This is a genomic window from Streptomyces sp. NPDC050617, from assembly GCF_040654795.1.
Classification (GTDB): domain Bacteria; phylum Actinomycetota; class Actinomycetes; order Streptomycetales; family Streptomycetaceae; genus Streptomyces.
Genome location: NZ_JBFAIS010000006.1, coordinates 1 through 57671, shown reverse-complemented (window position 1 = coordinate 57671; position 57671 = coordinate 1). Strand labels below are relative to the sequence as shown.

Genomic DNA, 57671 nt, shown 5'->3' with positions numbered 1-57671 from the left:
CGTACGGCAACGGCGTCTCCCTCTTCACCAGGGACGGCGACACCGCCCGCGACTTCAGCCGCCGCGTGGACACCGGCATGATCGGCGTCAACGTGCCCATCCCGGTCCCCGTCGCCTACCACACCTTCGGCGGCTGGAAGCGGTCCGGCTTCGGCGACCTCAACCAGCACGGCCCCGACGCCATCCGCTTCTACACCCGCACCAAGACCGTCACCTCGCGCTGGCCCTCGGGCGCCAAGGAAGGCGCGAGCTTCACCCTCCCCACCATGGGATGAGCGCCATGACCGCGACCCTGCTCACCGAAGACCAACAGGCCCTCGTCGAAGCCACCCTGGACTTCGCCGAAGACCACCTGGCGCCCCGCGCCGTCCAGTGGGACCAGGACAAGCACTTCCCCCTCGACGTGCTGCGCAAGGCGGCCGGACTCGGGCTCGGCGGCGTGTACGTACGCGAGGACGCGGGCGGCAGCGGCCTGACCCGGGCCGACGGCGTCCTCGTCCTCGAAGCCCTCGCCTCCGGCTGCCCGTCCATCGCGGGCTACGTCTCCATCCACAACATGGTCGCCTGGATGATCGACCGCTACGGCGACGCGGAGCAGCGCGCGCGGTGGCTGCCCCGCCTCTGCGCCATGGAGGACCTCGGCAGCTACTGCCTCACCGAACCGGGGGCCGGATCGGACGCCGCGGCCCTGCGCACCCGGGCGGTCCGCGACGGCGACGGCTATGTGCTCGACGGAGTGAAGCAGTTCATCTCCGGTGCGGGCGCCGCCCAGGTCTACATCGTCATGGCCCGCACCGACGGGGACGGTCCCCGCGGCATCTCCGCCTTCGTCGTCGAACGGGACGACCCCGGCCTCTCCTTCGGACCCGATGAGAAGAAGATGGGCTGGAACGCCCAGCCCACCCGCCAAGTCGTCCTGGACGGCGTCCGGATCCCCGCCGACCGGCTGCTGGGCCGCGCGGGCGACGGCTTCCGCATCGCCATGAGCGGCCTCGACGGCGGCCGGCTCGGCATCGCCGCCTGCTCCCTCGGCGGCGCCCGCAGCGCCCTCAACAAGAGCCTCGCCCACCTCGCCGACCGCCAGGCGTTCGGCGCCCGGCTGCTCGACGCGCAGGCCCTCCAGTTCCGCCTCGCCGACATGGCGACCGAACTCACCGCCGCCCGCGCCCTCGTCCACCAGGCGGCCCAGGCCCTGGACCGCGGCGACCCCGCGGCGCCGCAGCTGTGCGCGATGGCCAAGCGCTTCGCCACCGACACCGGCTACTCCGTCGCCGACCGCGCCCTCCAACTCCACGGCGGCTACGGCTATCTGACCGAATACGGCATCGAGAAGATCGTCCGCGATCTCCGCGTCCACCAGATCCTGGAAGGAACCAACGAGATCATGCGCGTCATCGTGGCCCGCGGCCTGACGGAGGCGTTCCGATGACGGACGCTGACGAGCCCGTACTCCTGCGCACCGAGGGCCGCGCCGCCTACCTCACCCTCAACCGGCCCCGCGCCCTCAACGCCCTCACCCACGCCATGGTCCGGCGCGTCGACGAGGCGCTCACCGGCTGGGCGAACGACCCGGCCGTGCAGACCGTGGTCATCACCGGCGCGGGGGAGCGCGGCCTGTGCGCGGGCGGCGACATCCGCTCCATCCACGAGGACGCCCGCACCGGCGGCACGGCCTCCGCCGCCTTCTGGCGGGACGAGTACCGGCTCAACGCCCGCATCGCCCGCTACCCCAAGCCGTACGTCGCCGTGATGGACGGCATCGTCATGGGCGGCGGCGTCGGCGTCTCCGCCCACGGCAGCGTCCGCATCGTCACCGAACGCTCCCGGATCGCCATGCCGGAGACCGGCATCGGCTTCGTCCCCGACGTGGGCGGCACCTACCTGCTCGCCCTCACCGAAGGCGAGCTCGGCACCCACCTGGCGCTCACCGGCGCGCAGGTCGGCGCGGAGGACGCCCTGCTCTGCGGCCTCGCCGACCACTTCGTCCCGCACGACGAGGTGCCCCGGCTGCTCGACGACCTCGCCGCCCGGCCGGTGTGGGACGCCCTCCAGTCGTACGTACGGCAGCCGCCGCCCGGCGAACTGACAGGCCACCGCGCCTGGATCGACGCCTGTTACGCCGCCGGCACCATGGAGGAGATCACCGCCCGGCTGCGCGGCCACGGGGCGCGCGCCGCCGCGGAGGCCGCCGACGCCCTGGCGACCAAGTCGCCCACCGCCCTGAAGGTCACGCTCGCGGCCCTGCGCCGCGCGCCCCGCCTCGGCCCGCTGGAGTGCGTACTGGAGCAGGAGTACCGGATCTCCTGCGCCGCGCTCGCCTCGCACGACCTGCTGGAGGGCATCCGGGCGCAGGTCATCGACAAGGACCGCAGCCCGCGCTGGGCGCCCGCCGCCCTCGCCGACGTCACCGACGCCGACGTGGCCCGCTACTTCGCCCCGCGCGCCGGCGGCGAACTCCACCTGACCGCAACCCCGCAGGAGGTGCCGTGGTGAACGGCAAGCACACGATCGGCTTCATCGGCCTCGGCCACATGGGCGGCCCCATGGCCGCGAACCTCGCCAAGGCCGGCCACCGGGTCCTCGGCTACGACCTGATGCCCGGCCTGCTCACGGCGGCCGCCGGAACCGGCGTGGAGACGGTCGCGTCGGCGGCGGACGCCGCGGCGACCGCGGACGTGGTGATCACCATGCTGCCCGCGGGGCGGCACGTCCTCGGCCTCTACCAGGAGGAGGGCCTGCTGGCCGCCGCCCGGCCGAACACGCTGTTCATCGACTGCTCCACCATCGATGTGGCCGACGCGCGCGCCGCCCACGAGGCCGCGTCCGCCGCCGGGGCGCGCTCCCTGGACGCCCCCGTCTCCGGGGGAGTGGTCGGCGCGGAGGCCGGCACTCTCACCTTCATGGCCGGCGGCGGCGAAGCCGAGTTCGCCGAGGCCGAACCGCTCCTCGCGGTCATGGGGAAGAAGGCGGTGCACTGCGGCGGGCCGGGCGCCGGGCAGGCCGCGAAGATCTGCAACAACATGATCCTCGGCATATCGATGATCGCGGTGAGCGAGGCGTTCGTGCTCGGCGAGAGCCTGGGCCTGTCCCACCAGGCCCTCTACGACGTCGCCTCCACCGCGTCCGGCCAGTGCTGGGCCCTGTCCGTCAACTGCCCGGTCCCGGGGCCCGTACCGGGCAGCCCGGCCGATCACGACTACCGGCCCGGCTTCGCCGCCCCGCTGATGGCCAAGGACCTGGGCCTGGCGGCCAACGCCGTCAGGGCGGGCGGAGTCAATGCCGAACTCGGCCTGCGGGCGGCGGAGTTGTACGCCGCCTACGCCGAGGGGGCCGGAGCGGACCAGGACTTCTCCGGAATCGTCAAGGCCATCAGGGAGGGCGGCGGATCCTGAGACGCGGGCGGCCGTCGGCCCCTCGACGTCTCCACCGGGCAGGGGACGTACGTCCGCCGGCCGGGGTCGACGGCCAGCCGGCCGCCCGCCGGGCGCCGCCCGTACGACCGTGACGCGGTGGCGGTCCGCCAGCCGCCGCCGCAGGACGTCCGCCGCCCGGTGCGCCGGGCCGGGCCCCCACCCCCGCGCCGCGCGCTGATCAGCCGGTGCCGAAGGCGTCGAGAATGCGCTCGGCGGCGAGCGTGGCGGTCAACTCGCCGTCCTGGACCCGCCGTTCGAGACTGGGTGCCAGCGCCCGTACGGCCGGGTCGGAGTGCAGCCGGTTCAACAGCTCGTCGCGGACCATCGTCCACGTCCAGTCCACCTGCTGAGCGCGGCGCTTGGCGGCCAGGCGGCCGGTGGAGTCGAGGAGCTCACGGTGGTGTTCGAGGCGCTCCCATACCGTGTCCAGGCCCGTCGACTCGCGGGCGCTGCAACTGAGCACCGGCGGCGTCCACGCGGCGTCGGCGGAGTGCATCAGCCGCAGCGCGCCCGCCAGCTCCCGCGCCGCGCCCCGCGCATCGCGCTCGTGCGGCCCGTCCGCCTTGTTCACGGCGATGACGTCCGCCAGCTCCAGGACCCCCTTCTTGATGCCCTGCAACTGGTCGCCGGTGCGGGCGAGGGTCAGCAGCAGGAAGGAGTCCACCATGTTCGCGACGGCGGTCTCGGACTGGCCGACGCCGACGGTCTCCACCAGCACCACGTCGTAGCCGGCCGCCTCCATCACCACGATCGACTCGCGGGTCGCCTTGGCGACCCCGCCGAGCGTCCCGGCCGTGGGGGAGGGCCGCACGAACGCCGCCGGGTCCACGGCCAGGCGCTCCATGCGCGTCTTGTCGCCCAGGATCGACCCGCCGGTACGGCTCGACGACGGATCGACGGCGAGCACCGCCACCCGGTGGCCGAGCGCGGTGAGCCGGGTGCCGAACGCGTCGATGAACGTCGATTTGCCCACCCCCGGCACCCCGCTGACACCGATCCGCCGCGCCCGGCCGCTGTGCGGCAGCAGCTCGGTCAGCAGCTCCTGCGCCAGCGCCCGGTGGTCGGCGCGGGTGGACTCGACGAGCGTGATGGCCCGCGCCACCATCGCCCGCTTCCCGTCGAGCACGCCCTTCACATAGGCGTCCAGGTCGATCGCCATCGGATTCAGCGGCCCCGGCCGGTCTCGGCGCCGCCCGCCTCGGCGCCCTCCTGCGCGGCGGCGCCCAGCTCGCCGTGGCCGAGACCGGCGGCGAGCCGCCGCACCAGGTCGTACGCGGCGTCCGGGATGACCGTGCCGGGCGGGAAGACCGCCGCCGCGCCCATCTCCAGGAGCGTGGCCACGTCCTGCGGCGGAATCACCCCGCCGACCACGACCATGATGTCCTCGCGCCCCTCCTCCGCGAGCTGCTCGCGCAGCGCCGGCACGAGCGTGAGATGGCCGGCGGCCAGCGAGGACACCCCGACGATGTGCACGTCCGCCTCGACGGCCTGCCGGGCCACCTCGCCCGGCGTCTGGAACAGCGGGCCGACGTCCACGTCGAAGCCGAGGTCGGCGAAGGCGGTGGCGATCACCTTCTGGCCGCGGTCGTGGCCGTCCTGGCCCATCTTGGCGACCAGCATGCGGGGGCGGCGGCCCTCGGCCTCCTCGAAGGAGGCCACCAGCGCGCGGGTGCGCTCGATGGACGGGGACTCGCCGGCTTCGTTGCGGTACACACCGGAGATCGTACGGATCTGGCTCGCGTGCCGCCCGTACACCTTCTCCAGGGCGTCGGAGATCTCCCCGACGGTCGCCTTCGCGCGGGCCGCGTCGATGGCCAGCTCCAGCAGGTTGCCGGAGCCCTCGGCGGCGCGGGTCAGCGCGTGCAGCGCGTCCTGGCAGGCGCTCTCGTCGCGCTCGGCGCGCAGCCTGCGGAGCTTGTCGATCTGCTGGGCGCGCACGGAGGAGTTGTCGACCTTCAGGACGTCGATCTGCTCGTCCGTCTCGACGCGGTACTTGTTCACGCCGATGACCGGCTGCCGTCCCGAGTCGATGCGGGCCTGGGTGCGCGCCGCGGCCTCCTCCACGCGCAGCTTCGGGATGCCGGCGTCGATGGCCTGCGCCATGCCGCCCGCCGCCTCCACCTCCTGGATGTGCTGCCACGCCCGGCGCGCCAGGTCGTACGTCAGCCGCTCCACGTACGCGCTGCCGCCCCACGGGTCGATCGTCCGCGTCGTGCCCGACTCCTGCTGGATCAGCAGCTGGGTGTTGCGGGCGATGCGCGCCGAGAAGTCGGTGGGCAGGGCCAGCGCCTCGTCGAGGGCGTTGGTGTGCAGGGACTGCGTGTGGCCCTGCGTCGCCGCCATCGCCTCCACGCACGTGCGCGTCACGTTGTTGAACACGTCCTGCGCCGTCAGCGACCAGCCCGAGGTCTGCGAATGGGTGCGCAGCGACAGGGACTTGGCGTTCTTCGGGTCGAACTGCCGCACCAGCTTGGCCCACAGCAGACGCGCGGCGCGCATCTTGGCGATCTCCATGAAGAAGTTCATGCCGATCGCCCAGAAGAAGGACAGCCGGGGCGCGAACGCGTCCACGTCCATCCCCGCGGCCCGCCCGGCCCGGATGTACTCCACCCCGTCGGCCAGCGTGTACGCCAGCTCCAGATCGGCCGTGGCCCCGGCCTCCTGGATGTGGTAGCCGGAGATCGAGATGGAGTTGTAGCGCGGCATCCGCTGCGAGGTGTACGCGAAGATGTCGGAGATGATCCGCATCGACGGCTTGGGCGGATAGATGTACGTGTTGCGGACCATGAACTCCTTGAGGATGTCGTTCTGGATGGTCCCCGCCAGCTTCTCCGGCGGCACGCCCTGCTCCTCCGCCGCCACGACGTAGAGCGCGAGCACGGGCAGCACGGCGCCGTTCATCGTCATCGACACGGTCATCCGGTCGAGCGGGATCCCGTCGAAGAGCTGCCGCATGTCGTAGATCGAGTCGATCGCCACGCCCGCCATGCCGACGTCACCGGTCACCCGCGGGTGGTCGCTGTCGTAGCCCCGGTGGGTGGGCAGGTCGAAGGCGACCGAAAGCCCCTTCTGACCGGCCGCCAGGTTGCGGCGGTAGAAGGCGTTGGACTCCTCGGCCGTGGAGAAGCCCGCGTACTGACGGATCGTCCAGGGCTGGTTGACGTACATCGTCGGGTACGGGCCGCGCAGATACGGCGCGACGCCCGGATAGGTGCCGAGGAAGTCCAGGCCCTCCACGTCCCGCCCGGTGTAGAGCGGTTTGACCGAGATGCCCTCCGGGGTCTCCCAGCGCAGATCGTCCCCGGCGGCGGCCTTCTTGACGGCGTCGCCCCACTCCTCGGCGCCCCCGCCGGGCCCGTCGCCGCCGGGCTCCGGCGTCCCGAGGCCGATCCCGGAGAAGTCCGGGATTCCCATCGTTGCCATCAGGACACTCCCATGCGGTCGAGGGTGGCGGAGAGCACGGCGACGGCGTCGCAGCCGGCGAAGACACAGGCGTCGACACCGGGGTACTGCCCGGACCGGCCCGCGAGGAACACATGCCGGGCGCCCGCCTCCCGGAGCGCCCCGGCGGCCTCGGCGGCCTGCTCCTCGTACAGCGCGTCACTGGAGCACAGGCAGACCTCGGCGGCGCCGCTGTCCTCGAACGACCCCTGGTCCACGGGCTCGATGCCGCCCGCCTGGAACAGGTTGGAGGCGAAGGCGAGACGGGCGGTGTGGGCCGCGGCGGGCCCGAGGGCGGCCAGGAAGATCCGCGGCCGGGCCCCGGTCGCCGCGAGATGCCGGTCGGAGCGGGCGCGCAACGCCTCGAACGCCTCGTCGCGCCGCACGCGCGGCAGCCCGCCGGACGGCGGCGCCGGCGCGGGCTCGCGCTCCACGGGCCGCTCGGCCAGGTTCGGGAACTCGCTGACCCCCGTGATCGGCTCGCGCCGCTTCGCGAGCTTCGCGCTGCGCGCCCGCCAGGTCTCGGCGAGGTCCTGGCCCAGCCGCCCGGAGCGCAGGGCCGCGGCCTGCCCGCCCAGCCCCTCGATACGCTGGAAGAACTCCCAAGCGGCGGCGGCCAGTTCGTCGGTGAGCCGCTCCACGTACCAGGAGCCGCCCGCCGGGTCGATCACCCGCGACAGGTGCGACTCCTCCACCAGGATCGTCGAGGTGTTACGGGCGATACGGCGGGCGAACGCGTCCGGCAGCCCGAGGGCGTGGTCGAAGGGCAGCACGGTGACGGCGTCCGCGCCGCCCACCCCGGCCGCCAGCGTCGCGACCGTCGTACGCAGCATGTTCACCCACGGGTCGCGGCGGGCCATCATGACCGGCGAGGTCACCGCGTGCTGCACCTGCCGGCCCTCGGCCCCGCACACCTCCGCGACCCGCGCCCACAGCCGGCGCGCCGCCCGCAGCTTGGCGATCGTCAGGAACTGGTCGGCGGTGGCCGCGTACCGGAACTCCAGCTGCCCGACGGCCTGTCCGACCGTCAGCCCCGCCGCGGTCAGCTCCCGCAGATAGGCGACGCCGGTCGCCAGCGAACTCCCCAGCTCCTGCGCCGCCGACCCGCCGGCCTCGTGGTACGGCAGCGCGTCCACGGTCACCGCCCGCAGCCCCGGATACTCCGCGGCGCACAGCCGCGCGAGGGAGGCGACGGGCGCGAAGTCGAAGCCTTCCCCCGTACGGGCCTCGAACCCCAGCGGGTCGCCCCCCAGATTGCCGCGCGCCGCGTCCTTGGCGACGCCGCGCTCCCCGTACAGCCGCAGCAGCTCACCGGCGGCGGCCTCGACGCCGTCCCCCGCGTCGAGGGCGACCGGCGCCAGATCCAGATAGACCCCGTCGAGGACCTGGTCGAGCGACGCCACGGGGACCCCGTGCCCGCCCACCACCAGCCACAGCGACGTGACCCCGTTCTCCAGATCCGCCAGCACCGCGCCGCCGTCGGCCGCCGCGTGCCGCTGCCGTACGTCCCAGCCGCCGAGCACATTGCCCTCCGGCCGGCCGCCCCGGACGAAGGGGGCGAAACCGGGGAGCCCGGGGTCGGGCGACGCGTCGTCAGCGGTGTACAGCGGCCAGCTCCGCAGCCCTTCCTCGATCTCCACGGCCAGCGCGTCCTCCGCCGCCGCTCCCGAGAACTCCCGGCCCGACTTGCGCAGAACGCCCTCGACCAGGTGTTGCCACTGCTCATGAGTAGCGTCAGGGAACTCGGAGGCCAGCGAGAGCCCGTCGTCAGGCAGGACAGTCATGCTCGGATGCTAGGCCGCAACCACACCTGAGCTGCAGGGGGCACGGCTGTGACCTTGCCCTCCCTCAGGTTGGCTTGATCTTGACGGCGGAGCGCATTAGGCCGCTCACGGGCCGTCCTGACCGTCTGGCAGCGGATCGCCTGCGGCCTGCCGGCGGAAAGGAAAGCGGACGAGACGGTTCGGACCGCCGGTGGTGCGGTACCCGCAGTCGTAGAGGCAATGCCGGACGGGCGGCGGCGCCGGCCCCAGGAGCAGCCCGGACCCCGGTCATCCATTGCCGTGTGAGGAGCCGGAACCGTGTTCTTCGTCGACACCCTGAAGTTCGAGGGCCTGGGCAACCGCAGCTATCTGGCGGGTGGTGCGCGTCAGGCGGTCGTGGTCGATCCGCCGCGCGACATCGACCAGGTGATCACGGCCGCCGCCCGGCGCGGAGCGCGGATCGCGTACGTGGCCGAGACGCACGTGCACAACGACTACGTCTCCGGCGGCCTGGAACTGGCCCGGATCACCGGGGCGCGCTATCTGGTCCCGGCCGCCGCCGGCGTCGCCTTCACCCGCGTGCCCGTCCACGCCGACGACACCGTCGCCGTGGACGAGGGCCTGGTGCTGCGCGCCGTCGCCACGCCGGGCCACACGCCGCACCACACCTCGTACGTACTGGAGGACGGCGGGCGCGCGGTGGCGGCCTTCACCGGCGGATCGCTGCTCATCGGCACCGTCGGGCGGCCGGACCTGGTGGAGCCGCGGCTGACCGAACGGCTGGCCCGCGAGCAGTACGCCTCCGCCCACCGGCTCGCCGCGGCCCTCGACGACGAGGTGCGGGTGCTGCCCACGCACGGCTTCGGCAGTTTCTGCTCCTCCACGCAGGCCGCGGGCGACGCCACCACCATCGGCAAGGAGCGGCGGACCAACGACGCGCTCACCCTGGACGCCGACACCTTCGTCGCCCGACTGCTGGCGGGACTGGAGGAAATACCCGCCTACTACGCCCACATGGGCCCCGCCAACGCCGCCGGCCCCGCCCCCGTCGACCTCACCCCGCCCGAGCCCGCCGACGCCGCGCGGATCGCCGAGCGGCTGGCGGCGGGGGAGTGGGCGGTGGACCTGCGCAGCCGCGTCGCCTTCGCGGAAGGGCACGTGGCCGGGTCGTTCAACTTCGAGGGCGACGGCAGACTCGCCACGTACCTGGCCTGGCTGATCCCGTGGGGCAAGCCCGTCACGCTGCTCGCCGAGACCCCCGAACAGATCGCCGCCGCCCAGCGCGAACTGGTGCGGGTCGGCATCGACCGCCCCGCCGGCGCCGCCACCGGCGACCCGCACCACTGGATACCGGACGGCGAACGGCTCGCGTCCTTCCCCCGCGCCTCCTTCGCCGACCTGGCCGCCGCCCGCGAACGCGGCGAGCCGGTCGTGGTGCTCGACGTCCGCCGCGACTCCGAGCGCGCGGCCGGATGCGTCGAAGACGCGGTGCACATCCCGATCCACGAACTCCACGACCGCCAGGGCGCGGTCCCGCCCGGCACCGTATGGGTGCACTGCGCCGGCGGGATGCGCGCGGCCATCGGCGCTTCCCTCCTCGACGCCGCGGGACGGCGGGTCGTCGCGGTGGACGACGGCTTCGACGCGGCGGCGGAGGCGGGCCTGGGCGTCGTCGATTCCTGCTGAACCTCGCGGCCCCGGCACCGGTGCGAGGGCGTACGGAGCGTGCGGAGCGCGCGAAGCGTAAGGAGTGTCCGGCTAGACGGACGGGCACTCCGCCGACCGGTCGAGGTTGCGCCAGTCCCTCGGCGTCATGCCGTACGCCTGCTTGAACGCCTTGCTGAAATGCGTGGCGTCCACGAAGCCCCAGCCGCGCGCGATCGCCGCGATCGTCCGGTAACGGGCTCGCGGGTCGGCGAGTTCGCGGCGGCACTCCTCCAGACGGTGCGAGCGGATCCACTCGCCGAGCGTGACGTTCGACTTCGCCAGCACCGTGTACAGGTGGCGGACCGAGATGCCGTGCGCGGCGGCGATCCGCTCGGCGGAGAGGTCGCGGTCGGCGAGGTGCGCCCGGAGGTAGCGCATGATGCGCAGGTTCAGGGTCTCCGCCATGGGGGCGCGGGCGAGGTTCGAGTTGCCCAGTTGGGAGGCGACGACCGCGCGGACCAGCTCGATGCTGGGCTCCGCGATCGCCTCGGCGTTCGGTCCGCGGTGCAGGGCCTCGGTCACGGCGAGTTGTCTGAAGTATCCGGCCGCCAGCTCGGCGACGGGGTTGTCGGGGCCCAGCGTCGTGGCGGTGATCTCGCGCAGCGACCGTTCGGGCAGCGCGAGCGCCGATCGGGGGAAGCGCAGGAAGTGCTGGTCGACGCCCGAGTCGAAGGCGAGCGTGTACGGGACGGCCGTGTCGTAGAGGGCGAAGTCGCCGGGTCGCAGCAGGGCCTCGCGCCCGTTCTGAATCACCATGCTGGAGCCCGACATCTGGAGTCCGAGGAACACGGCCGGCTCGGTGTCCTCCCGTGCCAGCCGCGGCGTCCGGTGAATCGTCAGGCCGGTGGCCTGTGCGGAGCAGATGCCGATGAGCCCGGCGTTGTCCAGCTCCACCTGGGCCGAGAGATCTTTCGGCGGGAGGTGGTGATTGATGTCGATGCGCACGACGGATTGCCACACCGCGTGCCTGAGGAGTTCTTCCCGGTCTCCTGGCGGAATGGCGTTGGTGTCCAGTGTCTCGCTCACCCAGAACGCCCCCTCCCTGAGAGGCTCCGGCGGGCAGTGGGTCTGCGGGGCAGGCGGGTCGCGGCGCGGCACGCACAGGTCGGCGCACAACCGACCAAGTTCCGTGCACGCTCAGCAAAGTCGGTGGGACACGGCCAGCCTAGAGTCGTCATCCGTCGAAGCGAAAGCGCAAGGACGACGAAGCGTCGAAGCACGTCGATGGCCGGCAGGATTCACGCCAATTGCCTCGCACGGGGGGCGAGACAATTGGCGCCTGCCCCCGCCGGGCGCTGCCGCCCCGGCGCCCGCACCCGTCCCGTACGCCTTGACACCGCGCTACGGGCGTCAAGCGCCGGGCGGCGAGTCGGGGGACCGCAGGGGCCGCTTCCAGTGACGCACTGTCCCAGTGCCATGTCCGAATCCCGCCAGTAATCGCGATCGCCGACCCGCACTCTCGAAATGTGACAAGAAATCGAGACGAACCAGACGAACCAGATGAGCGGGGCAAGAGAGAGAAAGCGGCGGCGACGGACATGACCATCTACACAATGATCGACAGCCCGCTGGGCGAGCTGCTCCTGGTCGGTGAGGCATCGGAGACCGCCGAGGGCGGCACGGCGCTCGCGTCCGTATCGACGCGAGGACAGCGGAACGGGGCGGCCGTACACGAAGGTTGGCGCCACGCCCCCGACGCGTTCGCCGCCATCGCCGCGCAATTGCGCTCGTACTTCGACGGCCGCCTGACCGGCTTCGACATCGAATACGCCGCGCACGGCATCGCATTCCAGCAGCGCGTCTGGCAGGCCCTGGACGCCGTCCCGTACGGGACCACGACCACGTACGGCCGCCTCGCCGACCGCATCGGAGCGCCGCGTTCCGCCGTACGGGCCCTCGCCGCCGCGATCGGCGCGAACCCGCTGCTGGTCGTACGCCCCTGCCACCGCGTCATCGGCGCGGACGGCGCCCTGACCGGCTACGCGGGCGGCCTCGACCGCAAGCGGCAACTGCTGCTGCACGAAGGGCGGGGCGAGATCGGCGGGCGGACGCCCGTACCGCGGCCGCGTACCCGGCCTGCACGCCCGACGCGATGACGCGGCGGATTCGTCCACTGCCGCGGGTTCCTAATTTCTGTAACGGGTTCTAGTCTGTGCGCGGTCGGCGCGGAGTCCGCGCGATCCCAGCCTCCAGGAGGGTCCGTGCACCTCGAATACACGCCGGAACAGCAGCGGTTGCGCGCCGAACTGCGTGCGTACTTCGCGGAGCTGGTGCCCGACAACGCCTACGCCCGCTACGCCGACCCCGCCGCGCAGAAGCGCTTCTACCGCGAGACCGTCCGCCGCCTCGGCGCCGACGGGCGGCTCGGCGTCAGCTGGCCCGAGGAGTACGGCGGGCGCGGCATGACGCCCATGGAGCAGTTCATCTTCTTCGACGAGGCCGCCCAGGCGGGCGTGCCGCTGCCGCTCATGGCGCTGAACACCGTAGGCCCGACGATCATGCAGTTCGGCACCGAGGAGCAGAAGCGGTACTTCCTGCCGCGCATCCTCTCCGGCGAGATCGATTTCGCCATCGGCTACAGCGAGCCCGACGCCGGCACCGACCTCGCGGCCCTCAAGACCCGCGCCGTACGGGACGGCGACGACTATGTGGTCAACGGCCAGAAGATCTGGACCACCAACGGCGACACCGCGGACTGGGTCTGGCTCGCCGTCCGTACGGACCCGGAGGCCCCGCCCCACAAGGGCATCACCATGCTCCTCGTCCCGACCGCCGACCCCGGCTACTCCTGCACCCTCATCAACACCCTCGCCTCCCACGACACCACCGCCAGCTATTACGAGAACGTCCGCGTCCCCGTCACCCGCCGCGTCGGCGAGGAGAACAAGGGCTGGCGGCTGATCACCACCCAGCTCAACCACGAGCGCGTCACCCTCGCCGCCCACGGCACCACGGCGATACGGGCCCTCGCCGACGTCCGCCGCTGGGCCGCCGACACCAAGCTCGCCGACGGCCGCCGCGTCCTCGACCTGAACTGGGTACGCGGCCGCCTCGCCCGTACGCACGCCAGGCTCGACGCGATGAAACTGCTCAACTGGCGCATGGTCGACGCCCTCCAACGAGGCACCCTCACCCCCCAGGACGCCTCCGCCGTCAAGGTCTACGGCTCCGAGGCGCGGCGCGACGCCTACGCCTGGCTCATGGAGATCGCGGCAGCCGCCGGGCCGCTCAAGGAGGGCTCGGCCGGCGCGGTGCTCCACGGCGAGCTCGAACGCGGCTACCGCAGCGCCGTCATCTTCACCTTCGGCGGCGGCAACAACGAGATCCAGCGGGAGATCATCTCCTGGATCGGCCTGGGAATGCCGCGGGTCCGGCGCTAGCCGAGCACGGCGTCACCGGCTGTGCGCGAGCGTCACCGCCGCTCCTCCGCGCGGACGCGGGCGAGCTCTTTGAGGGCCATGCGGGCCGCGGGGGTGCCGGCCGGGGTCTGCCAGTAGGGGTGTCCGGCGATGCGGGCGGACAGCTGCTGGAGCCGGTGGCGGTGGGCGGCCGTGGTGGTGGGGGAGGGGACGCCGGCGAGCAGCCAGTACGTGGCGTACCACTCGGTCTGGGTCTCCAGGAGGTCGGCGGGGAAGAGGTAGCTCATAGGGAACGAGTAGATCGTATGTTCGAATTATTGGGCAAAGGTGCAGGCCACCGAGGTGGAGTGGCCGCGCCGACGGTCAGCGGGTTCTGATGAGGCGCACGCCGTACAGGCACAGCGCGGTGAGCAGCGCGGCAGCGGCCAGGCAGATGCCGGTCTCCAGCCACTGGAGGGGCAGCAGCTGGGACGGGCGCAGATAGCGGCTGTACGAGCCCGAGATGTGGTGGGCCTGCTCGCAGCGCAGCTGGGCGGCCCAGCCGCTGGGCGGGCACGGGTCGACGTAGTCGGTGAGGCTGCCGTCGGTGCGGGCGTAGCCCTGACCCAGGTGCCAGCTGTTGACGGGCGAGGCGGGGGAGACGTTGACCGGGCGCCGGGTGACCGTTGCGGTGAGCAGGTGCGGACGCACCTGGTCCAGGGCGTACTGCACGCCGAGGGTCACGGTGGCGGAGACCGCGACGGCGGGCAGCAGGCGGCGCAGCAGCAGGCCGACGGCCGCGCCCGTCACGAGGCCCAGCAGGAGATGGGCGATGCCCGCCGGTCCGGTGTACGGGAGGAAGGACCAGTCGCTCTGCGGGGCATGCGCCCTCCAGGCCGCGCCGAGGGCGCCGCTCCCGTCGCGGCCGTGCCGGATCGTGTACCACCACCAGGTGACGGGGGCGGTGATCAGGAGGGCCGCGACGGCGGTGAGGAGGGCGGCGACGGCGAGTTTGGCGGCGGCCCAGCGCGTACGGCTCGTGGACTGGGTCCAGGCCAGCCGGTGGGTGCCGTTCTCCATGTCCTGCGCGAACAAGGGGGCGCCGATGAGGGCACTGACCGCCACAGGGAGGTAGCGCAGCGCGGTGTGCGCCTCATTCTGGATGATCTGCGCGCTGTCCGCCGGACCGCTGGCCGCGCTCGGCTCGCCGCACGTGGCGTCCGGGCAGCCCGCGGCCCAGTCGTGGACGCCGGTGACGAGCGCGTGGTGCTCCCACAACGCCCACGCCGCGGCGAACGCGGCGAGCGCGAGGAGGACGCAGTACGCCGTGCGGTGCTGTCGCCAGACGGGCCAGATGAGTCCCGTCACCGTCCGCGCCCACGGTGGATGTCGGGGGCGGGGCTCTGCGCCGCCTCGCCGGGGGCGAGCAGCGGCGGGGCGTCGGGGTTGCGCAGATAGGCCAGGAGGATTTCGTCCAGGGAGGGCGAGGCGGCGGTCGCGGCGCCGTCCGCGTGCGTGGGCAGCCGCAGCAGCGCGGTGAGCCGTCGCCCGCTGGTGCGGCTCTCGATCACGGTGCCGCCGCCGCGCGGCGCGCGCGGGACGGCCGCGGGGTCGTCGAGGGTGTGGGTGACCAGGGAGTGCGCGGCCTGCACGAAATCCGTGTCGTCGGCGATCAGGACCCGCCCGCGCGCCATGAGCAGGACGTAGTCGCAGATCAGATGCAGCTCGGCGACGATGTGGGAGGACATGACGATAGTGGTCCCGTGCCGGGCGGCCGAGGCCATCAGCGCGGCCGTCATGGCGTGGCGGCGCAGCGGGTCCAGGTCGGCCATCGGCTCGTCGAGCAGCAGCAGATCGGGGCGCTTGCCCAGGGCGAGCGCCAGGGCCACGCAGGTGCGCCGCCCCGCCGAGAGCTTGCCGACCTTGGCGCGCAGCGGCACGTCCGCGTCCTCGATGACCGAGGCGGCCAGCGCGTCGTCCCAGGAGGGGTTGAGCTGCCGGCCCATCCGCAGCGTCTCGGCCACGGTGAACGTCTTGTGCAGCGGCCTGTCCTGGAGGAGCACGCCGACGCGGGGCAGGACAGCCCGGCTGCCCGCCGGGCAGCCGAGGACCCGCAAGGAGCCCTCGGTCGCCGGGCGCAGTCCGGCGGCTATGGCAAGAAGCGTGCTCTTCCCGTCTCCGTTGGGCCCCACGAGGGCGGCGATCCGGCCGCGAGGGACGCGGAAGGAACTGCCGCGCAGGATCCACTCGCCGTTGTCGCGGATGCCGAGCCCGGCCGCCTCCAGCGCGGGAGCGGCAGCGGCGTCGCCGCCCGAGGGTCCAGCCGCGTCATACGGGGGGCCGGCGTCGCCGTCCGACGGTCGTCCGGCCGCGTCGTGAGGGAGTCCGGCGCCGTCGTGCGGGGGCCGGCGCCGGTGCGGCCCGGTCACCGTTCCCCGATCGCCGTGTCCCGGCGGACCGGGGGATGCAGGGGAAAGAAGGCGTCGAGCTCGGCGGCCTGAAGCGCGGCGACGTCCTCCCGTTCGAGCCCGGCGGCGCGGGCCGAGGCCATCCACACGCGCAGACCGTCCCGAAGCGGTGAGCCGGACGCGGTGCCCGGCTGGGCGAGGGACGCCCGTACGAACGTCCCGCGGCCCTGCTGGGTCTCGACCAGCCCTTCGTGCTCCAGCTCGCGGTACGCCTTCAGGACCGTGTTGGGGTTGATCGCGGTCGCCGCCACCACCTCCGACGCCGACGGCAGTTTGTCGCCCGGCACGAGCTGCCCCAGGCGCAGCGCCTGTTTCACCTGCCGGACGATCTGCTGGTACGGGGCCACTCCGGTGTTCCGCTCAATCCGAAAGTCCACGAGAGCACTATCTCACCACTAGGTGTGTGATGGACCGGAGCCGGCCAGGGCGTCGCGCCTCTCTCCTGCTGGTTTTCCTATCGCCGCAGGTCAAAGCGGTCTGAGTGATGCGTGAAGCTTGCAGAACGACCGTGGTTGACACTTTCACACCCTCACTCTAATACTCACTCCACTAGGTATGCGATGGAGTTAGCGGAGGGGAGTTGAGGAACTCGTGTCACCGATCGCCCCAGCGGACGCGGACCAGCCGGTACGGGCGGGCCCGGCCCCGAGCGGCCCGGACCCCGCCGCGGTTCGCGCCCGTACCGCGATCCGTGAGCGCCCGCCCGGCCTTCTCCGGCGCGGCGGAACCGACTCCGGGCGCGGCGCAACGGACTCGGGGCGCGGCGCAACGGACTCCGGGCCGCCCGGCGGCCGTCGCAGACTGCTCGTACACGGCGCGTGCCTGCTCCTGCTGGCGGCCCTCGTACGCCTGCCCTCCTTCCACCGCCCCTTCTGGAGCGCGGACGAGGGCTACCTCGGCACGGAGGCGGCCATGCTCCGGGCGGGCGGGCGGATGTACGCCGACGTCGTGGACCGCAAGCCGCCCCTCGTGCCCTGGCTGTACGAAGCCTGCTCCGCGCTCGCGGGAACGCACGGGCTGCTCCTGGTGCGCCTCCTGACCATGGCCGCGCTCGCCCTCGCGGCGGTGTACACCGCGCGGCTCGCGGAGCGGTGGCTGGGCCCCTGGGCGGCGCTCCCGGCCGGCGTCCTGACCGTCGCCGCCTCCGCGGCCCTCCCTGCGCCGGACGCGATGGCCGCCACTTTCGAGCTCTTCATGCTGCCCGCGACCGCGGCCGCGCTCTACTACGGCGCGGGCGGCCGATACTTCGCCGCGGGCCTGGCCGTGGCCGTCGCCACCCTCACCAAACAGGTCGGGCTCGCACCCCTGCTTCCCTTGGCCGTATGCGCACTCACAGCGCCTCGGCCCCGCCCCCGACGATGGCGCGACGCGGCAGCGCTCGCGGGCGGCACCCTCATTCCCCTCCTGGGGTGCGCGGCACTGCTCGGCGGACACCGGTTCGTCTTCTGGGTCTTCCTCTCCTCGGGCTCCTACGCGACCTCGCCGCCGGGCGCGGGAGAAGTGCTGCGCCACGCGTGGACCAACCTCGCCTGCCTGCTGACCGCCTTCGCCGCGTGCGCGGCCCTCGTCCCGCTGCTGCCTAGGCGCACCCTCCGCGACCGCAGCGCCGCCGCCCGGGCCCTCGTGCTCTGGCTGCTCGCCTCGGCGGCTGCCGTGTCCGTGGGCTGGCACTACTACGGGCACTACTTCCTCCAGCTCATTCCGCCGATGGCCCTGCTGGCGCTGCGCGCCGTCGGCCTCGCCTGCCGGGCCCCGGCCCCGGCCCCGTCACGGGGCCCGAGCCCGCTACGCCGGTTGGCCACCCGAGCCGGAAGATCCGGGGTCGCCTCCGCCGTCACCCTGTCCGCCCTCGCGGTCGCCGCGGGCTGGACAGTCGTGGCCTTCCACACCGAACCTCCGCGCATGCACAAGCAGCTCGCGGTAGCCCGTACGGTCAGCGAACTCACCTCACCCGAACAGCGCGTCTTCGTGTGGGGGATGCACCCGGAGATCTACTGGCTGGCCGAGCGCCTGCCCGCCAGCCGCTACCTCACCGCCGGGCTGCTCACCAACTTCAGCGGCGGCGGTGGCACCCGCAGCGTCGGCCCCGCCTATGCCGTCCCCGGCGCCTGGCCCGTCTTCCGGAGGGAACTCGCCACCGCACCGCCCTGCGTCTTCGTGGACGACTCCGCCAGCACGCCTTACTCCCTGTCCCGTTACCCGGAGCTGCGCCGCCTGCTCGCGGCGGGATACCGGCCGCTCGCGGACATCGAGGGCGCGCGCGTCTACCAGCGCGAGGGCTGCTGACGGGCCTGACGGACCTGACGGGCTCACGCGGCCACTGGCCGATCCCGGCGGCGGTCCTCGGCCGTTAGGGTCGACACTCCGGCCCCGGAGGTGAGCGCAATGCGGCACGGCCTGACCAGCCAGAACAACCCGAGCAGTCAGAACAACCCGAACGGGCACAACGGCCCGTTCAGTCATAACAGCCCCAACAGCCCCAACAGTCCGATCAGTGGGAACAGCGGGGCCCCAGGGCTCTTCGGCCCCGGATCCGTGACCTGGCAGGTGCACGGCGACCCGATGATGTGGATCGCTGGCGTCCGCGCCCTGTGGCTCCAGGCGCTCCACCCGCGCGCCGTGCGCGGCATCATGCAGAACTCCGACTTCCGCCAGGACCCCTGGCGGCGGCTCCTGCGCACCGCCGGTTTCGTCGCCACCACCACCTACGGCACCGCCGACGCCGCCGAGCGGGCCGGGGCCGCCGTCCGAGCCATCCACCGCAGACTCACCGCCACCGACCCCGGCACCGGCGAGCGCTACCGCATAGACGACCCCGAGCTGCTGCTCTGGGTGCACTGCGCGGAGGTCGCCTCCTACCTCCACGTCGTACGCGCCTCCGGCCTGCCGTTCACCGACACGACCGCCGACGCCTACATAGCCGAACACCGCCGCTCCGCCCGGCTCGTCGGCCTCGACCCCGCCCGCGTACCGGCCGACGCCGGGCAGCTCGCCGCCTACTTCGAGAAGGTCCGCCCGGAACTGGCCGCGACCCCCGAGGCGTTCGAGGTCGACGAGTTCCTGCGCCGCCCGCCCGTGCCCCCGCTGCTCACCCCCGTGCGCCGGGTGATCTGGGGACGGGTGTCCGCACTCGCGTACGCCTCCCTGCCCCCGTACGCCCACGAGCTGTACGGCCGGCCCGCGCCGCCCCCGGACGCCGTAGCCCGCAGGCTGCGCACCGCCGGCCTCGCCCTGCGGCGCGTACCCGCGTCCGTACGCTGGCAACTCCCGCCCAAACACATCCTCACCGCCGCCGCGCGCCTCGGCCCCGGCAGCCGCCCCTCGGCCTACAAGCTGCGCAGCCTGGACGCCATACTGGACGGGCCGGGGAGGGCAGCAGCGCGAAACGACGGGGGCGGCGGCGGAGGATGGCGGACACCAGGCTGATCCAGGGCCGGTACCGGCTGCTCGAACTGATCGGGCGGGGCGGTATGGGCGAGGTGTGGCGGGCGCTCGACGAGTCGCTCGGCCGCCGGGTGGCCGTCAAATGCCTCAACCCCCTGGGGCCGCGGCACGATCAGTCGTTCATGCGGGTGCTGCGCGAACGGTTCCGGCGGGAGGCCCGGGTCGCCGCCGCCCTCCAGCACCGGGGCGTCACCGTCGTCCACGACTTCGGCGAGTCCGACGGCGTCCTCTACCTGGTCATGGAGTTGCTGGAGGGCCGCAACCTCAGCCAGCTCCTGGAGGACAACAAGCACCACCCGCTGCCGGTGCCGGACGTCGTCGACATCGCGGACCAGGTGGCGACGGCCCTCGCCTACACCCACCGGCAGGGCATCGTGCACCGCGACCTGAAGCCCGCCAACATCATGCGGCTGGTCGACGGCAGCGTGAAGATATGCGACTTCGGGATAGCGCGACTCGGCCACGACATCGGGCTCACCAGCCGCCTCACCGGCACCGGCATCGCCATGGGCACTCCGCATTACATGTCGCCCGAGCAGATCGCGGGCGGCCACGTCGACCGGCGCAGCGATCTGTACTCGCTCGGCTGCGTGCTGTACGAAATCGCCACCGGAGCCCCGCCCTTCGACCTCGACGACGCCTGGGGCGTCCTCGTGGGCCACCGCGACACCCCGCCCGAACCGCTCCGCAGCCACCGCCCCGACCTGCCCGAACCCTTCGAGCGGATCGTGCTGGACCTGCTCGCCAAGGACCCCGAGGACCGCCCGCAGGACGCCGCCGACCTCGGGCGCCGGATCGCGGAGACGCACGGTACGGGCCACCGCTGGACCGCGCTCCGGCCGACCGCCGCCCACCGGCCGACCGTCGCCGCGGGCGGGCCCCTGGCAGCTGCCCCGGACCGGCCCGCCGAGACGGTGACCGGCCCCGGACAGAGGCCTCGGCCCGTACCCGAGCCCGTATGGCCGCCGGCGGCGCTGCCCGAGCCGACCCGGCTGCCGGCCTGGGCGAGGGGCATGACCACCGGTTCCAAGGCCACCGCCGGTTCCCTCCCGCCGGCGCCCGCCGACCACACCGCCGCGCTGACCGGCTCCTGGACCCGGCCCGCCGACTCGCGGCGGGCCGAGCCGCCGCTCGCCGGATCGACCCCGTCCGGCGTGGAACCGGAGGTCCTCAAGGAGCTGTCCATGCGGCACGGCGCGGGGCTGAGCCTCGGCCGGCTCGGCCGCTGGGAGGAGGCGGGCAAGGTGCACCGCGCCGTCGCCGCCGAGCGCGAGCATGTCCTGGGCGCGGACCACCCCGACACGCTCGCCAGCCGGTACGAGGTCGCCTACACCCTCAGCCGGCTGGGCCGTCCGGCGGACGCGCTGCGCGAGTACGGGCAGGCCGCGGCCGGCCGGGAACGGGTGCTCGGCGCCGAACACGCCGACACCCTCGCCGCGCGGCAGGAGACCGCGTACGTGCTCGGGCAGCTCGGTCGGCACTTCGAAGCGCATCAGGTCTACGCCGCCGTGCTCGCCGTGCGGCAGCGCACCATGGGGCCCGACCACCCCGACACGCTGCGCTGCCGCCACAACCTCGCCTACAACCTCAGCAGGCTCGGGCGCCTGGACGACTCGTACGAGATGGCGCGGGACGTCGCCGCCGCCCGCGCCCGCGTCCTGGGCCCCGGCCACCCCGACACCCTCGTCACCCGCTACGAGGTCGGGTACGCGCTCGGCCAGCTCGGCCGCTGGTCCGAGGCGCTCGACACGTACCGCGAGGTCGCCGCCGCCCGCGCCCAGGCGCTGGGGCCCGACCACCCGGACACCCTCGCCGCCCGCTACGAGGCGGGCATCTGCCTCGGGCGGCTGGGCCGCAGCGCCGCGGCCCTGGAGCTCTACCGCGACCTCGTCGACGACCGCACGCGCGCGCAGGGCGCGACGGACCCCGAGACGCTCCGGGCCCGGCACGGCCTCGGCGTCAACCTCGGCCGGCTCGGCCGCTGGGAGGAGGCCCTCGCCGAGGCCCGCGACGTGTCCGCGATCCGGGAACGGGTGCTCGGCGCCGATCACACGGACACCCTCGTCAGCCGCCGCGAAGTCGCCGTCGGCCTCGGCTGGCTCGGCCGCTGGACGGACGCCCTGGCCGTATACCGCCAGGTCGCCCAGGCCCGCCAGCGCGTCCTGGGCGCCAACCACCCCGACGCCCTGGCCAGCCGCAACGACGAGGCCCACTGCCTCGAACAACTCGGCCGCTCGACGGAAGCCGTCGAACTGTACCGCCAGGTCGCCGCGCTCAGGCAGCAGCGGGGGACGCTGGGCCGGTAGCCGTCCCGGCCCGGCGGACGCACGCCTGGCGAGCCGCCCGCTTCCGCGCCGCGCGCCCCAGCGCGTGCCGCGCAGCGCGGGTGCGACAAGAGCCGCGCCCCGAAGGGGCGCGGGGAACTGCGCGATCAGCCAGGACGCGCCCGCAGTCGGCGTACTGGGCTTGCGGCGGAGGGCCGGGTCCGCCTTCACGCGTGCGGTGTGGCTGTGGCCCGAAGGGGCGCGGGGAACTGCGCGATCAGCCAGGACGCGCCCGCAACCGGCGCACCCCGCCGACCGCGGAGCGCCTAGTCCGACGACCGCGTCCAGCCCTTCGCCTCCACGCGCGCGGCATCACGCGGTCGCCTCTCGTCGAAAGACGCACCGGCGCCGTCGGTGACGCGCAGCCCCTCGACGTACACCCCGCGCCCCACGTACCGCTGATCGGTGGTGTAGCGCCAGCGCAGCCGTACGGCTCGGTGGCCGCGCCATGCGGCGAGGTCCGCGTGCGCGCGCTGCCATACGCGGCCGTTGTAGCCGGTCGCCGTCGCGTCGGGGTGGTCCGTCGGGCGGCCGTGCGGGGGCCGGGTGGTGAAGGGGGCCGGCTGCCAGGTGGCGCCGTCGTCCGTGGAGACCTCCAGGCGGAGGGCGTCGGAGGGTTCGACGTCCCACCACAGGTCGCAGCTCAGCCGCGCCCGCCGGGAGGCGAGCGGCAGGGCGGGGAGGGCGAGCGTGGCATCGGCGGCGCTCGCCATGCCGGAGAACCAGGCGGTGCGGCCGGCCCTCGGCCGTACCGGCACGGCGCGGGCCAGCGCGTCGCCCGTCGCGACCCGTGGCGCGCTGCCGGAGCGCCACGTGCGGCAGGGGTGGACGGAGTTGGAGAGGAGGACGAGGAACGAGTCGGTGGTGGGGTCCAGGACGACCGACGTGCCGGTGAAGCCCGTGTGGCCCGCCGTGCTGGGCGTGGCCATGGCGCCCATGTACCAGTGCTGGTACAGCTCGAAGCCGAGCCCGTGGTCGTCGCCGGGGAAGGCCGTGTTGAAGTTCGTGAACATCAGCCGCACCGACTCGGGGCGCAGCACGCGGACCCGCCCGTACGCGCCGCCGTTGAGCAGCGTCCGGCACAGGACCGCCAGGTCCCAGGCGCAGGAGAAGACCCCGGCGTGCCCGGCGACCCCGCCGAAGGCGAAGGCGTTCTCGTCGTGCACCTCGCCCCAGACCAGGCCCCGGTCCAGCCGGGCCCACGGCTTGCGCTGGTCCTCGGTCGCGGCGATCCGCGGTTTCCAGCTCGCGGGCGGGTTGTAGCGGGTGGAGGCCATGCCGAGCGGGCCGGTGATGCCCGTCCGTACGAGCTCGTCCAGGGGCCGCCCGCTGATCCGTTCCAGGACGAGCTGGAGGGAGATCAGGTTGAGGTCGGAGTAGAGGTAGGCCGTGCCGGGGGTGTGCCGCGGGGCCTCGTCCCACAGCAGCCGGAGCCGCTGCTCGCGGGTCGGCCGGTCGTAGAAGGGCAGGTCGGGCTGGAAGCCGGAGGTGTGGGTGAGCAGCTGGCGGATGGTGATGGCCTGCTTGCCCGCCGCCGCGAACTCCGGGAGGTAGGAGGCCACCGCGGCCTCCAGCGCCAGTTCGCCGCGCTCGATGTGCTGGACGGCCAGGACCGAGGTGAAGAGCTTGGAGAGGGAGGCGAGGTCGAAGACGGTGTCCATGGTCATGGGGCGCTGCCGGCCGGCGGGGAATTCGACGCCGGTGTCGTTCTTCTCGTCGTAGCGGGCGTAGCGCACCGCCTTGCCGAGGGCCTCCTCCAGCGCGACGGTGCCGCCCCGCCCGGCGAGCAGCACGGCGCCGGGGTAGTACGGGTGCTTGGGGGAGGGGTGGAGATAGGTCTCGGCCTCGGCGGTGACCTGCCCGAGGTGGTGTTCGAGCAGCCCCGCGCGGTGCGCCGAGCCGCGCCGCAGCGTCGTACGGCGGTCGCCACCGCCCTGGCCTGCCTCTCCCGTCCCTTCCATCCCACTCGCCGCGGCGCCCCACGCGGCGCCCGGCGGCGTGGCGATCACCAGCGCCCCGCCGAGCGCGAGCGCCCCGGCCCCGAACCGGCGTCTGCTGATCCCGTCACCCGCACTGCCCTCCACGCGCTCGGCCATCGGCCCTCCCGCAAGTCCTGAAAGTTTCTTTCATGATCGATCCGGTCCCGTGAAGCTTTCAACCGGAGCGGCCGGTCTGTCAACGGCGGCGACGACCGGAAGAATCTGACGCAGCATCAGAAAATCTCTTCCCTCGTACGCCGCGCTGCGGCATCCTGCCCCGCATGGAGACGGAGCTGAGCAAGCGGCTGGGGATCGAACACGCCATCTTCGGCTTCACGCCGTTCCCGGCGGTAGCCGCCGCGATCACCCGAGCGGGAGGGCTCGGCGTCCTCGGCGCGGTGCGCTACGGCGCCGCCGACGACCTCGCGCGCGACCTCGACTGGATGCAGGAGAACACCGACGGCAGACCGTACGGGCTCGACGTCGTCATGCCCGCCAAGAAGGTGGAGGGGGTGACCGAGGCCGAGATCGAGGCGATGATCCCGCCGGCCCACCGCCAGTTCGTCGCCGACACCCTCGCCAAGCACGGCGTGCCGGAACTCGACGAGGGCGAGGCGTCCGGCTGGCGGATCACCGGCTGGATGGAACAGGTCGCCCGCGGCCAGCTCGACGTCGCCTTCGACTACCCCATCGCCCTGCTCGCCAACGCGCTCGGCTCACCGCCCGCCGACGTCGTCGAACGCGCCCACGCCCACGGCATCCTCGTCGCCGCCCTCGCGGGCAGCCCCCGCCACGCGCGCCGTCACCGCGACGCCGGCATCGACATCGTCGTCGCCCAGGGCTACGAAGCCGGCGGCCACACCGGCGAGATCGCCTCCATGGTGCTGACCCCCGAGGTCGTCGAGGCCGTCGACCCGCTCCCCGTACTCGCCGCCGGCGGCATCGGCAGCGGCGAGCAGATCGCCGCCGGACTCGCCCTCGGCGCCCAGGGCGTCTGGCTCGGCTCGCTCTGGCTCACCACCGAGGAAGCCGACCTGCACTCCCGCGCGCTGACCCGCAAGCTCCTCGCGGCGGGCTCCGGCGACACGGTGCGCTCCCGTTCCCTGACCGGGAAACCCGCCCGCCAGCTGCGCACCGAGTGGACCGACGCCTGGGACGGCCCGGAAGGCCCCGGCACCCTGCCCATGCCGCTCCAGGGGCTGCTCGTCGCCGAGGCCGTCTCCCGCATCCAGAAGTACGAAGTGGACGCCCTGCTCGGCACGCCCGTCGGCCAGATCGTCGGCCGGATGAACTCCGAACGCAGCGTCCAGGCCGTCTTCCACGACCTCACCGCGGGCTTCGAGCGCGCCATCGACCGCATCAACCGCATCGCCGGACGCGCCTGAGCGCGGAGAGGAGCGCCTTCCCATGACGCAACCCCCGAACGGCTTCTGGGCACAGGCCGCCGCGGACCCCGGCCGTACGGTCCTCATCGCGCCCGACGGCGAAGAGTGGAGCGCGGGCCGGCTGCACGCCGACTGCAACCGGCTCGTGCACGGGCTGCGCGCGGCCGGACTGGAGCGTGGCGACGCGTTCGCGGCCGTGCTCCCCAACGGCGTGGAATTCTTCACTGCCTATCTCGCCGCCTCCCAGGCCGGGTTCTACCTCGTGCCCGTCAACCACCACCTCGTCGGCCCCGAGATCGCCTGGATCGTCGCGGACTCCGGCGCGAAGGTCCTCATCGCGCACGAGCGGTTCGGCGAGGCGGCGACCGCGGCGGCCGACGAGGCGGGCCTGCCCGCCGCCCGCCGCTACGCCGTCGGCGGTACTCCCGGCGTTCCCGGCATCCCCGGCTTCCGCCCGTACGAGGCCCTCCTGGAGGGGCAACCCGAGACCCCGCCCGAGGACCGCACGCTCGGCTGGGTCATGAATTACACCTCCGGTACCACAGGCCGCCCGCGCGGCATACGCCGTCCGCTGCCCGGCAAACCACCCGAAGAGACGTACCTCGGCGGCTTCCTCGGCATCTTCGGCATCAAGCCCTTCGACGACAACGCGCACCTCGTCTGTTCGCCGCTCTACCACACGGCGGTCCTCCAATTCGCGGGCGCGTCCCTGCACATCGGGCACCGGCTGGTGCTGATGGACAAGTGGACGCCCGAGGGCATGCTGGCGGCCATCGACCGCCACGCGTGCACGCACACACACATGGTGCCGACCCAGTTCCACCGGCTGCTCGCGCTCCCGGAGACCGTACGAAACTCGTACGACGTCTCCTCCATGCGGCACGCCATCCACGGAGCCGCGCCCTGCCCCGACCACGTCAAGCGCGCGATGATCGACTGGTGGGGCATGTGCGTCGAGGAGTACTACGCGGCCAGCGAGGGCGGCGGGGCCTTCGCCACCGCCGAGGACTGGCTGAAGAAGCCCGGCACCGTCGGCAAGCCCTGGCCCATCAGTGAACTCGCCGTCTTCGACGACGACGGCCGCAGGCTGCCCGCGGGCGAACTCGGCACCGTCTACATGAAGATGAGCACCGGCGGCTTCGCCTACCACAAGGACGAGAACAAGACGCGGAAGAACCGGATCGGCGACTTCTTCACCGTCGGCGACCTCGGCTACCTCGACGAGGACGGCTACCTCTACCTCCGCGACCGCAAGATCGACATGATCATCTCCGGCGGCGTCAACATCTACCCCGCCGAGATCGAGTCCGCGCTCCTCGCCCACCCCGCCGTCGCCGACGCCGCGGCCTTCGGCATCCCCCACGACGACTGGGGCGAGCAGGTCAAGGCGGTGGTCGAGCCCGCCGAGGGGCACTCGGCGGGCCCGGAACTGGCCCAGGAGATCCTCGCCCACTGCGAGCGGACGCTCGCCGGCTACAAGCGTCCCAAGACCGTCGACTTCATCGAGGCCATGCCGCGCGACCCCAACGGCAAGCTCTACAAGCGGCGGCTCCGCGACCCGCACTGGGCGGGCCGGGAGCGCGCCGTGTAGTCGCCTCACGGGTGAGCGGTCACCTCAGTGCTCGCTCACCCGCACCACCCGCAGCTCCGGCGACGCGAGGACGTCCTTCGCGCAGAACCGCTCCTTGACCATGCGACCCGCCGAGTACAACTCCGTCTGGTCGCTGTAATGCGGCGAGTTCGGGTTCGAGGACTGCGAATAGGTCAGCAGCGTACGGGCGACCGGGCAGCCGCTGCCGTCGAAGCCGACCGCCTGGATAAAGCTGGAGCCGTGCACGACCTCGCTGTAGCCGCCCTTCGCGGCGTCCCAGCCGGCCTCCGTCTTGTTCCAGACGCCCAGCGACTCCGTGCCGCCCGACACCGGGATGCGCTCGCCGCCCCGCACCACGAACTGGTGCTCGCCCAGTGGCGCGTCGAGCGCGATCCGGGCCGCCCGCAGCTCGCCGACGGCGTCCGCCAGCGAGCGCGCGAACGCAGGGTCGGCCGTGTTCAGAGTGTTCGGGGTACCGACGGGATCGGCGGCGGAGAACGGCACCCGCCATACCTTGTGGTCCGGTCCGGCGTCCGAGAACTTCCGCCAGAAGCGGTCGAAGAGCAGCGCCCCCGCGCTGTCGGTCCGTACCGTACGGTCCCAGCCGGCCAGCACGTCGCAGGCGTCCGAGACGTCCACGCGCCTGCCCTGGCTGTCCACCGCCGTGCCGCCCGGCAGCGCCGCGCACGCCTTCGCCGCGTCGGCCGCGGCCAGATCGGCGGCGGGCACGCGGTTGGCGAACTGCTGCTTCTCAAGATCGGCCACGGTCAGCCGGCCCCGCTCCGCCATGGCGTCCACGTCCTCGATCGCGCCACGGGTACGCATCGACCGCTCGGTGCCGATGTCGCCGAAGACCCGCGGGTAGCCGGTCAGCGGCTGGTCCGCGTTGGCCAGCCAGGCGCTGTCGTTGGAGTTCTCCGCGTACGGCGCGTCCTTGAGCGTGGGCATCGCGGACGGCCCGAAGATCCCGTCCTGCACGGCGTCGGCGTCCCGGCCCAGCCCGCAGGACTCGCGCGAACCGTCCAGCACCGCGAGGCCCGACACCGGATAGATCCGCTTGCCCAGCGCCGTGGAACAGCGCGCGACCAGCTCGTCGGTGACGCGCGGCAGCACCTGCGACTGGGTGTAGAGGCTGTGACCGGCGGAGTCCGCCGCGATCGTGTTGACCCAGGGCAGGCCTTGGACCCGGTTCAGCGCGTCACGGACGCCGTCGACGTCGCGGGCCTTGCTGAGGCTCAGCCCGGCGTCGGTGAACCGCAGGTTGGCGGCGTTGGCGTCGTCGAGCGCGTACGCCGAGCCGCCGCTCCAGGGCAGCTGGATTCCGCCGTAGGACGTGGTGACGGGCCCGTAGCGGGTCCACCACTGGGAGCGGGTGACCTCGGCGGGGCGGCCGTCCGAGCCCCGCGACGCGACCGTGACCGTGCGCTTGGTCATCTTCACGGCCTTGCCGTCCACCAGGTAGGACGTCGGATCGTCCGGTACGAGCCGGAGCTCGCGCAGCGTCAGCGGGACGCCCATGGCGACCGTATGGCTCCACGCGATACGGGAGTTGTGGCCGATGGAGATCGACGTGGCGCCGAGCAGCGAGCCGCCCGCGGCGTCCAGCTCGCCCGGAATGGTGACCTGGGACTGCCAGAAGCGGCGGCCGCCCTTCCAGGGGTAGTGCGGATTGCCGAGCAGCAGGCCGCGCCCGTTCGCGGTGGTCTCCCCGCTGAACGCCACGGCGTTGGAGCCCATGTCCGAACGGCTCTGCGCGAAGAGCCCGCGCGCCGTCTCGACGGGGTCCTTCGTCGGCTTCGGGGGCTTCGCCCCCGGGGCCGGCGGCCGGGCCCCCGTGATGCCGTCCACGGCCGCGCCCTGCCCCGAGAGCAGGGCCAGGGCGTAGCCGCGCCGGGCCACGTCGAGCGTCGTGATGGGCTTGACCCAGGCCGCGCCCCGGCAGGCCGGATCGGTGATCCGGTGCTGTCTCAGCCAGGCGTTGTAGCCGGCCGCGAAGCCGCGCATCAGCTCCTTCGTCTGTCTGCTGGGGCCGGCCGGAGCGGGCTGGGCGAGCAGCTTCTCGACCGTGCCCGCGTCCTTCAGGCCGTGGAAGAAGAGGTCGCTGGTGAGGTTGGTGGAGGCGGAGGACATGGAGCGGTCGGTCGCGGCGTCGGGGCCGAAGTAGCGCGAGCGCTCGCCGCGCCCGGTGACGAACCCGTCGGCCAGCACGCAGACCTGGTCGGCGGCCTGCGCCCAGCCCTCGCCGAAGCCCAGGTTCGGGTAGTCCTCGGCCGTGATGTGCGGAATGCCGTACTCCGTGTAGCGGATGACGGCGGACAGCCCGTCGCCCGAAGCCCGGTGCGTACGGTCCGGCTCGGCCGCCGCCGCCCCCGGCGGCAGCACGGTCGATACGGTCAGCAGCGCGGCGCCCGTGAGCACCAGGGCGCGCAGTCGGTTGCGTAAGGTCAACTCTCCCCCAACAAGGCAATGTGATACGGATGTTGTCGGATCGTGCCAAGCAGGAGGATTGTCTCCGATGGGGAGTGTGTGGCGGGAGGGGGCGGTGCGTCGCCGCCCCGGAGCCCCTCCCGCGCGACCACTTGACCCGGGACCGCGCCGCGCACAAGATCCGACCATGACCGGAGGAGTACGCAGCAGCACGGTGGACGACATCCTGCGGCGCAGCGCCCGGCGGGTGCCCCACCGCACAGCGGTGCGGTACGGCGAACGGGCCTGGACCTACCGGGAACTCGACGACGCGGTGACCGTGGCCGCCTGGACGCTGGCGAACCGCGGCGGACTGGCCGACGGCGCCCGCGTCGTCGCGTACGGGCACAACTCCGATGCCTACCTGATCGCCTTCCTCGCCTGCGCCCGCGCGGGCTACGTCCATGTGCCGGTCAATCACCACCTCACCGGCGAGGAGCTGCGGTACGTCATCGAGCAGTCGGGCAGCTCGCTCGTCCTTGCCGACCCGGCCATCGAACACCGGCTGCCCGCGTCCGTACCGGTCATGGCGCTGCGCGACGCCACCGGCTCGCTGCTGGAGAAGGCTCGGGAGCGGAGCGCGGCCGGCATCGTCTTCGGCGGGGGCGGGGACGGGGACGGCGAGGAAGTGGTCCAGCTCCTCTACACCTCGGGCACCACCGCCGAACCCAAGGGCGCGATGATGTCGCACCGCGCCCTCGTGCACGCCTACGTCAGCGCCATCACCGCCCTGGACCTCAGGGAGAGCGACCGGCCGCTGCACTGCCTGCCGCTCTACCACTCGGCGCAGTTGCACGTCTTCCTGCTGCCCTATCTGGCCGTGGGCGCGGAGAACACCATCATCGACGAGCCCGACCCGTACCGGATCTTCGAACTGGTGGGGGCGGGCCGCGCCGACAGTTTCTTCGCCCCGCCCACGGTCTGGATCGGGCTCGCCGGCCACCCCGAGTTCGTCAACCGCGACCTCAGCGGGCTGCGCAAGGCGTACTACGGCGCCTCGATCATGCCCGTACCGGTCCTGGAACGGCTCCGCACCCGCCTCCCGGACCTGGCCTTCTACAACTGCTTCGGGCAGAGCGAGATCGGCCCCCTCGCCACCGTCCTCGGCCCCGACGAGCACGAGGGCCGGATGGCTTCCTGCGGCCGTCCGGTGCTGTTCGTGGAGGCCCAGGTCGTGGACAAGCGCGGCGTCGAAGTGGACCCCGGCGTCACCGGCGAGATCGTCTACCGCTCGCCGCAGCTGTGCGAGGGGTACTGGAACAAGCCGGAGGAGACCGCCGACGCCTTCCGCGACGGCTGGTTCCACTCCGGCGACCTCGCGGTACGCGACGCCGAGGGCTACCTCACCGTCGTCGACCGCGTGAAGGACGTCATCAACTCCGGCGGCGTCCTCGTCGCCTCCCGCCAGGTCGAGGACGCCCTCTACGAACACCCCGCCGTGGCCGAGGCGGCGGTGATCGGCCTCCCCGACCCGCACTGGATCGAGGCGGTCACCGCCGTCGTCGTCCGGCGCGCAGCCGTCGGCGAACAGGAACTGATCGACCACGTCCGCGAACGTCTCACCCACTTCAAGGCCCCCAAACGCATCCTGTTCGTCCCCGAACTGCCCCGCAACGCCAGCGGAAAGATCCTCAAACGAGAACTGCGCGACCGCTTCGCGCCGGGGCGCTGACACCGGACCGGCACCGGTGCCGCCCCGACGGCCTCCGGCGGGCTCCGGCAGGAAACTGGCCGTGAGCCGTGAGCCGTGAGCCGTGAGCCGTGAGCCGTGAGCCGTGAGCCGTGAGCCGTGAGCGTCCCGGCCAGGCCCGGCTTCCCGCGCCGGGCCGGCGCGACGGCCCGGATGGCCAGGCCCTTACGACGGTCTGGCGTCCACGATGCGTTTGAACTTGCCGACCGAGCGTTCCAGCGTTTCCGGGTCGACGATCTCGACCGCCACCGATACCCCGATGCCGTCCTTGACGCCGGAGGCGATCAGTCCCACCGCGTCCGTGCGCTGCTCGGGCGACGCGCCGGGCCGGGCCTCGGCCCGTACGGTCAGGTGGTCCATGCGGCCCTCGCGGGTCAGCCGGAGCTGGAAGTGCGGGGCGATGCCGGGGGTGCGCAGGACGATCTCCTCCACTTGGGCGGGGAAGAGGTTGACTCCGCGGAGGATGATCATGTCGTCGCTGCGGCCGGTGATCTTCTCCATGCGGCGGAAGGGCGCGGCGGCCGTGCCCGGCAGCAGCCGGGTGAGGTCGCGGGTGCGGTAGCGGATGATGGGCATGGCCTCCTTGGTGAGCGAGGTCAGCACCAGCTCGCCGTGGGAGCCGTCGGGCAGCGTCTCGCCCGTGATGGGGTCGACGACCTCCGGGTAGAAGTGGTCCTCCCACAGGTGCAGTCCGTCCTTGGTGGCCGCGCACTCCTGTGCCACGCCCGGACCGATGATCTCCGAGAGCCCGTAGATGTCGACCGCGTCGATGGCGAACCGCTCCTCGATCTCGCGGCGCATCTCCTCCGTCCACGGCTCGGCCCCGAAGACCCCGACCTTGAGGGAGGTGCCGCGCGGATCGACGCCCTGGCGCTCGAACTCGTCGAGGAGGGTGAGCATGTAGGACGGCGTCACCATGATGATCTCGGGGCGGAAGTCCTGGATGATCCGCACCTGGCGGGCGGTCATGCCGCCGGACGCCGGGATCACCGTGCAGCCGAGCCGCTCGGCGCCGTAGTGCGCGCCGAGGCCGCCGGTGAACAGGCCGTATCCGTACGCCACATGGACCTTGTGGCCCGGCCGGGTTCCGGCGGCGCGCAGCGACCGGGCCACGACCTCGGCCCAGACGTCCAGGTCTCGTGCGGTGTAGCCGACGACGGTGGGGAGGCCCGTCGTGCCGCTGGAGGCATGGATGCGCCGGATGTCGGACTCGGGGACGGCGAACATCCCGAACGGGTAGTTGTCCCGCAGGTCCGCCTTGACGGTGAACGGGAAGCGCGCGATGTCGGTCGGCGTCCGGCAGTCCTCCGGCGTCACCGCCGCCGCGTCGAACGCGCGGCGGTAGAAGTCCACGTTCTCGTACGCGTGGCGCAGCGTCGCGCGCATCCGTCGCAGCTGGAGCGCTTCCAGCTCCTCGCGCGACATCCGTTCCGCGTCGTCGAGGAGGTCCCGCGGACCCGTCATGACATCACCGCCCCAAGGAACCGACCGATCATTCGGTCGCCGTGTCTCCGATCAAATAATCAGGAGCGGAGCCATGCGTCAAGGATGGTCGCCGGGCTGTGGATAACCGGCTCGCGGCCCGGAAGTCCGGCATGCGCGCGGGCCGCACCCGGCAGGCACACCACCTCGACGCCCCGCACGCCCTCGCCCTGGTCCGCGCGCTGCCCTCAGTGTGCGAACGCCGGCCCTCAGCGCCGGGAGCCCTACGGGACGCAGCCGGAACGAGACCGTCCCTCACGTCGCCTCGGCGGCCTTCTCCTTGGCCCAGCGGTAGTCCGCCTTGCCGCTGGGGGAGCGCTGGATATGGTCCGTGAAGACCACGCTGCGCGGGATCTTGTACCCGGCGAGCCGGGTCCGGCAGTGCGCCTGTACGGCCTCCGGGCTCAGCGGCCCGGCCCCCTCGCGCGGCTGCACGACGGCCGCCACCCGGTTGCCCCAGCGCGGGTCCGGCACGCCCGCGACCAGCGCGTCGTACACATCCGGATGGGCCTTCAGGGCCTGCTCGACCTCCTCCGGGTACACCTTCTCACCGCCCGTGTTGATGCACTGCGAGCCGCGCCCGAGCACGGTGACCACGCCGTCCGCGTCGACGGTCGCCATGTCGCCGAGCAGCACCCACCGTTCGCCCCGCGCCTCGAAGAACGTCTCGGCGGTTTTCTTCGGGTCGTTGTAGTAGCCGAGCGGCACATGTCCGCGCTGCGCCAGCCGGCCGGGCTCGCCGGGGGCGACCGGCTCGTGGGTCGCCGGGTCGACCACGGCCGTACGGTCGTTGACGCGCAGCCGGAACCCCCGGTCGGGGCCCGAGTCCTCGGTCGCGGTGCCGTTGAAGCCGGACTCCGAGGAGCCGAAGTTGTTGAGCAGCAGCACGTTCGGCACGAGTTCCTGGAACTGGGCCCGCACGGTCTCCGACAGGATCGCGCCCGAGCTGCTGACGGTGAACAGCGACGAGCAGTCGGTGCCGCGCAGCGGGCCGCCGAGCGCGTCCACCAGGGGGCGCAGCATCGCGTCCCCCACCAGGGAGACGCTGGTGACCTTCTCCTTCTCGACCGTGCGCAGCACTTCGTGCGGTACGTACTTCCGGTGGAGTACCACCTTCTGGCCGAAGTCGAAGGCGATGAAGGCGGTGAGCGTGGAGGTGCCGTGCATCAGCGGCGGGGCGGGGAAGAAGACGAGGCCCTCGCCGCCCGCGGCCACCCGCTCCGCCAACTCCTCAGGGCGCTTGACGGGTTCGCCGGTCGGCGCGCCGCCGCCGAGGCCGGAGAAGAAGAGGTCCTCCTGGCGCCACATGACGCCCTTGGGCATGCCGGTGGTGCCGCCGGTGTAGATGATGATCTGGTCGTCCGCGGACCGCGGTCCGAAGCCGCGCTCGGGCGAGCCGGCGGCCTCGGCCTCGGCGAAGCTCACGGGCGCGATGCGGGGTTCCGGCGCGCCCTCGGGGGCCTCGCCGGCCCGTACGAGGTGGCGCAGCCGCTCCGCGCGCGGGAGCGCCGCCGCGACCCGTCCGGTGAACTCCCCGTCGAAGACGAGCGCCACCAGGTCGGCGTCCCGGTACAGATAGGCCAGCTCTTCCTCCACGTAGCGGTAGTTGACGTTGACCGGGACGGCGCGGATCTTCAGGCAGGCCCAGAGCGTCTGGAGGTACTCGACGCCGTTGTAGAGGTGCAGACCGACGTGTTCGCCGGGCCGTACGCCGCGGTCGGCGAGGTGGTGGGCGAGCCGGTTGGCCGCGGCGTCGAGCTGTGCGTAGGTCAGCCGGCGTTCGGCCCCGGTGCCGGGGTGGTCGGCGAAGACCAGCGCCTCTCGGTCGGGCACGGCGTCGACGATCGATTCGAAGAGGTCGGCAAGGTTGTACTCCACGTGTCCTCCAGATCGGGGCTGGCAGAGCGGGGCCGGCTGGCCGGGCTGACCGGGGCGACCGAGCGGCTTGGCGGTCATTAGAGCGCCAAGCCGTACAGGTGGGAAGGGCGCGCACCGAAGAAAACTGACTGGCTGTCAGATAACTCTTGTACTCGTTCCCCGCCTGCTGCAACCTGTTCTAGGTCTTGAGACGAGAGGACTTGCCATGAGCGGGGAAATGGGCGGGGAAACGGAACACCTCGGCGTGGAACGCGTCGGCGCCACACTGGTACTGACCCTGAACCGGCCGGAGGCGAAGAACGCGCTCTCCCTGCCGATGCTGGTCGGGCTCTACGACGGCTGGCTCGCCGCCGACGCGGACGACGACATCCGCTCGGTCGTGCTGACCGGCGCCGGCGGCGTGTTCTGCGCCGGCATGGACCTCAAGGCGCTGGCCGGGAAGGGCATGGGCGACCAGTACCGGGACCGCCTCAAGGCCGATCCCGATCTGCACTGGAAGGCGATGCTCCGCCACCACCGGCCGCGCAAGCCCGTCATCGCCGCCGTCGAGGGCCACTGCGTCGCGGGCGGCACCGAGATCCTCCAGGGCACGGACATCCGCGTCGCGGGCGAGAGCGCCACCTTCGGCCTCTACGAGGTGCGCCGCGGCCTCTTCCCCATCGGCGGCTCCACGGTCCGCCTCGCCCGCCAGATCCCGCGCACCCACGCCCTGGAGATGCTGCTCACCGGACGCCCGTACCCCGCCGCCGAGGCCGCCCGGATCGGGCTCATCGGCCATGTCGTACCGGACGGCGCCGCGCTCGCCAAGGCACTGGAGATCGCCGAGGCCGTCAACGCCAATGGGCCGCTGGCCGTCGAGGCCGTCAAGGCGTCGGTGTACGACACCGCCGCCATGACGGAGGCCGACGGGCTCGCCCACGAACTGGAGCGCGGCTGGCCGGTATTCGACACCGCCGACGCCAAGGAAGGCGCCCGCGCCTTCGCCGAGAAACGCCCGCCGGTCTTCCGGCGGGCCTGATGTCCGGCCCTCGCCGAGAAGCGGCGCCCGCCCACGACGGCCGCCCGCGCCGCGAAGGCCGCTCGCGCCACGGCAGCCGCCGGAAAGACCCGTACGGCGTAGACGGCCGCGAGTCCGCGTGCCGCCAGCCCGCATACCGCGAGCCCGCCTGCCGCCAGCCCGCCTGCCGCGTGACCGTCGCCGCCCGGGCGCTGCCGCCGGCCGAAACCCTCTCCGCCCCGCGCCGCGGACCCCGCGCGTCCGGCCGCGAAACCGCGTGCCGCGCGAGCGCCGCCCCGCCAGGGAAATGACACAGGCCCTACGCGAAGGAGACCACCGCATGTCACCCGCCCCGGCGCCCGAGGCGCTGAGCGCTCCCCTCACCGTCGAATTCCCCTTCACCCGCTCCCTCGGGCCCGTGCAGAGCGCGTTTCTCACCGGGCTTCGCGAGCGCGTACCGCTCGGGGTCAGGACGGGCGACGGCCGGGTACTCGTGCCGCCCGTCGAGTACGACCCGGCCACCGCCGAAGAGCTGCGCGAACTCGTCGAGGTCGCGCCCACCGGGACCGTCACCACCTGGGCGTGGAACCCGGCGCCCCGCCCCGACCAGCCCCTGCCCACCCCCTTCGCCTGGGTCCTCGTCCGGCTCGACGGCGCCGACACGGCCCTCCTCCACGCGCTCGACGCGCCGGGACCCGAGGCCGTGCGCACCGGGATGCGCGTCCGTATCCGCTGGGCCGCCGAGCGCGCCGGGGCCATCACCGACATCGCGTGCTTCGAGCCGCACGGGGGCGGACCGCACGAGAGCGGGCCCGGCGGCGAAGCACGGCCGCACGACGGGGAGTTCGCCGACCCCGTCACCGGCATCGTGGCCCCCGCCCGCCTCGACTACCGCCACTCGCCCGGCCGCGCCCAGACCCGCTACCTCGCCGCGCTCGCCGAGCACAAGACCGTCGGCGAGCGCTGCCCCTCCTGCCGCAAGGTGTACGTGCCGCCCCGCGGCGCCTGCCCCACCTGCGGCGTCGCCACCGCCGAACAGGTGGAGGTCGGGCCGCGCGGCACCGTCACCACCTACTGCATCGTGAACATCAAGGCGAAGAACCTCGACATCGAAGTCCCCTACGTCTACGCCCACATCGCGCTCGACGGCGCCGACCTCGCACTGCACGCCCGCATCGGCGGCATCCCCTACGACCAGGTCCGCATGGGCCTGCGCGTGGAGCCGGTGTGGACGGACGGCGGGCGCTACCCCGACCACTACCGGCCCACCGGCGAACCGGACGCCGACTACGACGCGTACAAGGAGCTGCTGTGATGCCCGACGCACCGGAAGTGGCCATCGTCGCCTTCGGGCAGAGCGAGCACCGCCGGAACACCGCGGACCTCTCCGAAGTCGAAATGCTGCTCCCCGTCCTCACCCGCACCCTCGGCCAGGTCGGACTCACCGCCGGCGAAACGGACTTCACCTGCTCGGGATCGAGCGACTACCTGGCCGGCCGCGCCTTCTCCTTCACCATGGCACTCGACGGCGTGGGGGCCTGGCCGCCCATCTCCGAGTCCCACGTCGAGATGGACGGCGCCTGGGCGTTGTACGAGGCGTGGGTCAAGCTCCGCACCGGCGAGGCGGAGACCGCGCTCGTCTACGCGTACGGCAAGTCCTCGCCCGGCGAGCTCCGCGACGTCCTCACCCGCCAGCTCGACCCCTACTACCTCGCGCCCCTGTGGCCCGACTCCGTCTCCCTGGCCGCGCTCCAGGCCCAGGCGCTCATCGACGCCGGCGACACCGACGAGAGGGCCCTCGCCGCCATCGCCGCCCGCAGCCGCACCGCCGCCGAGGACAACCCCGACGCCCAGCTGCGCGGCTCGGTCCCGCCCGAACGGCTGCTCGGCGCCGACTACCTCGTACAGCCGCTGCGCGGGCACGACGCGCCGCCCATCGGCGACGGCGCCGCCGCCGTCGTCCTCGCCGCCGGGGACACGGCGCGCCGGCTCTGCCCGCGGCCCGCGTGGATCAAGGGCATCGACCACCGCGTCGAACCGCACTCCCTGGGCGTGCGCGACCTCACCGACTCGCCCTCCACCCGCCTCGCCGCCGAGCGCGCCGGAGCCTTCGACGCCCCCGTCGACACCGCCGAACTGCACGCCCCCTTCACCTCCCAGGAAGTCGTCCTGCGCAAGGCGCTGCGGCTCGCCGACGACGTCGCGGTCAACCCCTCCGGCGGCGCCCTCGCCGCCAACCCGATGATGGCGGCGGGCCTCATCCGCCTCGGCGAGGCCGCGGCCCGCATCCACCGCGGCGCCTCCGACCGGGCGCTCGCCCACGCCACCTCGGGCCCCTGCCTCCAGCAGAACCTGGTCGCCGTACTGGAAGGAGACCCCCGATGAGCAAGGAGCCCGTCGCGGTCGTCGGGATCGGCCAGACCAAACACGTCGCCGCGCGCCACGACGTGTCCATCGCCGGACTCGTCCGGGAAGCGGCGAGCCGGGCGCTCCAGGACGCCGGACTGGGCTGGTCCGACATCGACGCCGTCGTCATCGGCAAGGCCCCCGACTTCTTCGAGGGTGTCATGATGCCGGAGCTCTACCTCGCCGACGCCCTCGGCGCCGTCGGCAAACCCATGCTGCGCGTGCACACCGCGGGCTCCGTCGGCGGCTCCACCGCCCTCGTCGCCGCCAACCTCGTCGTCGCCCGCGTCCACCGCACCGTGCTGACCCTCGCCTTCGAGAAGCAGTCCGAGTCCAACGCCATGTGGGGCCTCTCGCTGCCCGTCCCCTTCCAGCAGCCGCTGCTGGCCGGGGCCGGCGGCTTCTTCGCGCCGCACATCCGCGCGTACATGCGGCGCACCGGAGCCCCCGACACCGTCGGCTCCCTCGTCGCGTACAAGGACCGCCGCAACGCCCTGAAGAACCCCTACGCGCACCTCCACGAGCACGACATCACCCTGGAGAAGGTGCAGTCCTCACCGATGCTGTGGGACCCCGTCCGCTACTCCGAGACCTGTCCGTCCTCCGACGGCGCCTGCGCCATGGTCCTCACCGACCGGGGCGGTGCGGACCGCGCGCCGCACCCGCCCGCCTGGGTGCACGGCGGCGCGATGCGCAGCGAACCCACCCTCTTCGCGGGCAAGGACTTCGTATCGCCGCAGGCCGGCAAGGACTGCGCCGCCGACGTCTACCGGCAGGCGGGCATCGCCGACCCGCGCCGGGAGATCGACGCCGTCGAGATGTACGTGCCGTTCAGCTGGTACGAGCCGATGTGGCTGGAGAACCTCGGCTTCGCCGCCGAGGGCGAGGGCTGGAAACTCACCGAGTCGGGCGTCACGGAACTCGACGGCGACCTGCCCGTCAACCCCTCCGGCGGGGTCCTCTCCACCAACCCCATCGGCGCCTCCGGCATGATCCGCTTCGCGGAGGCCGCCCTCCAGGTGCGCGGCCAGGCGGGGGAGCACCAGGTGGACGGCGCGCGCAAAGCGCTGGGCCACGCCTACGGAGGCGGCGCGCAATTCTTCTCCATGTGGCTCGTCGGCGCCGAGCCGCCGGCTTCCTGAAGGGCCAGCCCCCGTCGACTTCCTGAACGGCGTCCGGGACGGGCGTACGGACCCGGCCCCGCGACCCGTCCGGCGCCCCACCCGCACCGCGCCCGGACGGGGCGCACGGACCTGCCTCCGCGGCCTGTCCGGCGCCCGCCCCGATCGCTAGGGTGGGGCCCGGACGACCGACCGGGAGGAGCACGGACGTGGCGGACAGCACGACTGAGCATCCGGCAGGCAGCACGAAGCCGCAGCTCGACCTGAGCAACGCCCAGTGGCAGTCGAGCAGTCAGGGATCCGGCGATGTGCAGGTCGCCTTCGTGGAGGGGTACATCGCCATGCGCGACGGCCGCAGTCCGGAGGGCCCGTCGCTGATCTTCAACCCCGGTGAGTGGCGCGCGTTCGTACTGGGCGCGCGGGACGGGGAATTCGACCTCACCTGACGCACCCGGCGCGACCGGCCGGGGCGGCTCCGGCCCAGGGCCCTCCCCGGCCGCGCCGGAACCTCCGCGGCCGGTTCCCGCCCCGGCCCGCCGGGCGCGGGACGGGCCGCGACCGCCCCGGGCCCGGAGACGCGAAGGGCCGCCGGGCACGTACGATGTGGGCATGTCGTTCCTCCGCCGCCGCAGCGCCGCCACGCCCACCGGGCCGGACTTCGACGTCCTCGCCATGGACCCGGGGGACTGGCCCGGGGACCTCGGAGCCGGGCTGCTGCCCGCGCCCGACGGCAGCTGCCAGGGCGTCTTCCTGCGCTACGACCTCTTCGGAGGGCGCGGACCCGCGATGATCATCGGCAATCTGCCCGAGGGCTCCCCGGCCCGCGACCTCTCCGACGGGCAGGTGCCGTTCGAGGTGCAGCAGCTGCTCGCCGCGCTCGACAACGACGAGCCGGTGCACGTGGTGGAGACCGAGGACACCCCGGTCATGCACGAGGACAACCTGCTGATCGTGCGGCGTGTCAAGTGCTCCGAGAGCCGCATCTCCTGCGCCCAGTTCGACCGCAGCGACGGCGTGCTCGTCACCATCGCCAGCTGGGACCGGCCGATCACCGACGAGCTGTACCAACTGCTCAAGCCGCTCCCCGCCGAGCTGTTCCAGCAGGGCTGAGCGCGGGGCCCGGCCGCCGCCGGACCCCGCGGCCCCGTATGTCACCCGTCCGCGTGAATCACCGGCCGGAGGGGCGCAGCGTCACATCGGCCGCCCGCACGTAGCCGACCCGGTGCCCCGCCTGGATCTCGTAGTACACGTCCTTGCCGCGCACCACCGCGTGCCCGGCCGGATCGAACGTCGCCGCCCACAGGTACTCGGCCGCGGCCCTGCCGCCCACCGCGTACGCCTGCCCGGCGAGCAGCCGGTACGGCAGCGGCGAGACGGTCTGCACCGGAACCCCGGCCGGGTACGCGGCCTTCTCCGGGTACGCGCGTCCGTACACCGGAATCCCGCCAGGGCGCGGCTTCGGGACGGCGACGAGGCCCTTGGCGTCCACGGCGGTCGGCCGGGCGTGCGGGTTGCGGAACCACGCCTTCTGCCCGAGGTACCAGATCGCCGTCCAGTCGCCGTGGCGCCCGGCCAGGGCGAACCGCTGCCCGGTGGAGGCGCGGGCCCCGGTGTCGTTGACTCCGGTCGTGGAGTCGCCGCCGTCGGGGCGCAGCCCGATGTCCTTGACCAGCGGCGCGTTCTCGCTCGGCGCGGTGTGCAGCCGCACCGCCCCCGACCCGTGCGGCGCGCAGGTCTGCCCGGCCTTGTCGCAGTCCGTGTACACGGGCTGGTGGCGGGCGTAGTCCGGCGCCACGGTCACCAGCCCGCCGTGCGGGCCCGCGGTGCGGTGGAAGGGCCTGCCCAGCAGCTCGAAGTAGTGCGCCCAGTCCCAGTACGGGCCCGGGTCGGTGTGCATGCCCTTGACCGTGGCGGCCGTCGTGCCCGGCACATTGTCGTGGCCCAGGATGTGCTGCCGGTCCAGCGGGATGCGGAGCTTGTGGGAGAGGTACTTCACCAGCCGGGCGGAGGTCCGGTACATCGCCTCCGTGTACCAGGCGTCGGGCGCGGTGAGGAACCCCTCGTGCTCGATGCCGACGGACTTGGAGTTCACATACCAGTTGCCGGCGTGCCAGGCGACGTCCTTGGTCGGCACATGCTGCGCGATGTGGCCGTCCGAGGAGCGGACGGTGTAGTTCCAGGAGACGTACGTCGGGTCCTTGATCAGCTTGAGGGTGGTGTCCCAGCTGCCCTCGGTGTCATGGATGACGATGTAGTCGACCCGCTGCGACTTCGGGCGGTCGGCCAGGTCGTGGTTGCCGAAGTCGCCGTCCCCGAACCGCTCGTACGGGGCCGGGACCGACTCGCACGCCACGGAGCGCGGGCACTCGACGCCGCGGCCCTCACCGCCCGTACGGGGCTGGGCCGAGGTTCCGGCGGGCAGGCCGAGCCGCCGCAGTTGCGCGGTGTCGGCCCGTAGCGAGGGGGCGGCCGGGAGCGTCACGCGCTGGCCCTGATCGGTGGTGCGGGACTGGCCGCCGCGCAGGACGTCGTAGACGTCGCCCGCGAACACGGCGGCGGTCGCGGCGTCCGAGGCGCCCGAATAGCTCGCCACCGCCGCGTACCAGTCGGCGGGATCCGCGCTCGGCGGCAGCCCCAGCCGCCGCTGCTCGGCGGCGAGCAGCGCGGCGCCGCCCCGGACGTTGGCCGCGGCGTCCTGCCGCAGCGTGCCGCGCGGCAGGCCGGTCAGGGCGGCGGCCCGGTCCAGGGTGCGCAGCCGTGCGGGCACTTCGGCCGTCCGGGGGAGGCGGTCGCGTACGGGCGTCCAGGGCCGGGCGCCGTCGCCGCGGGGGTCCTCGCCGGCGTCGCTGTGGTGCGGCGCGTCGGCCAGGGCCGTACGGGCGTCCGTGAGGTGCATCGGGCCGTAGCCGCCGGTGACGCTCGGCGCGCCGCCGTGGCCGTCCCAGCGGGACTCCAGATAGGCGACACCGAGCAGGACGCCCGGCGGCACGTGGTAGGCGGCCGCCGCGTCGGCGAACGAGCGCTGGAGCGCGCCGGAGGGCGGTGGCGCGGCGGTGGCGGACGGGCCGGCCGCCACCAGCGGCAGCAGCAGGGCGGCGGTCGCCGACGCGGCGGCCGCGGCGCGCAGGGCGCGGCCACGGCGTCTCAGCCGCCCCGAATCGTTTCTTCGCAAAGCCGAACGAGCTGTATGAGCCGTACGAGCCGTACGAGTCGAACGGGCTGGACGCGGGGGGAGTGCGGGCAGTGCGGGCAGTGCGGGCAACGCAGCCTCCTCAAGCCGGGCCGTGCCGTGCGCCGGGGCGGATGGTGCGCGTGGGCGGGCGGAGCCGGATCCACTAAGAGGTACCCCTGGGCGACGCGGCGTCAATCATGCTTGAGGGAGAGGGTTTCGCACATCAGTGCCCATGCGGGGGAGTTTCCCGGAACAGGCGCACGGACCTGCGGCGCGTCACAGGTCCCAACCGGTGACGCGCCGCGCAGAGGTCGAACCCCGGTGTCAGCGGGTGCCGACCGCGGCCCGCACGGCACGCCGTGCGAGCGCGCAGTCGTCGTGCAGCCGCCGGAGCAGCAGCCGCTGCTCCTCACCGCTCTCGGCCGCGCCCGGAGCCGCCGGGGCGGGGTCGTGCATGGTGCGCTGCACGGCCGTCTCATAGGTGCGGATCTCGCGCGTCAGCACCATCATCAGGTTCACCAGGAAGGCGTCGCGCGCCGCGGAGCCGCTCTGCTGGGCGTGCTGACTGATCTGGCGGCGCGCCACGGGGGCGGCGTCCCCGAGGACGGTCCACAGCGTCGCCAGGTCATAGCCCGGCAGATACCAGCCCGCCTGGTCCCAGTCGACGAGCACGGGCCCGGCCGGGGACAGCAGGATGTTCGAGAGCAGGGCGTCGCCGTGGCAGAACTGCCCCTGCGCGTGCGAGAGCCCGCGCAGCAGCTGCTGGAGGTCGCCGAGGTCCCGGTCGGTCAGCAGCCCCAGTTCGTGGAAGCGGGCGATGCGCTTGCCGTAGTCCAGCGGCATCTCGAACAGCCCGGCCGGGGGCCGCCACTGGTTGATCCGGTGCACGGCGCCGAGCGCGGCCCGCACGTCCGCGCGCGGCGGCGTCTCGACCGGGTGCCGCTGCGTGGCCGCCACCCGTCCCGGCATCCGCTCGACGACCAGGGCGCAGTTGTCCGGATCGGCCGCGATGAGCCGGGGGACGCGCACCGGCGGCCGGTGCCGCACGAACGCGCGGTATGCGGCTATTTCATGCCGGAAGCGCTCGGCCCAGACAGGAGAGTGGTCCAGTAAACACTTGGCGACCGCTGTGCTGCGCCCGGTCGTGCCGATCAGGATCGCGGACCGGCCGCTGTGCCGCAGGACCTGCACCGGGCTGAACTCCGGACAGATGCGGTGCACGGAGGCGATGGCCGCGCGCAGCTGGGCGCCCTGCGGGCCGGACAGGTCGATTCTCCCGCTGACCGGCTGGGAACGGCCCGCTCCCTGGGGCCGCTTGAGCCGCCCGCCGGGCCCGCCGACGCCGGGAGGGGCGCCGGGGGCGATCCCCGCTCCGGCGGCATGGCTGGGGTCGAGATAGGGCCCCCCGCCGGCCGGCTGCGGACGGTAGGGCCGAGGCGGAGCGGACACGGAGGACGACGCTGCGTACATGGGCGATACAGATCCCTTCGTGTGCCGACGAATTGCGTGCGCGCCCCGGTCCCGGATGCCATGGGCACCCTGGGGAATGCGGTCCGGCTGCCGGGCCCGGGTGGCGCGTTCCTACATCACACCCGCTCGCGGGTGGCACACCATCTGGCGCACCCTGGCGAACCCTGGCGAATACTCGCGTGGCCCATGACGGCCCGATACCTTCAAGTCAGCCGAGGAACCTGGGGGCTTGACGTGATGAGGGAACCCAACACCCGACTTTCGGACCTGTTCGGCCTGGCCGGCTGGTCCAAGGGGGAGCTCGCGAGGCTGGTGAACCGGCAGGCGGCGGCCATGGGCCACCCGCAGCTGGCCACCGACACCTCGCGGGTGCGGCGCTGGATCGACACGGGGGAGTGCCCCCGCGACCCCGTGCCGAAGGTGCTGGCGGCCCTCTTCACCGAGCGTCTCGGTCGTGTCGTGACCATCGAGGACCTCGGGTTCGCGAAGCAGGGGCGCGCAGGGAAGAAGCAGTCCGTGGACGGACTGCACTGGCCCCCCGGGCGTACGGCCGCGGTCCTCACCGAATTCACGGGAATGGACCTCATGCTCAATCGACGTGGATTGGTGGGCGCGGGCGCCGCGCTCGCCACAGGTTCCGCACTCAGCAGCACGCTCCACGACTGGCTGAAATCCGATCAGACCCTCGCCTTCGACGCCCCCCGCGTCGACGATCCCCTGTCCTCCCTCTCCGCGATGACGGCGGATCCGGCCAGTTACGACCGGTACGAAGCGGCCCCCGTGGGGTCCCAGGAGATCGACGCCCTGGAGAGCTCGGTCGACGTCTTCCGCGCCTGGGACGCGTCGCGCGGCGGCGGTCTCCAGCGCAAGGCCGTCATCGGCCAGCTCAACGAGGTGGGCGGCATGCTCGCCTACCACCATCCCGAGCAGCTGCAGCGCAGGCTGTGGGGGGTGGCGGCCAATCTGGCGGTCCTCGCGGGGTGGATGTCCCACGACGTCGGCCTGGAGCCCACCGCCCAGAAGTACTTCGTGATCGCCGCGCACGCGGCCCGCGAGGGCGGCGACCGGCCGCGGGCCGGCGAGGCGCTCTCCCGGGCCGCCCGCCAGATGGTCCACCTCGGCCGCCCGGACGAGGCGCTGGACCTCATGAAGCTGGCGCAGCGCGGCTCGGGCGCGGAGACCCTCCCGCGCACGCGGGCGATGCTCTGCACCGTCGAGGCGTGGGCGCAGGCGTCGATGGGCCGCGGCCAGGCCATGCGCCGCTCCCTGGGCCGGGCGGAGGAGCTCTTCGCCGAGGACAAGGGCGATGTGCCGCCGCCGAGTTGGATGCAGATGTTCGACGAGGCGGACCTGCACGGCATGCAGGCCCTGGCCTTCCGTACGCTCGCGGAGCGCGACCCGTCGGTGGCCCGCGTCGCGCAGGGTCACGCCAAGGCGGCGCTGGCGCTGCGGGTGGACGGCCGTGACCGGTCGAAGGTCTTCGACCACATCTCGATGGCGTCGGCCTGCTTCATCGGCAGCGACCCGGAGCAGGCCGACCGGTACGCGAGGATGGCGCTGTCCACCATCGGCCACACCTCGTCCCACCGCACCTGGGACCGGCTGCGCGAGATGTACCGCCTCACCGGGCGGTACGCGAGCGACGGCGGTATCCGGCAGCTGCGCGCGGAGATCCGGCAGGCGCTGCCGAAGGCGCCCAGGAGCGCTCCGGCGAGCAGGAGCAGTGCCGTGTGAGGCGGGGGAGCACCGCGGGAAGCGCGCGCGGCGCCGGCCGCCTTGAAGGCTGTTCGCCCTGAGGGCCGTTCGAGGACGGTCTGCTTCCGGTGCCGGGTCAGGAGCCGATGCGCGCGATCAGTACGCACGCGTCGTCTTCGCGCTCCTCGCCGCCGAACTCCTCCACCACGGCCCGTACGCACTCCTGCGCGTCCCGGGCGGCGGCGAACCGCGGCGCGAGCGCCAGCAGCCGGTCGGGGCCCCGCTCCACGTCCAGCTCCGGGCTGCGCGGTGAGAGGCCGTCGGTGTGCAGCACGAGCAGGTCACCGGGGAGCAGCCCCTCCTCGGCCTGCGCGTAACGCGCGCCGGACATCGCCCCGAGCAGCACGCCCTCGGGCGGCTGGAGGGCGCGCCCCGCCCCGTCGCGGAACAGCAGCGGCGCGGGGTGGCCGGCCTGGGACCAGGACAGGGTGCGGCCGGCGGGCTCGTACCGGCAGCAGATCGCGCTGCCCAGGGCGGGCTGCGCGGACGCGTCGAGCATCTGGTTGAGCCAGCCCATGAGCGGGCCGGGCGCGGCGCCGGACACCGCCATCCCGCGCAGCGCGCCGAGCAGCATCGCCACGCCGGAGGTGGCGCTCACGCCGTGCCCGGTGAGGTCGCCGACGCTGAGCAGGGTCTGCCCGTCGGGCAGCTGGAGTGCGTCGAACCAGTCGCCGCCGATCAGGGCGCTGGTCGAGGAAGGGAGGTAGTGCCCGGCGATGTCGAGGGAGGCCGGGCCCCCCTGCGGGAGCCTCAGGGAGCCGTGCCAGGGCGGCAGCACGGCCTCCTGGAGCTCGACCGCGAGCCGGTGCTCGGTCCGCGCGATGTGCCGCTGGCGCTGCAGGCTGTCACGGCTGTCGTGCACCGCGCGCTGGCTCCGGCGCAGCTCGCTGACGTCGCGCAGCACCGCCCACATGGACGCCGTGCTGCCGTCGGAGGCGAGCACGGGCTCGCCCATCATGTGCACCGTGCGCTGGCCGCCGTCCGGGCGCAGGATGCGGAACTCGTCGTCGATCGGCTTGCCGTCCACCAGGCAGTCCGTGACCCTGGCCGTCAGCAGCTCCTGGTCCTCCGAGTGGAGGCAGGAGGGCAGCTCGTCCAGGGTCGGCGCGCCGTCCGCGCGGTTCCGGCCGAAGATCTGGAACAGCTCCTCGGACCAGGTCACGTCGTCGGTCAGCAGATTCCACTCGGCGCTGCCGACCCGCTTGAGCAGCGCGCCGCGCTCCTGCTCGGGCGGGGCCACGGGCAGCGGCGGGCGGTACGGCTCCGGCTCCAGCAGCTCGGTGGGCACCCCCTCGCGCAGCTGGCCGAGGTGCGCGCCGAGGTCGTCGAGGTGGTGCACGGCCAGCTCGCACAGCGCGCGCTGCCAGCGGACCTGCGGATCGTCCAGCTGCTCCTCGTCCACCGCGGCCTCCCGGCGGACGGCGTCCACGTCGCCGCGGAGCCTTCGGGTCTGCGAGATGAGGGCGTCCACCGCGCCGCGCTCCGGCGGCTGGGCGGGTGAACGGTCCGCGAAGAGGGGGGACGGCATGTACGTTCTCCGATTGACGCGCGGCGCGGCCGGCTCGGGCGGATCTGGCGAAGTGGGCCGGTAACGACTGTTGCACAGGGAGCGACGCCGCGTAAGGGATTTGGCACTACCCGATACGGTGGTGCTTCTGGCATATGCCACCGGCGCGGCGGGCGAGCGTTGGCCGGAACTCGGCGGAATCTGCTGCTCCGGGTAGGCTGCGCCGCGCGGAAGCACCGAGGTCCGCACTGTTCACCCGGCATAGGACGGGCGGACACCGGCAAGAATGCCGGACGACGGAAATCCCGTTGCCACCGAAGTCCCCGCACCGGATGCTGACCCCATGTTCGATCCAGACATAGCGCCCAGCGGCACCCTGCTCGGCCTCTTGCAGAGAGGCCGCGGCGACGGGACCCTGCACGCCCTCGCGGCCCCGCGGGCCGAGGCGCTCACCGCGCTGCACCACTGCGTGCTCCGCGACCCCCGGCGCGACTGGCAGGTCGAGAACCGCTCGCTCTACTACGCGCGCCTCCACATGGAGCTCGACGGCCCCCTGGACGAGATCGAACACCACCTCTTCCACCCCGAGGACCTCCTCGACCCGCAGGAGGAGCGCACCGGCCTCTGCCTCTCGGTCCTCGGCCACCTCGCCTCCTATGGCCGCCGCGAGGCGCTGCTGCTGCTGCGCCGCTACGCCGCCACCGGCTCCAACTGGGCCTGGGCCCTCGACGAGCTCGCCCTGCGCGACGACGACACGGGCCTGGCCGGCCTCGGGGAGCTCATTCTCGCCAGGTTCCCGCGGACCCCCGAGGGCGACGCGGCCCTCACCGCCGCCGTACGCGACGCGTTCGAGCCACGGCCCTGGCGGCTGTGGGCCGACGACGCCCTCTCCCCGGCCACGGCCGCCCGTGTGCGCGCCGCCGGCGAACAGGGCTCCTTCGACCGCTGGCGGCGCCAGCTCCGGCCGGCCGGCCCCGGCCCGGGCTGGAGCGTGCGGGAAGTGCTCGACTGGGCCCAGCAGGGCCTGGACATGCACCCCACCCAGCACCGCCACGTCCCCGCGACCCGCTGTCTGACCGCCGTCGCCGGCCCCGAGGACCGCCTGGAGATCATCGAGGCCGCGACGGGCGGCCCCGAGGCCGCCCGCGCCACCGCCCTGCGCTATCTCGCCGAACACCACGACCCGCGCGCCCTCGACCTCATCGAGAGCGCCGTGGAGGACCCGAGCACCCTCGTCTCGGAAGCCGCCGTCACCGCCTTCGAGCGGATGCGCAGCACCGCCGCCCTCGTACGGGCCCGGGCCTGGCTGCACCGCACCGATGCCCTCGGCGACGCGGCCGCCGGGATGCTCGCCTGCCGGGGCGCGGAGTACGACGCCGGGCCCGTGCTGGGCGCGCTGCGCCGGACCGTACGGACCGAGGGCCCCGACGCCGGGGTGCTCTGGGACCTCGTCGACGGCGCCGGCCGCCTCTCCATCGGCTGCGCCGCGCCCGTCCTGCGCCACGTCTACCGCGAGACGTCCTCTTCCCACCTGCGCGGGCGCGCCGCCCGCGCGCTCGCCGCCACCGACCCCTCTTTCGCGGCGGGCTTCGCCGTCGAGTGCCTGTGGGACTGCGAGGAGACCACCCGCGAGCTCGCCGCCCGGCACGCCGCCACCGCGGACGACCGTGTCGTCGACCAGCTCCGCCGGCTCGCCGCGGACCCGGCCGAGGAGGCCGAGGTCCAGACCGCGGTACGCAGCCGCATCGGGCCGGACGCGCCCGCGGTGTAGCGGGGCCGGGGCGCGGCCCCCGTGGGCATACCGCCCGTACCGGCCGGGAAGGTTCCCGCGCAACCGCGAACGGCGCTGCCACAATGGCCGGATGACAGGGCTCTGGGAGTTTTGGGTCGACCGCGGCGGGACGTTCACCGACGTGGTGGCCAAGCGTCCGGACGGCAGCCTGCACACGCGCAAACTGCTGTCCCACAACCCCGAGCGGTATCAGGACGCCGCCGTCGCCGGCATCAGGCTGGCCCTGGAGCTCGGTCCCGGCGAACCGATCCCCGCCGAGCGGATCGCCGTGGTCAAGATGGGCACCACCGTCGCCACCAACGCGCTCCTCGAACGCAAGGGCGAGCCGACCGTGCTCGTCACCACCGAAGGGTTCCGGGACGCGCTGCGCATCGCCTACCAGAACCGGCCGCGCCTCTTCGACCGCCGCATCGTGCTGCCCGAGGCGCTGTACGGGCGCGTCATCGAGGCGCGGGAGCGGATCGCGGCCGACGGCGGCGTCGTACGGCCCCTGGACCTGGACGCGGTGAGCGCGGAACTGCGCGCGGCGCGCGACGACGGCTACCGCAGCGCGGCCGTCGTCTTCCTGCACGGATATCGGTACGCCGAGCACGAGAAGGAGGCCGCCGAGGCGGCCCGCGGCCTCGGCTTCACGCAGGTCAGCTGCTCCCACGAGGTCAGCCCGCTGATGAAGCTCGTACCGCGCGGCGACACCACGGTGGTCGACGCCTACCTCTCCCCGGTCCTCGGCCGCTACGTCGAGGAGGTCGCGAGCGAACTGCGCGGCGTGCGGCTGATGTTCATGCAGTCCAACGGCGGACTGCGGGAGGCCGCGCACTTCCGCGGCAAGGACGCGGTCCTCTCCGGGCCCGCGGGCGGCGTCGTGGGCATGGCGCGCGCCGCCGCCGAGGCCGGCCACGACCGCGTCATCGGCTTCGACATGGGCGGCACCTCCACCGACGTGTCGCATTACGCGGGGGAGTTCGAGCGGGTCTTCGGCACGGAGGTCGCCGGGGTGCGGATGCGCGCCCCCATGATGAACATCCACACCGTGGCGGCGGGCGGCGGCTCCGTCCTGCACTTCGACGGACGGCGCTACCGGGTGGGCCCCGACTCGGCGGGGGCCGTGCCCGGCCCCGCCTGTTACCGGGGCGGCGGCCCGCTGACCGTCACCGACGCCAACGTCATGCTGGGCCGCGTGCAGCCCGAGTGCTTCCCGGCCGTGTTCGGGCCCGACGGGGACCGGACGCTCGACGCGGAGACCGTCGCCGAGCGGTTCGCCGCACTCGCCGACGAGATCGCGGAGGCGGCCGGCGACCGCCGACGGCCCGAGGAGGTCGCCGCCGGGTTCCTGGAGATCGCCGTCCTCAACATGGCGAACGCCGTGAAGAAGATCTCCGTGCAGCGCGGCCGCGACGTCACCCGCTACGCGCTCACCACCTTCGGCGGCGCGGGCGGCCAGCACGCGTGCGCGGTCGCCGACGCCCTCGGCATCACCACCGTGATCGTGCCGCCGCTCGCCGGGGTGCTCTCCGCCTACGGCATCGGGGTCGCCGACGCCACCGCCATGCGCGAGCAGGCCGTCGAGACCGAACTGGGCGAGGAGACCCTGCCCGCACTGCGCGCGGAGGCGGGGCGGCTGGCCGAGCGGACCCGCGCCGACCTCCTCGCCGACGGCGTCGAGGAACGGGCCCTCACCACGAGCGCCAAGGTCCAGCTGCGCTACGCGGGCACCGACGCGAGCCTCGCCGTGACCCTGGACGGCGTCGGCGCGATGACCGAGGAGTTCCTGCGGCTCCACCGCGCCCGCTACGGCTTCACCATGGACAAGCCGATCGTCGCCGAGGCCGTATCGGTGGAGACGGTCGGGGCGGCCGGCGGCACGGCCCGGCCGGCCGTCGCAGCCGCGGCGCGCGACGGGGCCTCGCAACCCGTCGCGACCGTACGGACCTTCATGGCGGACCGGTGGCAGGACACCCCGCTGTACCAGCGCGACGGCCTCGGCCCCGGCGCCGCCGTCACCGGCCCCGCGATCATCGCCGAGCCCGACGCCACCACCGTCGTCGACCCCGGATGGCAGGCGGCCCCGGGCGACCACGGCCACCTCCTGCTCACGCGCGCACGGCCGCGGCCCCGCACCGCCGCCGTCGGCACCGACGTCGACCCCGTCATGCTGGAGGTCTTCAACAGCCTCTTCATGACCATCGCCGAGCAGATGGGACTGCGCCTGGAGAACACCGCGCACTCCGTCAACATCAAGGAGCGCCTCGACTTCTCCTGCGCCCTCTTCGACGCCGACGGCAATCTGATCGCCAACGCCCCGCACATCCCGGTGCACCTCGGCTCGATGGCGGACTCCATCAAGGAGGTGCTGCGCCGCAACGGCGACGGCATGCGCCCCGGCGACGTGTACGCGATCAACGACCCGTACCACGGCGGCACCCACCTGCCGGACGTCACCGTCATCACGCCCGTCTTCGACGACACGGGACCCGGGGAACTGCTCTTCCTCGTCGCCTCGCGCGGCCACCACGCGGAGATCGGCGGGATCACCCCCGGCTCGATGCCCGCCTTCAGCCGCACCATCGAGGAGGAGGGCATCCTCTTCGACAACTGGCCGCTGGTCCGCGACGGCCGGCTCCGCGAGGAGGAGACCCGCGCACTGCTCGCCTCCGGCCCCTACCCCTCCCGCGCGCCCGACGCCAACCTCGCCGACCTGCGCGCCCAGATCGCCGCCAACGAGAAGGGCGTACAGGAACTGCGCGCCATGGTCGAGCAGTTCGGGCTGGACGTCGTACGGGCCTATATGGGGCACGTGCAGGACAACGCGGAGGAATCCGTGCGCCGCATCGTGGCGGGGCTCACCGACGGCTCCTGCCGCTACGAGACGGACAGCGGCGCGGTGATCCGCGTGGCGCTGCGCGTGGACCGCGCGGAGCGCAGCGCCGTACTGGACTTCGCGGGGACCTCGCCCCAGCAGGAGGGCAACGCCAATGCCCCCAGGTCGGTGGTGACGGCGGCCGTGCTCTATGTCTTCCGGACGCTCGTGGCCGACGACATCCCGCTCAACAGCGGCTGCCTCAAGCCCCTCACCGTCCGCATCCCCGAGGGCTCGATGCTCGCCCCCGTCTTCCCGGCGGCCACCGTCGCGGGGAACGTGGAGACCTCCCAGGCCGTCACCGGCGCCCTGTACTCGGCGCTCGGCGTGCAGGCGGAGGGGTCCGGCACGATGAACAACGTCACCTTCGGCAACGACCGCACCCAGTACTACGAGACTCTGGCGAGCGGCTCCGGCGCGGGCAACGGCTTCGATGGCGCGGACGCCGTGCAGACCCATATGACCAACTCCCGGCTGACCGACCCCGAGGTCCTGGAGTGGCGCTATCCGGTGCGGGTGGAGAGTTTCTCGGTACGGGCGGACGGCGGCGGGCGCGGCCGGTGGCACGGAGGCCGGGGCGTCGAGCGGCGCATCCGCTTCCTGGAGCCCATGACCGTCGCGCTGCTCACCGGCCACCGCAGGGTCGCCCCGTACGGCATGGCGGGCGGCGAGCCGGGCGCGCGCGGCGAGAACCTCATCGAGCGGGCGGACGGCGCGGTGGAGCCGCTGGCCGGCTGCGATGTGGCGGAGGCGCGGACGGGGGACGTGCTCGTCGTCCGCACCCCCGGCGGGGGCGGCTACGGCGCCGTATGACCGCCTCGCGCGGTATTTCGCGCGGTTTTACGCGGTACGGGCGTCAGGGCCGCTCGGGCACGAAGCGGACGGGCGTGCCCGGCACGGCCTGGGCGGCGGCCGGAAGCCAACGCTCCGGGACGACGCCCACGACCGGGTAGCCGCCCGTCGTCGGATGGTCGGCGAGGAACAGCACGGGACGGCCGTCCGGCGGCACCTGCACCGCTCCCAGCACCATGCCCTCGCTGGGGAGTTCGCCCTCCTCGGCTCGTTCCAGCGGCGGTCCCTCGGTGCGCATCCCGATGCGGTTGCTCGCCGGGGACACCGCGTAGCCGCCCGAGGCCAGGGTGCGCAGGGCGGCCTCGGTGAACCAGTCGTCGCGGGGACCGAGCAGCACCGGCAACACCAACTCCCGCGCGGGGCCCGGAGAAGGCGCCACGTCCACGCCGACGGGCGCCGGGCGCGCCGGGCCGAGCGGCAGCGTCGCCCCGTCGGCCAGCGGCGGCGGACCGAGCCCGGACAGGACGTCGGTGGAGCGGCTGCCGAGCACCGGCTCGACGCCGACGCCGCCGGAGAACGCCAGATAGCAGCGGAGCCCGTGGGTGGGCGCGCCCACGTCGAGCACGGCGCCGTCCGGTACGCGCACGGCCGCTCCCCACGCCGCCGGGCGGCCGTCGACCGAGACCGGGCAGGGCGCACCGGTGACCGCGACGGTCACCGCGCCGCGCGCCCGTACGGCGCACCCCGTCAGCGTCGTCTCCACGGTGGCGGCGTCGGGCGGATTGCCGACGAGCCGGTTGGCGAGCCGGTGCGCCGGCTCGTCGAGGGCGCCCGCGCGCCCGACCCCGAGGTGGGCGTGGCCGGGCCGCCCCAGGTCCTGCACGGTGCTGAGCGCACCCGCCCGTACGACCGTGATCGCATGACTGCTCATCGGGCGCCCTCCGGTACGAAGCGGACCGAGGTCCCCGGCGCGAAGAGCGCCGCGGGCTCCCGCGAGTGGTCCCACAGCACGGCGTCCGAGGAGCCGACGAGCTGCCAGCCGCCCGGCGAGGAGCGGGGGTAGACGCCGGCGTACGGGCCCGCGAGGCCGAAGGAGCCGACGGGGACGCGCGTCCTGGGGGTGGCCCTGCGCGGCACGTGGTACCGCGGCGGCAGACCGGTGAGATAGCCGAAGCCGGGGGAGAAGCCGCAGAAGGCGACGCGGAACTCGGTGTCGGAGAGGATCCGTACGACCCCTTCGGGGGAGGTGTCCCACAGCTCGGCGACGTCCGCGAGGTCGGGGCCGTCGTAGCGGACCGCGATGTCGAGGGCGCCGCGCTGATCGCGGGCGAGCGGCGGGACGGTCCAGGTGGGCAGCTCGGCGGCGAGTCGGGCGGGGTCGGCGAGGCCGGAGAGCAGCACCGTGCGCGCGGCCGGGACGATCTCGCGGACGGGGGGCAGCTCGTGCGCGGCGGCCCGGCGCAGCAGCTCGGCGTGCAGGGCCTCGGCGGCGTCGCCGCTGTCCAGCTCGACGAGCAGGGCGCGGTCCCCGACGGGCAGGGCCCTCACGCGAAGGCCGCCACGCGCACGCCCGCGGCCTCCAGTTCGGCCCGCACCCGGCGGGCGAGGGCCGCGGCGCCGGGGGTGTCGCCGTGCAGGCACAGGGAGCGGGCGCGCACGCGCACGACGTCGCCGCCGGCCGAGGTCACCGTCCCCTCGCGGGCCAGGGCCACGGAGCGCTCGACGACGGCGTCCGGGTCGGTGATCACGGCGCCCGCCTCGCGGCGCGGCACGAGGGTGCCTTCCGCGGTGTAGGCGCGGTCGGCGAAGGCCTCGGCGACCACGTCCAGGCCCGCGCGCCCGGCCGCCTCGTGGAGCTGGGAGCCCGGCAGTCCGAGCACCGGGTACGGGCCGCCCGCGATCCGCACCCCCTCGACGACGGCGGCGGCCTGCTCCTCGTCGTGCACGCTGCGGTTGTAGAGCGCGCCGTGCGGCTTCACATAGGTGACGCGGGCGCCGGCGGCGCGGGCGAAGACCTCCAGCGCGCCGATCTGGTAGGCGATCTCCGCGGCGAGTTCGTCCGGCGGCACGTCCATGGAGCGCCGGCCGAACCCGGCGAGGTCGCGGTAGGAGACCTGGGCGCCGATGCCGACGCCGCGCTCGGCGGCCAGGTCGCAGACCCGGCGCATGGTGCTCGGGTCGCCGGCGTGGAAGCCGCAGGCGACGTTGGCGCTGGTGACGACGGAGAGCAGGCTGTCGTCGTCGGTGAGACTCCACCGTCCGAAACCCTCACCGAGGTCGGCGTTGAGGTCTATCACCGGGTCGGTCATGTGCGTCCGTTCCAGAGGTGCAGGGTCGGGGGCGGCCGCCCGGTCCGCGTCCGCGGTGGATGTCCATGGCGGCTGTGCACGGTGGCCACGCACTGTGGCTTTTCGCACTGGAGAACGCTGGATGGCGGCCGGGCCGAGCGGCTGTCCCGCCAAGTTAGAGGATCGTTGAACGATTAGACAAGAGGTGCAGGGCCCCGGTCCGCTATCTGGTTGTCTCGACCTTCGATCTGGGATTGACTTCTGGTGTCAACGCGGCCCCGGCCGGGGCCCGTCAGGGCGAAAGGCAGGCACAGCGTGGCGAAGGCGGTCGAGTCGGGACTCATCGAGGTCTCCGGCCTGGAGGGCGACCGGGTGCTGCTGGGGCGGCTCAGCACGGCGGAGCGGGTGGCCGACATACTGCGCGACCGGATCGCCTCGGGGTACTTCTCGCCAGGGGTGCGGCTCTCGGAGGAGAGCATCTGCGGCGCGCTGGGGGTCTCGCGCAACACCCTCCGCGAGGCGTTCCGGCTGCTCACGCACGAGCGGCTGCTGGTGCACGAACTCAACCGCGGGGTCTTCGTCCGTGTCGTGACCGTCGAGGACCTGGCCGACATCTACCGGGTGCGCGAGCTGGTGGAGTGCGCGGCGGTGCGCGGCCTCGGGAAGCCGCCCTACCGGCTGGCCCCGGTCATGGCCGCCGTCGCGGCGGGCGAGCGGGCCGCCCAGGACCGGGCCTGGCGGGACTTGTCCACCGCCAACATCCGCTTCCACCAGGCGCTGGTCGGGCTGGCCGGCAGCCCGCGGACGGACGAGCTGATGCGCGGCGTCCTCGCCGAACTCCGGCTGGTCTTCCATGTGATGGACGACCCGCGCCGCTTCCACGAGCCCTATCTCTCGCGCAACCGGCACATCCTGGAGGCCCTCCAGGCGGGCGCCGCCGCCGAGGCGGAGCGGCTGCTGGCCGGATACCTGGAGGACTCGCTGCGGCAGCTCTCGGGGGCCTACGCGGCCGAGGTGCCCGCCGGGGGGTGAGCCCGCCGGGCCTGCTCCGCGGAGAGCGGGCCCGGGCCGTCCGCGGGCCAGAGGAGAGACGCCCGCGGACCAGGTCAGAGCCGTCCCCGGGGCAGGGGAGAGGCGAAACGATCCGCCGGGAACGGTCAGGTGTCAAGCTCTTGTCTGATCGTTGAACGATCCTCTAACCTCCGGGACAGTCTCCTCACGCTCCAGGTGAGGTCCCTGGAACGCGGAAGGCGGGGCGCATGATCGTTCTCCTTGGCGTCCTCGTGGTGATCGTCGGTTTCGCCACGAGACGCAACCCCCTGCTGGTCGTCGGAGTGGCGGGCATAGCCACCGGACTGCTCGGCGGCCTCTCGCCGCAGAAGGTGATCGCCGCCTTCGGCGACGGCTTCGCCTCCAGCCGGGCGGTGACGATCTTCGCGATCACGCTCCCGGTCATCGGCCTCCTGGAGCGGTACGGGCTCCAGGAGCAGGCCCGCCGGCTGATCACCCGCTTCGCGGGGCTCACCACCGGCCGCTTCCTCGCCCTCTACCTGCTGCTGCGGCAGATCACCGCGGCCCTCGGCCTGCAGAGCGTCTTCGGCCACGCCCAGACGGTGCGCCCGCTCGCGGCCCCCATGGCCGAGGGCGCCGCCGAGCGGAAGAACGGGCCGCTGACCGACAAGGCCCGCGAGAAGGTGCGTTCCTTCGCCGCCAGCGCCGACAACGTCGGGCTCTTCTTCGGCGAGGACGTCTTCCTCGCGGTCGGCTCGATCCTGCTGATCACCGGGTTCGTCAACACCACGTACCACACCCACCTCGAACCGCTCCAGCTCGCGCTCTGGGCCATCCCGACCGCGATCTGCGCCCTCGTCATCCACGGCGGGCGGCTGCTGCGCCTCGACCGCCAGCTGGAGCGCGAACTCGGCGGCGGCACCACCAAGACCGCAGCCAAGGCCGCAGTCAAGGCCGCAGCCAAGGACAGCCCCAAGAGCGGCGACGGCGCCAAGCGCGCCGCGAAGACCGCTCCCAAGAACAGCGCACGGGGGAGCAACAAGTGATCAAGGCAGAGTGGTTCTACTGGCTGGTCGGCGCGATCTTCCTGGTCATGGCCGCGCAGATGGCCACCGACCGCACCAACCCCAAGCGCTTCGGCACCGCCGCCTTCTGGGGCCTGCTCGGCCTCGGCTTCGTCTACAGCACCTGGGTCGTCGACAAGTCGGCCCCGGCCGAGCCGCTGGGCGTGGCCGTCCTCGTCATGGTCTGCCTCGCGGGCTTCGGCTTCACCGGCCGCGGCAAGGTCCGTACGAGCACCCCCGAGGAGCGCGCCGCCAGCGCCGACCGGCTCGGCAGCAAGATCTTCGTACCCGCCCTCACCATCCCCGTCGTCGCCCTGGTCTGCGCGGTCGGCGTCAAGAAGCTGCGCATCGGCGGCGAGCCCGTCCTCCAGACGGGCAGCGAGACGATCCTCGGGCTCGGCATCGGCGCCATCGTCGCGCTCGCCGTCGCCATGATGATGATGCGCGAGAAGAAGATCTCCACCCCCATGCACGCGGGCCGCTCCATGCTGGAGGCCATGGGCTGGGCGATGCTGCTGCCGCAGCTGCTCGCCACCCTCGGCACCATCTTCTCGGTCTCGGGCGTCGGCGAGCAGGTCGGGAAGATCACCAAGTCGGTGCTGCCCGACGGCTCGGTGCTCATCGCCGTCATCGTCTACTGCGCGGGCATGTTCCTGTTCACCGTGGTCATGGGCAACGGCTTCGCCGCCTTCCCCGTGATGACCGCGGCCGTCGGCTGGCCCGTACTGGTGCAGCAGGCCCACGGCGAGCCCGCCATCATCCTCGCCATCGGCATGCTCTGCGGCTTCTGCGGCACACTGGCCACCCCCATGGCCGCCAACTTCAACGTCGTCCCAGCCGCGCTGCTGGAGCTCAAGGACCAGTACGGGCCCATCAAGGCCCAACTGCCCACCGCCGGCGCGCTGCTCGTCTGCAACATCGTGATCATGTACGCCTGCGCCTTCTGACACTCCGCGCTCTCCGGAACGGGGCGCGCCGCCGCGCGGCGCGGGCCCCGCGCGCGCCCGCGCCCCCCCCGGCCGCGGCCCCCCCCGGGGGGCCGCGCCGCGGCGCGGGGCGGGCCGCCGGGC

At 73.3% G+C, this 57671-nt stretch carries 43 protein-coding genes and 1 pseudogene (1 of these 44 running past the window's edge); 25 read left to right on the top strand and 19 right to left on the bottom strand.

The features are described from left to right. The 4 genes in view from AB0I49_RS10450 to mmsB are tightly spaced (at most 5 nt apart) and all read left to right on the top strand, a layout consistent with a single transcriptional unit that may run on beyond the window. Positions 1 to 275 carry the 3' portion of a CoA-acylating methylmalonate-semialdehyde dehydrogenase gene (locus AB0I49_RS10450; protein WP_363226461.1) on the top strand. 1225 nt of this gene lie to the left of the window's left edge, so 275 of the gene's 1500 nt are visible here — the last part of the coding sequence; its start codon lies off the left edge, out of view; it ends in the stop codon at positions 273 to 275. 5 nt (positions 276 to 280) lie between these two features. Next, on the top strand, positions 281 to 1429 hold the full coding sequence (locus tag AB0I49_RS10445) for an acyl-CoA dehydrogenase family protein (RefSeq protein WP_363226460.1): 1149 nt from the start codon (positions 281 to 283) through the stop codon (positions 1427 to 1429). Next, positions 1426 to 2493, top strand: a complete 1068-nt coding sequence (locus AB0I49_RS10440) for an enoyl-CoA hydratase/isomerase family protein (RefSeq protein ID WP_363226459.1) — start codon at positions 1426 to 1428, stop codon at positions 2491 to 2493. Before AB0I49_RS10445 ends, AB0I49_RS10440 begins: the two co-directional genes overlap by 4 nt. Beyond that, the gene (mmsB, locus tag AB0I49_RS10435; protein ID WP_363226458.1) at positions 2487 to 3392 is read left to right on the top strand and encodes a 3-hydroxyisobutyrate dehydrogenase; all 906 of its coding nucleotides are present in this window, start codon (positions 2487 to 2489) and stop codon (positions 3390 to 3392) included. The genes AB0I49_RS10440 and mmsB overlap by 7 nt, the downstream gene beginning before the upstream one ends. Here the strand turns inward: mmsB and AB0I49_RS10430 are convergent. The 4 genes and pseudogenes from AB0I49_RS10430 to AB0I49_RS10415 all read right to left on the bottom strand — a co-directional run. Next, positions 3317 to 3508, bottom strand: a pseudogene (locus AB0I49_RS10430) (hypothetical protein); the annotation flags it as partial. The gene mmsB and the pseudogene AB0I49_RS10430 overlap by 76 nt on opposite strands. Before the next feature lie 83 nt (positions 3509 to 3591). Beyond that, positions 3592 to 4572: a methylmalonyl Co-A mutase-associated GTPase MeaB gene (gene meaB / locus AB0I49_RS10425; protein WP_363226457.1), complete on the bottom strand. Its 981-nt coding sequence runs from the start codon at positions 4570 to 4572 to the stop codon at positions 3592 to 3594. A gap of 5 nt (positions 4573 to 4577) precedes the next feature. Then, on the bottom strand, positions 4578 to 6827 hold the full coding sequence (gene scpA / locus AB0I49_RS10420) for a methylmalonyl-CoA mutase (protein WP_363226707.1): 2250 nt from the start codon (positions 6825 to 6827) through the stop codon (positions 4578 to 4580). Between the two features lie 8 nt (positions 6828 to 6835). Further along, on the bottom strand, positions 6836 to 8638 hold the full coding sequence (locus tag AB0I49_RS10415; protein ID WP_363226456.1) for a methylmalonyl-CoA mutase family protein: 1803 nt from the start codon (positions 8636 to 8638) through the stop codon (positions 6836 to 6838). A 297-nt stretch (positions 8639 to 8935) separates the two neighbouring features. Here AB0I49_RS10415 and AB0I49_RS10410 point away from each other — a divergent pair, with 297 nt between their 5' ends. Next, positions 8936 to 10303 carry an MBL fold metallo-hydrolase gene (locus AB0I49_RS10410; protein ID WP_363226455.1) on the top strand — a complete coding sequence of 456 codons (1368 nt, stop codon included), beginning with the start codon at positions 8936 to 8938 and terminating at the stop codon, positions 10301 to 10303. A gap of 72 nt (positions 10304 to 10375) precedes the next feature. Here AB0I49_RS10410 and AB0I49_RS10405 read toward each other — a convergent pair whose 3' ends face one another. Next, positions 10376 to 11350, bottom strand: a complete 975-nt coding sequence (locus tag AB0I49_RS10405) for a helix-turn-helix domain-containing protein (RefSeq protein WP_363226454.1) — start codon at positions 11348 to 11350, stop codon at positions 10376 to 10378. Positions 11351 to 11862: 512 nt separating this feature from the next. Between AB0I49_RS10405 and AB0I49_RS10400 the strand changes: the two genes are divergently transcribed. Next, positions 11863 to 12420 (top strand): methylated-DNA--[protein]-cysteine S-methyltransferase, encoded by a 558-nt coding sequence (locus tag AB0I49_RS10400; RefSeq protein ID WP_363226453.1) that lies wholly within the window; start codon positions 11863 to 11865, stop codon positions 12418 to 12420. Positions 12421 to 12525: 105 nt separating this feature from the next. Next, complete coding sequence (locus tag AB0I49_RS10395) at positions 12526 to 13704, top strand: acyl-CoA dehydrogenase family protein (protein ID WP_363226452.1); 1179 nt, start codon at positions 12526 to 12528, stop codon at positions 13702 to 13704. A 32-nt stretch (positions 13705 to 13736) separates the two neighbouring features. On the opposite strand, the gene AB0I49_RS10390 is transcribed toward AB0I49_RS10395, so the two are convergent. From AB0I49_RS10390 to AB0I49_RS10375, 4 genes are all read right to left on the bottom strand, one after another. Continuing rightward, positions 13737 to 13970, bottom strand: a complete 234-nt coding sequence (locus AB0I49_RS10390) for a hypothetical protein (RefSeq protein WP_363226451.1) — start codon at positions 13968 to 13970, stop codon at positions 13737 to 13739. 76 nt (positions 13971 to 14046) lie between these two features. Next, positions 14047 to 15030, bottom strand: a complete 984-nt coding sequence (locus AB0I49_RS10385) for a cell wall protein (RefSeq protein ID WP_363226450.1) — start codon at positions 15028 to 15030, stop codon at positions 14047 to 14049. Beyond that, positions 15027 to 15947 carry an ABC transporter ATP-binding protein gene (locus AB0I49_RS10380; RefSeq protein WP_363226706.1) on the bottom strand — a complete coding sequence of 307 codons (921 nt, stop codon included), beginning with the start codon at positions 15945 to 15947 and terminating at the stop codon, positions 15027 to 15029. The genes AB0I49_RS10385 and AB0I49_RS10380 overlap by 4 nt, the downstream gene beginning before the upstream one ends. Before the next feature lie 140 nt (positions 15948 to 16087). Further along, complete coding sequence (locus tag AB0I49_RS10375; RefSeq protein ID WP_363226449.1) at positions 16088 to 16507, bottom strand: GntR family transcriptional regulator; 420 nt, start codon at positions 16505 to 16507, stop codon at positions 16088 to 16090. 214 nt (positions 16508 to 16721) lie between these two features. Here AB0I49_RS10375 and AB0I49_RS10370 point away from each other — a divergent pair, with 214 nt between their 5' ends. From AB0I49_RS10370 to AB0I49_RS10360, 3 genes are all read left to right on the top strand, one after another. Then, entirely contained in the window at positions 16722 to 18416 is a 1695-nt protein-coding gene (locus AB0I49_RS10370) for a glycosyltransferase family 39 protein (protein WP_363226448.1), read from the top strand. A gap of 99 nt (positions 18417 to 18515) precedes the next feature. Further along, the gene (locus tag AB0I49_RS10365) at positions 18516 to 19556 is read left to right on the top strand and encodes an oxygenase MpaB family protein (protein ID WP_363226447.1); all 1041 of its coding nucleotides are present in this window, start codon (positions 18516 to 18518) and stop codon (positions 19554 to 19556) included. Then, on the top strand, positions 19538 to 21880 hold the full coding sequence (locus AB0I49_RS10360; protein ID WP_363226446.1) for a tetratricopeptide repeat protein: 2343 nt from the start codon (positions 19538 to 19540) through the stop codon (positions 21878 to 21880). The genes AB0I49_RS10365 and AB0I49_RS10360 overlap by 19 nt, the downstream gene beginning before the upstream one ends. 284 nt (positions 21881 to 22164) lie before the next feature. Here AB0I49_RS10360 and AB0I49_RS10355 read toward each other — a convergent pair whose 3' ends face one another. Further along, positions 22165 to 23994 (bottom strand): serine hydrolase, encoded by a 1830-nt coding sequence (locus tag AB0I49_RS10355; RefSeq protein WP_363226445.1) that lies wholly within the window; start codon positions 23992 to 23994, stop codon positions 22165 to 22167. A gap of 164 nt (positions 23995 to 24158) precedes the next feature. Here AB0I49_RS10355 and AB0I49_RS10350 point away from each other — a divergent pair, with 164 nt between their 5' ends. Continuing rightward, entirely contained in the window at positions 24159 to 25262 is a 1104-nt protein-coding gene (locus AB0I49_RS10350) for a nitronate monooxygenase family protein (RefSeq protein WP_363226444.1), read from the top strand. Between the two features lie 22 nt (positions 25263 to 25284). Continuing rightward, entirely contained in the window at positions 25285 to 26853 is a 1569-nt protein-coding gene (locus tag AB0I49_RS10345; protein WP_363226443.1) for an acyl-CoA synthetase, read from the top strand. Between the two features lie 24 nt (positions 26854 to 26877). Here AB0I49_RS10345 and AB0I49_RS10340 read toward each other — a convergent pair whose 3' ends face one another. Continuing rightward, entirely contained in the window at positions 26878 to 29301 is a 2424-nt protein-coding gene (locus tag AB0I49_RS10340) for a penicillin acylase family protein (protein ID WP_363226442.1), read from the bottom strand. Between the two features lie 166 nt (positions 29302 to 29467). On the opposite strand from AB0I49_RS10340, the gene AB0I49_RS10335 reads away from it, so the two are divergent. Further along, positions 29468 to 30991, top strand: a complete 1524-nt coding sequence (locus tag AB0I49_RS10335) for a fatty acyl-CoA synthetase (protein ID WP_363226441.1) — start codon at positions 29468 to 29470, stop codon at positions 30989 to 30991. Positions 30992 to 31174: 183 nt separating this feature from the next. On the opposite strand, the gene paaK is transcribed toward AB0I49_RS10335, so the two are convergent. Both paaK and AB0I49_RS10325 read right to left on the bottom strand, forming a co-directional pair. Beyond that, the gene (paaK, locus tag AB0I49_RS10330; RefSeq protein WP_363226440.1) at positions 31175 to 32473 is read right to left on the bottom strand and encodes a phenylacetate--CoA ligase PaaK; all 1299 of its coding nucleotides are present in this window, start codon (positions 32471 to 32473) and stop codon (positions 31175 to 31177) included. Between the two features lie 273 nt (positions 32474 to 32746). Beyond that, positions 32747 to 34369, bottom strand: a complete 1623-nt coding sequence (locus AB0I49_RS10325) for an acyl-CoA synthetase (RefSeq protein WP_363226439.1) — start codon at positions 34367 to 34369, stop codon at positions 32747 to 32749. A gap of 217 nt (positions 34370 to 34586) precedes the next feature. On the opposite strand from AB0I49_RS10325, the gene AB0I49_RS10320 reads away from it, so the two are divergent. The 6 genes from AB0I49_RS10320 to AB0I49_RS10295 all read left to right on the top strand — a co-directional run bounded on the left by AB0I49_RS10320 (position 34587) and on the right by AB0I49_RS10295 (position 40003). After that, a complete protein-coding gene (locus AB0I49_RS10320) occupies positions 34587 to 35387 on the top strand; it encodes a crotonase/enoyl-CoA hydratase family protein (RefSeq protein ID WP_363226705.1) in 801 nt (266 codons plus the stop codon). Positions 35388 to 35706: 319 nt separating this feature from the next. Next, positions 35707 to 36681 carry an OB-fold domain-containing protein gene (locus tag AB0I49_RS10315; RefSeq protein WP_363226438.1) on the top strand — a complete coding sequence of 325 codons (975 nt, stop codon included), beginning with the start codon at positions 35707 to 35709 and terminating at the stop codon, positions 36679 to 36681. Continuing rightward, complete coding sequence (locus tag AB0I49_RS10310) at positions 36681 to 37751, top strand: thiolase domain-containing protein (protein WP_363226437.1); 1071 nt, start codon at positions 36681 to 36683, stop codon at positions 37749 to 37751. Before AB0I49_RS10315 ends, AB0I49_RS10310 begins: the two co-directional genes overlap by 1 nt. Then, a complete protein-coding gene (locus AB0I49_RS10305) occupies positions 37748 to 38914 on the top strand; it encodes a thiolase domain-containing protein (RefSeq protein ID WP_363226436.1) in 1167 nt (388 codons plus the stop codon). Before AB0I49_RS10310 ends, AB0I49_RS10305 begins: the two co-directional genes overlap by 4 nt. Before the next feature lie 188 nt (positions 38915 to 39102). Next, complete coding sequence (locus AB0I49_RS10300) at positions 39103 to 39339, top strand: DUF397 domain-containing protein (RefSeq protein ID WP_363226434.1); 237 nt, start codon at positions 39103 to 39105, stop codon at positions 39337 to 39339. 163 nt (positions 39340 to 39502) lie between these two features. Further along, positions 39503 to 40003: a hypothetical protein gene (locus AB0I49_RS10295; RefSeq protein WP_363226433.1), complete on the top strand. Its 501-nt coding sequence runs from the start codon at positions 39503 to 39505 to the stop codon at positions 40001 to 40003. Between the two features lie 58 nt (positions 40004 to 40061). On the opposite strand, the gene AB0I49_RS10290 is transcribed toward AB0I49_RS10295, so the two are convergent. Together AB0I49_RS10290 and AB0I49_RS10285 are read right to left on the bottom strand one after the other, a co-directional pair. Further along, positions 40062 to 42065, bottom strand: coding sequence for an N-acetylmuramoyl-L-alanine amidase (locus AB0I49_RS10290; RefSeq protein ID WP_363226432.1), 2004 nt, complete (start codon positions 42063 to 42065; stop codon positions 40062 to 40064). A gap of 324 nt (positions 42066 to 42389) precedes the next feature. Further along, a complete protein-coding gene (locus tag AB0I49_RS10285; protein ID WP_363226430.1) occupies positions 42390 to 43535 on the bottom strand; it encodes an aminoglycoside phosphotransferase family protein in 1146 nt (381 codons plus the stop codon). 234 nt (positions 43536 to 43769) lie between these two features. On the opposite strand from AB0I49_RS10285, the gene AB0I49_RS10280 reads away from it, so the two are divergent. Continuing rightward, entirely contained in the window at positions 43770 to 45269 is a 1500-nt protein-coding gene (locus AB0I49_RS10280) for a hypothetical protein (protein WP_363226429.1), read from the top strand. Positions 45270 to 45366: 97 nt separating this feature from the next. Here AB0I49_RS10280 and AB0I49_RS10275 read toward each other — a convergent pair whose 3' ends face one another. Next, the gene (locus AB0I49_RS10275) at positions 45367 to 46818 is read right to left on the bottom strand and encodes a SpoIIE family protein phosphatase (protein WP_363226428.1); all 1452 of its coding nucleotides are present in this window, start codon (positions 46816 to 46818) and stop codon (positions 45367 to 45369) included. Positions 46819 to 47140: 322 nt separating this feature from the next. Between AB0I49_RS10275 and AB0I49_RS10270 the strand changes: the two genes are divergently transcribed. After that, positions 47141 to 48568 (top strand): HEAT repeat domain-containing protein, encoded by a 1428-nt coding sequence (locus AB0I49_RS10270; RefSeq protein WP_363226427.1) that lies wholly within the window; start codon positions 47141 to 47143, stop codon positions 48566 to 48568. 91 nt (positions 48569 to 48659) lie between these two features. Then, positions 48660 to 52259 carry a hydantoinase B/oxoprolinase family protein gene (locus AB0I49_RS10265; protein WP_363226425.1) on the top strand — a complete coding sequence of 1200 codons (3600 nt, stop codon included), beginning with the start codon at positions 48660 to 48662 and terminating at the stop codon, positions 52257 to 52259. A 43-nt stretch (positions 52260 to 52302) separates the two neighbouring features. On the opposite strand, the gene AB0I49_RS10260 is transcribed toward AB0I49_RS10265, so the two are convergent. The 3 genes from AB0I49_RS10260 to AB0I49_RS10250 are packed head-to-tail and all read right to left on the bottom strand — an operon-like array spanning position 52303 to position 54547. Further along, entirely contained in the window at positions 52303 to 53169 is an 867-nt protein-coding gene (locus AB0I49_RS10260) for a biotin-dependent carboxyltransferase family protein (protein WP_363226424.1), read from the bottom strand. After that, the gene (locus AB0I49_RS10255; RefSeq protein ID WP_363226423.1) at positions 53166 to 53786 is read right to left on the bottom strand and encodes an allophanate hydrolase subunit 1; all 621 of its coding nucleotides are present in this window, start codon (positions 53784 to 53786) and stop codon (positions 53166 to 53168) included. The genes AB0I49_RS10260 and AB0I49_RS10255 overlap by 4 nt, the downstream gene beginning before the upstream one ends. Continuing rightward, entirely contained in the window at positions 53783 to 54547 is a 765-nt protein-coding gene (locus AB0I49_RS10250) for a 5-oxoprolinase subunit PxpA (RefSeq protein WP_363226422.1), read from the bottom strand. Before AB0I49_RS10250 ends, AB0I49_RS10255 begins: the two co-directional genes overlap by 4 nt. 294 nt (positions 54548 to 54841) lie before the next feature. Here AB0I49_RS10250 and AB0I49_RS10245 point away from each other — a divergent pair, with 294 nt between their 5' ends. From AB0I49_RS10245 to AB0I49_RS10235, 3 genes are all read left to right on the top strand, one after another. Next, the gene (locus tag AB0I49_RS10245; RefSeq protein ID WP_363226421.1) at positions 54842 to 55558 is read left to right on the top strand and encodes a GntR family transcriptional regulator; all 717 of its coding nucleotides are present in this window, start codon (positions 54842 to 54844) and stop codon (positions 55556 to 55558) included. A gap of 227 nt (positions 55559 to 55785) precedes the next feature. Next, a complete protein-coding gene (locus AB0I49_RS10240) occupies positions 55786 to 56583 on the top strand; it encodes a DUF969 domain-containing protein (protein WP_363226420.1) in 798 nt (265 codons plus the stop codon). Beyond that, on the top strand, positions 56580 to 57548 hold the full coding sequence (locus tag AB0I49_RS10235; RefSeq protein WP_363226419.1) for a DUF979 domain-containing protein: 969 nt from the start codon (positions 56580 to 56582) through the stop codon (positions 57546 to 57548). Before AB0I49_RS10240 ends, AB0I49_RS10235 begins: the two co-directional genes overlap by 4 nt. Positions 57549 to 57671 lie beyond the last annotated feature (123 nt).

Bases quoted from the DNA above. Each gene is read 5' to 3' on its own strand.
- AB0I49_RS10445 (WP_363226460.1), top strand. From the start codon at position 281: ATGACCGCGACCCTGCTCACCGAAGACCAACAGGCCCTCGTCGAAGCC.
- AB0I49_RS10440 (WP_363226459.1), top strand. From the start codon at position 1,426: ATGACGGACGCTGACGAGCCCGTACTCCTGCGCACCGAGGGCCGCGCC.
- meaB (WP_363226457.1), bottom strand. From the start codon at position 4,572: ATGGCGATCGACCTGGACGCCTATGTGAAGGGCGTGCTCGACGGGAAG.
- scpA (WP_363226707.1), bottom strand. From the start codon at position 6,827: ATGGGAATCCCGGACTTCTCCGGGATCGGCCTCGGGACGCCGGAGCCC.
- AB0I49_RS10415 (WP_363226456.1), bottom strand. From the start codon at position 8,638: ATGACTGTCCTGCCTGACGACGGGCTCTCGCTGGCCTCCGAGTTCCCT.
- AB0I49_RS10400 (WP_363226453.1), top strand. From the start codon at position 11,863: ATGACCATCTACACAATGATCGACAGCCCGCTGGGCGAGCTGCTCCTG.
- AB0I49_RS10390 (WP_363226451.1), bottom strand. From the start codon at position 13,970: ATGAGCTACCTCTTCCCCGCCGACCTCCTGGAGACCCAGACCGAGTGG.
- AB0I49_RS10365 (WP_363226447.1), top strand. From the start codon at position 18,516: ATGCGGCACGGCCTGACCAGCCAGAACAACCCGAGCAGTCAGAACAAC.
- AB0I49_RS10360 (WP_363226446.1), top strand. From the start codon at position 19,538: ATGGCGGACACCAGGCTGATCCAGGGCCGGTACCGGCTGCTCGAACTG.
- AB0I49_RS10355 (WP_363226445.1), bottom strand. From the start codon at position 23,994: ATGGCCGAGCGCGTGGAGGGCAGTGCGGGTGACGGGATCAGCAGACGC.
- AB0I49_RS10350 (WP_363226444.1), top strand. From the start codon at position 24,159: ATGGAGACGGAGCTGAGCAAGCGGCTGGGGATCGAACACGCCATCTTC.
- AB0I49_RS10345 (WP_363226443.1), top strand. From the start codon at position 25,285: ATGACGCAACCCCCGAACGGCTTCTGGGCACAGGCCGCCGCGGACCCC.
- AB0I49_RS10335 (WP_363226441.1), top strand. From the start codon at position 29,468: ATGACCGGAGGAGTACGCAGCAGCACGGTGGACGACATCCTGCGGCGC.
- paaK (WP_363226440.1), bottom strand. From the start codon at position 32,473: ATGACGGGTCCGCGGGACCTCCTCGACGACGCGGAACGGATGTCGCGC.
- AB0I49_RS10320 (WP_363226705.1), top strand. From the start codon at position 34,587: ATGGGCGGGGAAACGGAACACCTCGGCGTGGAACGCGTCGGCGCCACA.
- AB0I49_RS10315 (WP_363226438.1), top strand. From the start codon at position 35,707: ATGTCACCCGCCCCGGCGCCCGAGGCGCTGAGCGCTCCCCTCACCGTC.
- AB0I49_RS10310 (WP_363226437.1), top strand. From the start codon at position 36,681: ATGCCCGACGCACCGGAAGTGGCCATCGTCGCCTTCGGGCAGAGCGAG.
- AB0I49_RS10305 (WP_363226436.1), top strand. From the start codon at position 37,748: ATGAGCAAGGAGCCCGTCGCGGTCGTCGGGATCGGCCAGACCAAACAC.
- AB0I49_RS10295 (WP_363226433.1), top strand. From the start codon at position 39,503: ATGTCGTTCCTCCGCCGCCGCAGCGCCGCCACGCCCACCGGGCCGGAC.
- AB0I49_RS10285 (WP_363226430.1), bottom strand. From the start codon at position 43,535: ATGTACGCAGCGTCGTCCTCCGTGTCCGCTCCGCCTCGGCCCTACCGT.
- AB0I49_RS10275 (WP_363226428.1), bottom strand. From the start codon at position 46,818: ATGCCGTCCCCCCTCTTCGCGGACCGTTCACCCGCCCAGCCGCCGGAG.
- AB0I49_RS10270 (WP_363226427.1), top strand. From the start codon at position 47,141: ATGTTCGATCCAGACATAGCGCCCAGCGGCACCCTGCTCGGCCTCTTG.
- AB0I49_RS10265 (WP_363226425.1), top strand. From the start codon at position 48,660: ATGACAGGGCTCTGGGAGTTTTGGGTCGACCGCGGCGGGACGTTCACC.
- AB0I49_RS10260 (WP_363226424.1), bottom strand. From the start codon at position 53,169: ATGAGCAGTCATGCGATCACGGTCGTACGGGCGGGTGCGCTCAGCACC.
- AB0I49_RS10250 (WP_363226422.1), bottom strand. From the start codon at position 54,547: ATGACCGACCCGGTGATAGACCTCAACGCCGACCTCGGTGAGGGTTTC.
- AB0I49_RS10240 (WP_363226420.1), top strand. From the start codon at position 55,786: ATGATCGTTCTCCTTGGCGTCCTCGTGGTGATCGTCGGTTTCGCCACG.